Consider the following 57,671-nt stretch of genomic DNA (forward strand, 5'->3'; position numbering starts at 1 on the left):
TCCGGGCAATCCGACTCCGACTCCGGGGAACCCGACTCCGACTCCGGGGAACCCGACTCCGACTCCGGGGAACCCGACTCCGACTCCGGGCAATCCGACTCCGACTCCAGGGAACCCGACTCCGACTCCGGGGAACCCGACTCCGACGCTCTAGCTCGAGCCGGTCGTGACCTTCCGTCAACGCCGGCCCGAATCCCATGCGGGCGTGGACGGCGTTGACGGACGCGAGATCTGTGGGGAGGCCCGGTCATCATGGTGACCTTCCCCACCGTGAGTGAAGGCCGCACCGCACCACAATCTAACTTCCAGCGATCTCCAAGCGGAGATCACTAGCTTCTCGGCAGGAGAAAAGATCTCCCGTCATCGCCGCGACCTCGGCCGCGTTCAGTGCGCGACGGACGGCGTACTCGCCGCTGCGGTCACCGATGTGCGCGGTCGCCGTGCCGGCGAGGTGTCGAAAACCTCGCGACTGATCTTCAGTCGAACCGGCGTATGACTCACGACCATGATGGAGGAAGCACGATGAAGCACGCGGTTGTCCGGCGGCTGGGCCGTCCGGCGCTGGTGGTGGCGCTGGCCGCGGGGGTGCTGTGGGGCGGCGTCGCACCCGCCGCGGTCGCCGCGTCCACCGCGTACGCGACCGGCACGTTGGGGCCGTACGGATACGGCGGTGTGAAGCTCGGGATGAGCGCCAAGCAGGCCCGTGCGACCAAGAAGATCGTGTCCAAGGCCAGTTGGAGCCCGTGCACGGGCTGGGACCTGAAGGCGCACCCGACCGGCCGCGACGAAGTGGGCCTGTACATCTCCAAGAGGCGCGGCGTGGCCATGATCTTCGCCCCCAAGGGGGTCATGACCCCTCAGGGGATCGGGATCGGCTCCACCGAGGCGGAGTTGAAGGATGCCTACCCCAAACTGAAGCAGTCGGCGAGCGGATACCCCGTCGTCACCGTCCCGGGCAACCGGAAGGCCTCCTACCGTTTCCTGCTGTCACGCGGCCGGATCTACGAGATGGCCCTCGCCCTCAACAATCAGGACTGCACCAACTGATGCCCTGAGCAGTCGATGCTCTGGCGGTACGCGGCGAGGTTCTCGGAGATCTCGTCGGCTGTCATGGTCCCGCGGCGAAGGGTGTGGGGGTGGAGTTCCGGACGTCGATCCGCTTCGGGTGTGGGACCAGGCCGGTGAGATGGGCCGCCATCGCCATAGATCGCCAGCATGTGATCAACAACATCCGGGTCAGCCAGCCGGAGCAGCGGCGGGAGCGTGAGGTCAGGGAGAACCGGGGCTTTGAGATCCCGGCCGATGTCCTCGCCCAGCTCGTCGCGGCACGCGGCGGCAACGGTGGTAGCGGGGGCGCGATCAGCGGCGGTGGCAACAACAACGCCAACGGCGGCAACGGAGGCGACGGCAACGCCGCAGGCATCTCCCCAGAACTGGCCTGCTGATCCACACCAGAGCGCTCCGCCACCCTTCGCCAGGGTGCGGGGCGCTCGACTGTGTGCGAGGCCCTACTGCTGGGGCCAGCCGGGTACGCCGATGCTGCAGCCGGACATCCAGAAGCCGACACCCGCGGCCGTGTACGGCACCGTGTTGTCCGGCAGCATGTCCGGCGGCGCCCAGATGAGCTTGGCGCACTTGCCCGGTTCGGCGTTCACGACCTCGCCCTCCCAGCGGGAGGCGGTGAAGAACACCCCCATGCGCGGCCGTCCTTCCGGCGAGTAAGGCGGGGTCCGCGGTCATGTGCGGGTGGCGGTGATCAGACGGCGGGCGCCCTGGTGGAGAAGGTCGGCGGCGACGCGGCAGCCGAGGGTGGCCGGGTCGTCGACGTCGCCCCACGCGTGGGAGCGGACGAACTGCGAACCGTCGCGGTTGAACACCATCCCGTACAGGCTCAGCTGCCCGTCGGCGGTGGTGGAGGCGTATCCGGCGATCGGGGAGTTGCAGTGGCCGTGCAGCATGTGGAGCATCGTCCGCTCGGCGAGGATGTGCCTGGCTGTGGCCGGGTGGTTGAGTTCGTCGAGCAGCCGCATCACGGGGGTGTCCGCCTGGCGGGCCTGGACGCCGAGGACGCCGGCGCCGACCGCCGGGACCATCGACATCGCGCCCTCGCCGGAGGGGTGGAAGTCGATGGGCAGGACCTCGTGGTGGCGGTCCAGGATGTCCAGGCGGCTGAGGCCGGCGTGGGCGAGGATCAGCGCGGTGTACCTGCTGTCCGGCTCATCGAGCTTCGCGAGCCGGGTGTCGATGTTCCCGCGGATGCGTTCGGTGCGCAGGTCGGGCCGGTAGATGGAGAGCTGGGCGCGGCGGCGCACGGAGCTGGTGCCGATCAAGGACCCGGTGGGGAGGTCGGCGAGCGGGGTGCCGTCCCGTGTGATCACGACGTCGTGGACGTCGTCCCGCGGCAGGTAGGCGCCGAAGGCGGTTCCTTCGGCGAGGGGCACGTCTCCGGGGACGTCTTTCATGCAGTGCACGGCGATGTCGACCTGTGCGCTGATGAGGGCGCGGTCGATCTCCTTGGAGAACGCGCCCTTGCCGCCGAGTTCGGAGAGGTCGCCGGGCCACAGGTCGGCACTGACCTGGGTGGGGACGATCTCCACTGGTATGCCGGGTGCGTGCTTGCTAACGAGCATGGCGACGTGCTCGGCCTGGACACGGGCCAGGACGGAAGTGCGGGTACCGATCCGCAGTGGGGCTACGGCGAAGCGGGCCGCGAGCATGTCGGTGAGCGCGTTGGTCATCGTGGTCGACTTCTTCCTGATCGTGATCTACCTGGACGGCGGCCGTGCTACCAGCGACATTCTGGTGACCGCGTGCGAGGTCTGGGTCTGATCGGGTGTGGTGTGTCCTGACCTCGGCAGCCTCATACGGCCAAACACAGCCAAATACAGCCGAGGACAGCCGATCATCCCGGGATCGGTAGGGTTGGACCCATGAGCACGCCTGCGGAACGCTACGCCGCCTTCCGTGAGCAGCAGGCCGGTAGCGGGCCCGCCCTCACCTCGTTCCGGGGTCTGTACGACTTCGCCCTCGACGAGTTCCAGATCGACGCCTGTCAGGCCCTGGAGGCCGGTGACGGTGTCCTGGTCGCCGCCCCGACCGGGTCCGGCAAGACCGTGGTCGGGGAGTTCGCCGTCCATCTCGCCCTGGAGCAGGGCCGCAAGTGCTTCTACACGACGCCCATCAAGGCGCTGTCGAACCAGAAGTACAACGACCTCGTCCGCCGCTACGGCGCGGCCAAGGTCGGCCTGCTGACCGGGGACAACAGCGTCAACGGCGAGGCGCCGATCGTGGTCATGACCACCGAGGTCCTGCGCAACATGCTCTACGCGGGGTCCGGCACGCTCGCCGGTCTCGGCTACGTGGTCATGGACGAGGTGCACTATCTCGCCGACCGGTTCCGCGGCGCCGTCTGGGAAGAGGTGATCATCCACCTGCCCGAGTCGGTGCGAGTGGCCGCGCTCTCCGCGACCGTCAGCAACGCCGAGGAGTTCGGCGAGTGGCTCGGCGAGGTCCGCGGCGACACCACGGTCATCGTCGACGAGCACCGTCCCGTGCCGCTCTGGCAGCACATGCTGGTCGGCAACCGCCTGTATGACCTGTTCGCCAACGAGGGCGACGGCGTGCTGCGCATCAACCCCAACCTCATGCGGATCTCCCGTGACGAGGTGCGGCTGGCGCAGGCCCGGGGCCGGCGGGGGTACACCCGGCCGAGGCGCGGCCCGGCCCCGCACCGGCCGGACATCATCGAGAAGCTCGACGCGGAGGGGCTGCTGCCCGCGATCACGTTCATCTTCTCCCGCGCCGGGTGCGACACCGCCGTCATGCAGTGCCTGTACGCCGGTCTGCGGCTGACGACGGAGCGGGAGCGGCACGAGATCCGCCAGATCGTCGACGAGCGCACGGCCCACCTACCGGACGAGGATCTCGCGATCCTCGGCTACCTGGAGTGGCGCGACTGCCTGGAGCGCGGCCTCGCCGCGCACCACGCGGGCATGCTGCCCGCGTTCAAGGAGGTCGTGGAGGAGCTGTTCACCAAGGGCCTGGTCAAGGCGGTGTTCGCGACCGAGACCCTGGCCCTGGGCATCAACATGCCCGCGCGGTCGGTGGTCATCGAGAAGCTCGACAAGTGGAACGGCGAGACCCACGCCGACCTGACCCCGGGGGAGTACACCCAGCTGACCGGTCGCGCCGGGCGGCGCGGCATCGACGTCGAGGGCCACGCGGTCGTGGTGTGGCAGCCCGGCATGGACCCGATCGGCGTCGCCGGGCTCGCCAGCACCCGCACGTACCCGCTGCGCTCCAGCTTCCGCCCGTCGTACAACATGGCGGTCAACCTCGTCGGGCAGGTCGGCCGGGCCCGTGCCCGCGCGTTGCTGGAGGACTCGTTCGCCCAGTTCCAGGCCGACCGGGCGGTCGTCGGGCTGGCCCGCCAGCTGCGCAAGTCCGAGCAGGCTCTCGAGGGCTACGCCGAGGCCATGACGTGCCACCTCGGCGACTTCCAGGAGTACGCGGGGCTGCGCAGGCGGCTGTCGGACCGGGAGGCCGAGCTGTCCCGCCAGCGCGGGGCCGCCCGCAGGGCGCAGGCCGTGCAGTCCCTGGAGGAGCTGAAGCCGGGAGACGTCATCCGGGTCCCCGGCGGGCGGCGCGCGGGGCTGGCGGTGGTCCTCGATCCGGGGGTCAACGTCCGGGGCGAAGGGCCCTCCCCGCTCGTGCTCACCGCGGGCAAGCAGGTCAAGCGGCTGTCCCCGGCCGACTTCCCGGTGCCGGTGGAGCCGGTCGAGCGGATCAGGATCCCCAAGGGGTTCAACGCGCGGGCCCCGAAGGAGCGGGCCAACCTCGTCTCGACCATGCACGCCAAGATCGGCGACCGTGATCTCGGCAAGCCGCCCCGCGCCAAGGACCACGCGGCCGAGGACGAGGAGATCCTGCGGCTGCGGCGGCAGCTGAGGCAGCACCCCTGCCACGGCTGCGACGAGCGGGAGGACCACGCGCGGTGGGCCGAGCGGTACCACAAGCTGCTGCGCGAGACCGAGGTCCTGCGCCGCAGGGTCGAGGGCCGGTCCCATGTGATCGCCCGGACCTTCGACCGGGTGTGCGGTGTGCTCGACCAGCTCGGCTACCTGGAGGGCGAGACCGTCACCCAGGAGGGGCGGCGGCTGGCCAAGCTCTACACCGAGCTGGACCTGCTCACCGCGGAGTGCCTGCGCGCGGGCCTGTGGGAGACGCTGGACCCGGCGGAGCTCGCCGCCTGCGTGTCGTCGCTGATCTACGAGTCGCGGCAGTCCGACGACGCCCGCAGCCCGCGCATCCCGGCCGGCGCCGCCAAGGAGGCGCTGGCGGCCATGATCCGGCTCTGGGGCGAGCTGGAGTCCATCGAGGAGGACCACGGGCTGTCGTTCATCAGGGAGCCCGACCTCGGGTTCGCCTGGGTGGCGTTCCGGTGGGCCAAGGGGCACAGCCTCGACGCCGTTCTCACCGACGGCGATCTCGCGGCCGGTGACCTGGTCCGCTGGATGAAGCAACTGCTCGACCTCCTCGGCCAGCTCAGGGACGCCGCGCCGGTCGGAAGCAAGGTCAAGGAGAACGCGAACAAGGCCATCGACGCGCTGCGCCGGGGCGTGGTCGCGTACTCCTCGGTCAACTGATCGGCGGCGAACTGACCGCCCGGTCGGGGGCGTGTAGCGGCCAGTTCGCGCACAGTAACCACAGGGCAAGGTTCTCGGGTGATCTGGGTGGAAATCTCCCTACAACAAGCCCCGCAGTCCCTGGAGGTAGGGATGTTCGCTCTCCTCGCCGCGCTCTTCTTCCTCGCAGCACTGGTCTTCGCCATCGGCGGCTGGGCCGTCGGCGCCGTCCTCACGGTGACCACGCTCGGCGTCGCCGGACTGTTCTTCCTCGCGCTGCACCTCGGCGGGTACGGCACGAGCTGGAGCCTGAAGAAGTAGCCTCCCGCGGCTACCGCACCGGAAACGCGCGGGCCCCGAGGACACTCGTCCTCGGGGCCCGTCGCCGTGATCACATGTGACGACTGACGGATGGCAGGTGATGGCGCGTGCCGGGCGCGCGTGGCGGCGGCGGGGTCAGGTCGCGGCGCGCGAGGAGAGCGCGGAGAGGAGCCGGTTCAGCGGGCCGTCCAGGCCGTACCTGTCGGAGAGGGCCACCAGGCGGTCGGCGTCGAGCGGCGCGGTGGGGCAGGCCAGGCCGGTGCCGGGAACCGGCGCGTCGTGCGCCACCTTCACCACGGCGGGCGCGACGTTCAGGTAGTCGCGAGCGGCCGCCAGCTTGGCCCGCGCCCCGGCGGGGAAGCCCTCCTGGACCCCCTCGTCCAGGGCGGCGATCAGCTTGTCGAGCGAGCCGAACCGGCTGATCAGCGTGGCCGCCGTCTTCTCGCCGACACCCGGCACGCCGGGGAGACCGTCGCTGGGGTCGCCGCGCAGCGTCGCGAAGTCCGCGTAGCCCCGGCCGGGGATCCCGTACTTCTGGGCGACAAATCCCTCATCGATCGTCTGAAGGTTACGAATGCCTCTTACTGTGTAAAGGACCCGGCAGGGCTTGGCGTCGTCCACGAGCTGGAACAGGTCGCGGTCCCCGGTGACGATGTCCACCGCCCCGGCCTCCCGGTACGTCAGCGTCCCGATGACGTCGTCGGCCTCGTATCCGTCGGCGGCGAGCCGTGCGATGCCGACCGCGTCGAGGATCTCCTCGATCACGGGGATCTGGGGCACGAGGGTGTCCGGCACCTCCTCCTCGTCGCCCGTCGCGACGCGGTGCGCCTTGTACGTGGGAATCGCCGCGACCCGGAAGGCGGGCCGCCAGTCGGCGTCCATGCAGGCGGCGAGCCGCGTGGGCGAGTGGTCGCGCACCAGGGTGGCGATCATGTCGATGAGCCCGCGTACGGCGTTGACCGGCATGCCGTCCGGCGCGGTCATCGACTCCGGCACACCGTAGAACGCGCGGAAGTAGAGCGAAGGGGTGTCGAGAAGCATCAGCACCCGTCCATCATGGCCAGGGAGAGGGTCCGCCGGGCGCACCGGGGAGGGAAATCCTCTCCCGGTCGCGTTTCCGGGTCCCGGTGGCGCCTAGCCGTCGAGGACCCCGACCGCGAGGAGGCAGGTGTCGTCCTCCGGGTTGGGACCGCCGAGCGCGTCGAGGAGCCGGTCGAGACCGGGATCGAGGTCGTCGTGCCCCGAGATCGTCTCCGCCGCCCCCAGGGTGAGGGCCAGGCCCTCGTCGATGTCGCGCGAGCGCCGCTCCACCAGGCCGTCGGTGAACATCAGCAGCAGGTCGTCGGGGTGGAGCAGGATCTCCGCCACGTTGTACCGCGGGCCGGGCGCGGCGCCGAGGACCATGCCCTGCGGCGGCTGGAGCTGGCGGGCGACGCCGTCCCGGACGAGGATCGGGGACAGGTGGCCCGCCTGGGCCCAGGTGAAGACGCGGGTCGCCGGGTCGAAACGGCCGATGATCACGGTCGCGGTGGTCTCGTCGAGGCGGCTGAGCACGAGCTCGTTGAGCCACGCCAGCAGCCGGTCCGGGGACTCGCCCGTCATGGTCAGTCCCACCAGGGCGTGCCGGAGTTGGGCCATCTGCGCGATGGCCGGCAGGCCGTGACCGGAGACGTCGCCGATCGCGAGGAGCATCCGGCCGTCGGGCAACTGGGCCGCCTCGTACCAGTCGCCGCCGAGGCTGGCCGCCTTCTCCGCCGGGACGTAGCGGACCGCGACCCGCGCGTGCGGCAGGTCGATCGAGCCGCCGGGCTCGGGCAGGATCGCGTCCCGCAGCGCCAGTGTGATGGTGCGGTCCTCGGCGGCCTGCTCGCGTACTTCGAGAAGCTGCGTCCGCAGCCGGTCCACGATCTCCGTGGTCGTCGCGGGGACCACTGTGCGTTCGCCGGTGAAGGGAGGGCATGGCCCGGCGCCGCCAGCTACGGCGATCATGTGAACAGCTCCTCGAGCAGGAAGGGATGGGGAACGGAAAGTGATTGTTCCGACGCGCAGCGTAGCATCGCGAGACCGTTTCACGTACCGCGGGGGTGGGGCCCCGACCAGCCTCGGGCCGGTACCTGGTGTGTGCCGGACCCGAGCTCCTCGTTAGATTGGAGCGCGTGACAACGACGTCCTCTGATCTCTATCCCGTGTCCCGTCTCGCCGCCGTTCAGGAGGCGACCGCGGCCGCGGGCCTCGGCGCGCTGCTGCTGACGCCCGGACCCGACCTGCGCTACGTCACCGGCTACGACGCGCTGCCCCTGGAGCGGCTCACCTGCCTCGTCGTCCCCGCCTCGGGAGAGCCGTTCATGATGGTTCCCCGGCTCGAACTGGCGGCCGCCGAGCACTCGCCCGCCTCGCGGCTCGGCGTCGAGTTCGTCGCCTGGGACGAGACGGACGACCCGTACGGCCAGGTCGCGCATCGGCTGGGGTCCCTGTCCAAGGTGGGTCTCGCCGACCGGATGTGGGCTCTGCAGTCACTGCGGTTCCGCGACGCGATGCCCGGGGTCGAGCAGGTGCTGGCCGGGAGTGTGCTGAGCCCCCTGCGCGCGCGCAAGTCCCCGGCCGAGGCCGCGGCACTGCGGGCCGCGGGTGCCGCCATCGACGCCGTCCACGCCCAGGTGCCGCGGTTCCTCAAGGCGGGCCGCAGCGAGCGCGGGGTGGGCCGGGACATCGCCGAGGCGATCCTCGCCGCCGGGCATGTCACGGTCGACTTCGTGATCGTCGGCTCCGGCCCGAACGGCGCCAGCCCGCACCACGAGGTGTCCGACCGGGTCATCCAGCCGGGCGACGCCGTGGTGGTGGACATCGGCGGCACCATGCCGAGCGGCTACTGCTCGGACTCCACCCGGGTCTACTGCGTCGGTGAGCCGTCACCCGAGTTCGTGAAGTACTACGAGGTGCTCAAGGACGCCCAGGAGGCGGCCTGTGCCCACGTACGCCCCGGCGTGACCTGCGAGTCCGTGGACGCCGCCGCCCGCGACGTGATCACGGAGGCCGGTTACGGCGAGTACTTCATCCACCGGACCGGGCACGGCATCGGCCTGGAGACCCACGAGGACCCGTACATCGTCTCCGGCAACACGGCCCTGATGGAGCCGGGATTCGCCTTCTCCGTCGAGCCCGGGATCTACCTTCCCGGCAAGCACGGCGCGCGCATCGAGGACATCATGATCTGCGGGGAGACCGAGGGAGAGCGGCTCAACCACTCCACGCGTGACCTCGTCATCGTGTGACACCTCTGTGCGCTGATGGCGGTCAGGCTTCACGATCGGGGTGGCCGGTGACCCCGGTCGCCCCGATCGCGAAGCCGTACCCATATCGGGACCCATATCGGGCGCGCCATCGCGGGTCAGCGCGCGGTGGCGTCCTGTATCCGATCTAGAGCACGCCGCAGGTGGCGGCGCCGCTCGCCATCCTCCGCGAACGCGCGCCAGCCGCCGAAGTAGTTCAGTCGCAGGTCGCCGGCGAGGGCCGCTTCCAGCAACGGGGCAGCGCCGGCGGCGGGGGCGCCGATCTCGCCGAGATATCCGGGGCCGATGGCGCCGAGCGCCGCGGCGGCCCACAGGCGCGCGTCGCCGTCGAGCAGACTCCTCAGCTCCGGTACGGCGGGCGCCGCCGACGCTCCCCACGCTTCCAGAGTCTGGGCGAGGACACGTCGCAGTTCGAAGTTGTCAGCCCGGCGCAGGAGATCGCGCGCGGCGGGTACGAGGACGTCGTCCCATCCCTCAAGCCGTCCGAGCAACTCGTGCAGACCCGGCAGCGCGGCACGCCAGCCCCCACAACGCGACGTCGGCGATGCGGGCCTTCCCGCGACGGGACAGTCGCGTCTCATCCGCCAGCATGGCGGCCAGCCGGTCCAGGTGCGGCCCTGCCTCGCCGCTGGCGACGAGCAGGTGCAGCGCGAACGCGCGGACCGTCGCGTCGGGGTCATCGAGGTGCTCGACCAGCGGAGGGAGCAGTTCGGGCAGCGCGGACAGCCAGGTGCTCAGGACGACGCCCCCCCGCCTTCACCCCACCGATCCGCACCTGCGGGTCGCGATGCGCCAGCATCCTGGTGGCGAAGCGGATGCGTGCCCGGCAGTGCCCGCCCAGCTCGTGGTCGATACCCCAGACCAGTGACTCGGGTGTGCCCCCGTACCACGGGTTGTGCCGCCAGGCCGCGAGATCACCGTCGCGGACGGCGCCGCAGACCAGGTCGATGTCCGCGGCCAGGCGGCTGAGCGCCATCGTCGCGGCCAGTCGTACCTGAGGCTCGGGATGCTCCCGCAGACCTTGCAGCCAGGTGGCGCCGTGCGGGGACAGCTTGCCCGCGGCGAGCACCAGCCCGAGCCGTACGGTCAGGTCGGGTTCGGCCGGCCACCTGGCGCGCAATCGCTCCACGACCGTCTCGGCCTGTGGACGCGCGGCCCCGAGCGCCCACGTCGTCATCCGCCGTACGTGGACGTCGGCGTCGTCGAGCAACTCCAGCAGCGGAGGTATGGATGCCGCCCACGCCTCCTGCCAAGCCGGATCGACCCCTCGCCCCCTGAGCTCTCCGGCCTCGTACGCCACGTTTCCGACAAGTGCCACCAGCTTGGAGCGGAGGGGAACACCGGGGGCGGCGGCCAGTTCGACGAGGAACGGCACAGCGGCGGGTGCGGCTGAGCAGATCCATCCGCCCTGGTGGAAGAGGTTGTTCTCCAGCTTGAACAGTGCCTCATCGGCGGCGGGGCCGTCGATGATCTGGCGCAGCAGCCCGGGAATGTCGTCGGCCGCGCCGTAGTTGTGCTTCAGCTCGTCCCAGCGAATCCCGTTCAGCTGTTCCAACACGTGTGATTCCTCCGTCGGTCTGGATGCCACGGGTACGCTGACCGGTGTTCGGCGGCGGCTTGGGAGTCAAGTCATCCAGTGTGCGGGATGACCGCCATGGGCGCGATCAAGGAGTTGATCCGAGAACGGACTGATGCGACGATCTCGGCGATCGGTCGCATGTCGTACGCGAACAGGTGCCGGGACCCTCGGCCGGAACTGTGAAGGAAAGGTGGGGCGTGATCCTGGACGGTGGCCCTGAGGGCGATATCCCGGGTCGAGCGCCGGTGGGAGACTCGCTGACGCATCCGCTCGCGGAGGTGCTGGATGGAGTCGGCAGGGGCGAGTACCCGGACGCGGACGGCGCCGTGCGCGTCCTGGGCCAGCCGAACGACCGCGACTGCGGCGTGATCGCCTTCACCGGGCACAGCGTGGTCTTCGCGGACGTGGACCCCGAGTGGGCGCGCGGGTTGCTTCCCGGTGACGATCTGTCCGCGCCGCTGAACCCGCCGTTCCTCAGCGCTCTGGAGAAGCGGACCGGGCGCAGCGTGAACAACGTGGACATGCTGGTGGTGGCCGGTCCGCTGGCCGGTCCACCCCCGGTGTCCCTCAGCGAACTCGCCGATCCCGACCATCCCCGGGTGCGCCGTGCCGTACGGCATCGCGACGGGGTGCGGGTGTGGCGGGCGGAGGGCGGGATCGTGCTGCTGGGCCGGGGCGTGGCCGGCCGGTGGGAGATCGCGGTGGAGGTCGATCCCGGATACCGGGGCCGGGGGCTCGGCGCGCGGCTCGCCCGTGCCGGGCGGCACCTGCTCGGCGAAGGACAGGTGGTGTGGGCCCAGATCGCTCCGGGGAATGCGGCCAGCGTCCGGGCCTTCCTGTCCGCCGGGTTCACCCCCGTCGGCGCCGAGGCCCTGCTCGTCCCGGCCGCCGACGTGTGAGAGCCGACGGTCAGGCGGCCTCGCCGCCCGGTGTGGCGCCGATGGCGTCCGCGAGAGGCGCGGGCAGGGGATAGACGGTGACGGACTCCTCGGAGTAGGCGGCACGGATCTGCCGATAGGGCACGTTCATACCGATCAGCGTCGCGAATCGGCTCTTCACCGGGCAAACGCATTTTTCACCTGAAAGCCTGATTGATCGGGACGGCCCAGGTGGGACGAACGGGACAGGTCACGTCGGCGAGGAAAGACGCTCTTGGCCGGTACACGGGCGGCGTTGCACCATCGGTGCATGGCGGCCCTGGCTCCCGGCGATCCGCGCCGGCTCGGTGACTACTGGCTGGCCGGGCGGCTGGGTGAGGGCGGCCAGGGAGTCGTCTACGAGGCATACGACGCGACGGGCCGCCGGGTGGCCGTCAAGGTGCTGCGGGCGGACGACGGCGCCGGCATGCGGGCCAGGTTCGCCAAGGAGGCCGCCGCCGCGCGGAAGGTGTCGCCGTTCTGCACCGCCAGAGTGATCGAGGCCGACCTCGACGCGGCCCTGCCGTACATCGTCAGCGAGTACGTGGGCGGGCCGAGCCTGCGGCAGGCCGTGGAGCGGGACGGGCCGTACGAGGAGGACCGGCTCTACCGGCTGGCCACCGGCGTGGCGACCGCGCTCGCGGCCATCCACCAGGCGTCGGTCATCCATCGCGATCTCAAGCCGGACAACGTGCTCATCGGCCCCGACGGACCACGGGTGATCGACTTCGGGATCGCCCGCACCCGGGAGATGTCCCTCACGACCACCGGGCACGTGGCCGGGACCCCGGCGTTCATGGCCCCGGAGAGCGTCCTCGGGCAGCGGGCGGGCCCGGCGGTCGACATCTGGGCGTGGGGCGCCGTGACGGCCTTCGCCGCGACCGGGCGCGAGCCGTTCGGAGGGGACGGCATCGCGTCTCTCTTCCACGGCATCCTGGGCGCGGAACCCGACCTCTCCATGATCGAGGAGCCGCTGCGCGGCCTGGTCGCCGCCGCCATGGCCAAGGACCCGCGCGACCGGCCGACCGCCAGGTCGCTGCTGCTCGGCCTCGTCGGCGGCAGGAACGAACTGGCGCTGCTGCTCGCGGCGGGCACCCGTACGGCGGAGCTGGTCCGGCCCCCCGCCGGCACGTCGCCGCCGTCGCTCGCCGCGCTGGCCGAGGACGCCTACTCCGGACTCGGCCCCGCGGACCGTGCGCTGGTGCCGAGGATCCTGCTCCGCATGGTCACGCCGGGGGAGGGCGAGGACGACCTGCCGAGGAAGATCCACCCCGGCGAACTCCTCGACGGCGTGGTCGGCCCGGCGACGGCCGAGCGCGTGCTGTCCGGGTTCGCCCGGATGGACGTGGTGGCACGCGAGGGCGACGCCGTCTCCCTCGCGAACGCGGCCCTGCCGCGCGCATGGCCCCGGATGCGCGAGTGGATCGACGCGGACAGGGACGGCCTGCGGATCCACCGGCAACTCGGCGACGCGGCGGGGATGTGGGACCGGCACGGCCGCCGCCCCGGCGATCTCTACCAGGGCACCGCGCTGGAGACCGCGGTCGCCTGGGCCGCCACCGGGCGGCAGCACGTCACGCTCAACCTGCTGGAGAGCGCCTTCCTCGACGCGTCCCTCGCGCTGGGCCGGGTGCGGGGCCGCCGCAGGCGCCAGCTCACCGGGGCGCTCTCCGCGCTGCTCGTCCTGGTGCTGGCGTCGGCGGTGGTCGCGGTGGTCCAGGGGGCGGCCGCCGCCCGGCAGCGTGACGTCGCCGCCGCGCGGCAGACCGCGGCGCGGGCGGACTCGCTGCGGTCGGCGGACCCGGCCAGGGCGATGCTGCTGAGCGTCGCCGCGTGGCGGCTCGCCCCAGTGTCGGAGGCACGCGCCGCGCTGTACAGCTCGCTCGCCCAGCGCGAGCACAGCGTGTCACCGCCGCCGAAGGTGACCGCGGAGGCGCGGTTCGGCCTCAGCGGCGACGGGCGGACCCTCGCCGTCGTCGACCAGGACCGGGCGGTGCTGTGGGATGTGGCCGCCGGCAGGGAGCGGGGCGCCGTCTCCGGGGTCGGCCGTGCCGTACGGGATGTGGCGCTGAGCCGGGACGGCAGGTGGCTCGCGGTCGCGGGGGAGCGCTCGGTGCGCGTCTGGGATCTCGTGTCGCGGCGGCCCGCGGGCTCGGAGATCGGCCAGGTGGCGAGGTGGCTGGACTTCAGCCCGAGCGGGCGGTCGCTCGGCCTGGTGACCGAGGGCGGCAGGTGGCAGGTCTGGGACACCGCCGAGGGCACCCGGATGGTCGACCGGGCGGACGCCGGGGTCGAGGCCGTGGCGATGTCGTACGACGACCGGCTGGCGGCCCCGATGCTGGACGGCGACCGGTTCGAGCTGTGGGACGTCACCACGGGGAGGCGGCTGCCCGTACCAGGCGAAGGGCGGGCGGTCTGGGTCGCCTTCGGCCCGGACCGGCGGACCCTGGCGGTGAGCGCGGGCGCGGACGTCGTCTTCTGGGACCTGCCGGAACGGGCCCGCAGGGGAGGGCGGCTGGAGGGGGCGGGCGCGGTCTGGCTGGCGTTCAGCGCCGACGGGCGCTTCGTCGTCACCTACGACAAGAGGAGCGTCGGCCTGTGGTCGGCCGAGGGCGTGTCGCTCCTGCGCTATCCCCTGGGCGACACCTCCGGCATGCCGTCCGCGCGGATCGGCGCCGACGGCCGCACCCTCAGCTATCTGCTGGGAGGAGGGGCGGTCGCCGTGCTGGACGTGGACGCCGGCGCCCACTCCCTGAGGCTCGCCCCCGAGATCCAGACGGTCGCCTTCAGCCGCGACGCGCGGCTGGCCGCCGTGCAGACCGGAACCTCCCTTGAACTGTGGGACGTCGCCGGCGGGCGGAGGCTGGGACCTCCCCTGGCGTCCCCGGCCGCCACGGCGCTCGCGTTCAGCCCGGACGGGCGGGTCCTCGCCGTGGGCGCGGAGGACCCGCCCGTCCTCACCCTCTGGGACGTGTCCCGGCGGGTACGGCTGGCCGCGCTCCCCCTCGCGGACGTGAACTGGGTGGGCGGGCTGGCGTTCAGCCCGGACGGGCGGACGCTCGCGGTCAGCCCGTCGAGCGGCAGCCCCGAGCCGGTGCAGCTCTGGGACGTGGCCCGCCGGACCAGGAGCGACGTCCTCGCGCACGACGGCGGGGACGTCATGGCGTTCCGGCCGGACGGCGGGGCCCTCGCCGTTGGCGGCCTGGCCAACGCGCTCGTCGCGCTGCCCCGAGGGCCGGTCTGGGACCGGCCCTTCGGGCCCAGCGACGACGGCGTGCGCTCGGTGGCGTTCAGCCCGGACAGCCGCACCGTCGCGACCGGGTTCAGCAAGCTCGGCGTGGACCTGTGGGACGCCACGACCCGCCGCAGGACGGGCCGTCTGGCGCCGCTCCAGGGGCGTCTCGACGACGTGGTCGCGCTGGCCTTCTCCCCGGACGGCCGGTTCCTCGCCACCGGAGGGGCGAGCGGCAGCGTACGCGTCTGGGACGTGGCGGCGCGACTTCCGCTGGGCCAGCCGTACACGGCCCACACGGGTCAGGTGACGGCCCTGGCGTTCGGCGCGGGGGGACGCGATCTCTACAGCCTGGGCTGGGACGGAACGCTCCAGCGCTATCCCGTCGATCCCGGGCGTGCCGCCACCGCGGTGTGCGCGCGCGCGGGGGCGACGTTGTCAGAGGACGAATGGCGACGCCTCATCCCCGAGGTGTCCTACCGGAAGGTGTGCTGATCGTGCTGCGACTTCTCCTTCTCCTTGGACTCGCGCGTCTCACCGGCGGCCGGAGCGGTGACCGGAGCGGCGGCCGGGGCGGTGACCGGACCGACCGCCTCGACGGCCGCGACCGTCCGGATCCGCCGGCCGTCGAGTACGCCGAGGTCACGCCGGACCCGGTGGTCCTGGACCCCGACGCCAGGGTTCCGGTCCGGATCGACGTCGTCACCGGCGGATCGGGCGGCGAACCGCCGCGCGGGGTCCTCTCGGGCCCCGACGGGTGGCGTACCGAGCTGGACTTCCACCGCGCCGCCGAGTCGCCGTTCGAGGAGGGATGGCGGGCGGAGCACGTCTTCTCGCCGAGGGCCGCGCGCGGCATCTGGCGGGCGACCATGACGCTGGGCGAGTCGGCCCACGAGCTGGAGTTCTCGGTCGAGGACGCGGAGGAGAGGGATCCGGCCGCGATCGTCGACTTCCGCGTCAGCCCCGAGCAGGTGGAGGAGGACGCGCCGATCACGCTCAGCGGGGCCTTGAAGGCCGAGCGGGTCCGGCCGGAGAAGCACCGGATCGTGCTGTCCTTCCGGCAGGAGGACGCGCTGTCGTGGAGCGAGATCGCGGAGATCGGCACGGACGAGTCCGGCGAGTTCGCCGTGACGCTCGACGCGTGGGAGCCGGGATGGTGGCGCGCGGACTATCTCGGCACGCCGCGCGGGTCCGACGGCTACCGCGCCCTCCGGAGTACACGGAGCGAGGCCGCCTACTCGATGGTGCGCAGCGGCCCCAAGATGCGGTCGCGGTTCTCCGGGTACAACGCGCTCCCGTCCGTAGCGGGCTCGGGGAAGCTCGTGAAGCACACGGGCAAGCTGATCCACGAGACCCCGCTGGATCCGCCGCCCGGCGTCGAATGGGTGGCCGCCCCGTCGAGGGAGGTGACCTTCTGGTTCAAGCCCTCCGGCGGTTCGTGGTCGTCGGCTCCCGTCGCCAGGGCGACGACCACGAACAACGGTTCCTTCACCAAGAAGCTCACGGCGGCGAGGTCGGGCGAGTGGCAGGTGCGCTACAGCGGCCAGAGCGGAGATCTGAAGGCCGCTCCGAAGACCCGCCAGGTGAAGGTGAGATGAGGGAAAGGGCAAACTGACACCATTTGTCGGCACGCGACGCGCCGATACGGCGCTACCGTTTCAGACGTGGAGGAGATCGATCGCCGCATCGTGTCGTTGCTGGCCCGTGACGGCCGGATGAGCTTCACCGATCTGGCCAAGGAGACCGGGCTGTCGGTGTCGGCCGTGCACCAGCGCGTACGCCGGCTGGAGAAACGTGGCGTGATCCGCGGATACGCGGCGCTCGTCGACTACGACGAGATCGGCCTTCCGCTGACCGCGTTCATCTCCATCAAGCCTATCGACCCGGCCGCGCCCGACGACGCGCCGATACGGCTCAGCCACATCTCGGCGATCGAGGCGTGCCACAGCGTGGCCGGCGACGAGAGCTACATTCTCAAGGTCCGGGTCGCCTCGCCCATCGCCCTGGAGGAGTTGCTGCAGCAGATCCGCGCCTCGGCGAACGTGAGCACCCGCACCACGATCGTCCTGAGCACGCCGTACGACTACCGCGCCCCCGAGATCGAGCCCGGCCTGACCGGGGACGACGCCGAACGCTGAACGGGCGGCCCCGGTGCCGGGCCGCCCGTTCAGCGTTCGCGCGCCGGGCCACTACACCTGGGCGGGAAGGAAGTGCCCGCGCACCCGCTCGTACGCCTCGGGGGCCGCGCCGATCCGGTCGAGGCCGAGCAGGGCGGCTCCGACGATCGGCGGCACGTCGGCGACGACCAGCACGGCGTGCGGGGCGCGCTCCGCGTACCTCCGCTCGATGAGCGCCATGAGGAGCTCGTCGCCCGCGGTGAGCACGCCTCCGCCGAGCACGACCTCGCAGGGCCCGTCCAGCAGGCCGAGGCGGCGCATCGCGACCTCGCCGAGCACGGTCACCTCCTCGGCGAGCCGCTCGACGAGGCCGCGGGCGATCGTGTCGCTCCGCGCCGCCGCGAGCAGCGGGGGCACCAGCTCGTGCAGCCGCTCGACGGGCAGCTCCCCGAAGTGCAGCCCTATGACGGCCTCCTCGACCGTCGCCGTGCCGAACCCGGCGCGGACCACGTCCACCAGGGCGGTCCGCGGACCCCTGCCGTCCTCGGCGCGCGCGGCGTGCCAGAGCGCCTCCTCGCCGAGGCCGTACCCGCCGCCCCAGTCGCCGCTGAGCCGGCCGAGCGCGGGGAACCTGGCCACCTCGCCGGAAGGGGCGACGCCGACCGCGTTGATGCCGGCGCCGCAGACCACCGCCACGCCCCAGGGGCCCCTGGCCCCGGCGCGCAGCAGTGCGAAGGTGTCGTTGCCCACGACGACGTCCGGCGCGTGGCCGCGGCGGAGCAGCTCGTCGCGGAGCCGTTCCTCCTCGATCGGCAGGTCGGCCCCCGCGACGTACGCGGCGATGTGATCGGCGATGTGACCGGCGTGACGGGCGTGGTCCGCCTCGCCGGGCGAGGCCGACGAAGCCGACGAAGCCGGCGCGGGACCGGCCTGAGGGAGGGTCCGCTCCACGATCTCGCCGATCACGTCGATCGCCGCCGCCACCCCGGCGCTCTGCGGCAGGAACGCCGCGCCCCTGCCGGTGGCCAGCACGGACCCGTCCTCGGACACGAGGGCCACGTCCGTCTTGCTGTTCCCTCCGTCGACCGCCAGCACGGTACGCGGGCGACGCTCGGTCACCGGGACACCGCCCAGGCGAGATGGGACCGGTTGGCCTCGACGAGCAGCCGGGCCAGGTCGTCCGCCAGGGACGCCTGCCCGACCAGCGGATGCGCGAGCAGCGCGTCCCGCACCCGCCGCTCGCCGCCGCGCAGCGCCGCCTCCAGGGCCAGCGACTCGTACGCGGAGACGTGCCCGATCAGGCCCCGGTACAGCGGTTCGAGCGGATCGACCGGCAGCGGCACGGCCCCGGCGGCGGTGATGCGGGCGGGCACCTCGATGACCGCGTCGGCGTCCAGGAACGGCAGCGTGCCGCCGTTGCGGGTGTTGACCACCTGGACGTCGCCCCGGTCGTTCACGAGTGACGCGATCAGCGCCACGGCCGCCTCCGAGTAGAAGGCGCCTCCCCGCTTCTCCAGCAGTTCCGGCTTGGTGTCCACCGAGGGGTCGGCGTACAGGTCGAGCAGCGCGGACTCCATGGCCGCCACCTCGGCCGCCCTCGACGGCTTGCGCCGCTGCTCCTCGACCACCAGGTCGTGCGCGTAGAAGTAGCGCAGATAGTACGAGGGGACCACCCCGAGGTCGCGGATCAGCTCCACCGGCAGTTCGAGACCGGCGGCGATCTCCTCGCCGTGCTCGGCGAGCACCCGGGGGAGGACGTCCTCCCCGTCGAGATGGACGGAGCGCACCCAGGTCAGGTGGTTGAGACCGACGTGGCCGAGCGAGATCCGGTCGGGGGTCACGCCGAGACCGGCCGCGAAGCGGCGCTGGAATCCGATCGCCACATTGCACAGGCCGATCGCGCGGTGGCCCGCGTCGAGCAGCGCCCTGGTGACGATGCCCACGGGGTTGGTGAAGTCCACGATCCACGCGTCCGGCGCGAGGCGGCGCACCTTCTCGGCGATGTCGAGCACCACCGGGACCGTGCGCAGCGCCTTGGCCAGGCCGCCCGCACCGGTCGTCTCCTGGCCGACGCAGCCGCATTCGAGCGGCAGCGTCTCGTCCACGTTCCTGGCGGCCTGCCCGCCGACCCGCAACTGCAGCAGCACGGCTCCCGCCCCGGCGACGCCGTCCTCGACGGTCGTGGCCGTGCCGACCGTGGCGGAATGGCCGGCGCGGACCAGCATCCGCCTGGCCATCCCGGCCACGAGCGCCAGACGGTGCTCGTCCGGATCGACCAGGACGATCTCGGAAAGCGGGAGTTCGTCACGCAGGCGGGCGAACCCGTCGATCAGCTCCGGTGTGTACGTGGAGCCGCCCCCGACAACGGCCAGCTTCATTTCACTCCTGTCAGTTTGACGCCCTCGATGAAGACCTTCTGGGCGAAGAAGAACACGACGATCACGGGTGCCATGGCCAGGACGGTCGCGGCCATGGTGAGGTTCCACTGGACCCGGTGCACCGACCGGAACGCGGCCAGCCCCAGCGACAGCGTCCAGTTGTCCAGGTCGGTCCCCGCGTACAGCAGCGGGCCGTAGTAGTCGTTCCAGCAGTAGAAGAACTGGAACAGGGCGACGGCGGCGATGGCCGGTCTGGCCATCGGCAGGATCACCCGCATGAGCGTCCGGAACTCGCCGCAGCCGTCCACCCGGGCCGCGTCGGAGTACTCGCGCGGGATCGTCACGAGGAACTGGCGCAGCAGGAAGATCGAGAAGGCGTCGCCGAGCAGCATGGGGATGATCAGCGGCCACAGTGTCCCGGTCAGGTGGAACCGCGCCCACACCAGATAGACGGGTACGGCGACGACCTGCGGCGGAAGCATCATCATGGTGATGACCAGCAGGAACGCCAGCTTGCGCCCCCGGAACCTGAACCGCGCCAGCGCGTACGCCACGGGGATCGACGACAGCAGCATGAACGCGGTGGCGAGCAGCGAGTACATGAGCGTGTTGCGGATCCAGGTCAGCAGCGGCGCCTTCTCGAAGATGTCCGAGAAGTTGTCCCAGTTCCAGGTGGTGGGCCACAGCTGGGACGTCAGCGCCTGCTGGTCGCTCATCACGGCGGTGAGCCCGATGAACACCAGAGGCCCGAGGAACATGATGGCCAGGGCGATGGCCACGGCGTGCTTGGCGATCCAGTACAGCGTGGCGCGGCCACGGGGCCCGCGCGCGGGCGCGGGCGGGCGGGCCGTCACCCGCTCGGGAACTGCGGTCGCGGTCACGGCGCCACGCTCCTCGGCACGGAGATCACCGCGGGGGCGGCGGTCATGATTCCTCCTCGGCGAACCCGCGGAACTGACGCAGCAGGATCAGGGTGAACACCATGGAGACCGCGAACAGGATGAGCGCGAGCACGCACGCGTAGCCCATCGCGAAGTCGCGGAACCCCTGCTGGAACAGCCATTCGGGGAAGGTCAGGGTGGACTGGTCGGGATAGCCGGGGGTGAAGACCGACCCGGCGGAGTCGGTCGCGCCGGAGGCGACCCGCGCGGCCACCATCGCCTGGGTGAAGTACTGCAGGGTCTGGATGACCCCGGTCACCGCGGCGAACATGAGCACCGGCCGGATCACCGGGAGCGTGATGTGCACGAACTGCCGCCAGCCGGTCGCGCCGTCGAGCGCGGCGGCCTCGTAGAGCTGTTTCGGCACGTCAAGCAGGGCGGCCATGAAGATGACCATCAGGTCGCCCACGGACCACAGGGCCAGCAGTGTGAGCCCCCACTTGGAGTAGGCGGGGTCGCCGAACCAGTCCGGTGACTGGACGCCGACCGCGCCGAGCATCGCCTGCACCGGCCCGGTGCTCGGGTTGAGCAGGTAGACGAAGCCGAGCGTCCCGGCGACGAGCGGCACCAGCGACGGCAGGTAGAAGATCGTGCGGAAGATCCCGGCGCCCGCCTTCAGCCGGGTGATGAGCTGCGCGACGCCGAGGCCGAAGACGACGCGCAGCGGGACCATCACGACCACCAGCCACAGCGTGTTCCTGATGGAGGTCCAGGCGGCCTCGTCCTTCAGGAAGTACTCGTAGTTCAGCAGCCCGACCGGTTCGAGGGTGAACAGGTCGTACCGCTGGAACGAGAAGTACACCGTGGAGATGAGCGGGTAGACGAAGAAGACCGCGAACCCGATCAGCCAGGGGGAGAGGTAGGCGAGCGGGCGGAGCCGGTTCCCGAGGGTGATGGCGGCCATGAGGTCAGTCGCCCGCGGTGAGCTTGAGCTTGTCGTCGATCTTCTTGTCCACCCCGGCGAGCACCGCGTCCAGGTCGGTGGCGCGGCCGGACTCCCAGGCGATCTGGGCCTCCTGGAGGGTCTGCTGGTTGAACACCGAGTTGATGTGCGCGGGCAGCGTGGAGCTGTTCGGGTTGGCGAAGATGTCGAGGAACGTCTGGAAGTTCGGGTCCTTGTTCAGCTTGGGCGACTGCAGCGCGGGCAGCGTGCTCGGCACGTTCCTGATCGCGTTGGAGAGCGTCACCAGCGCGTCTGTGTCGGTGGTGAGGTACTTGACCAGTTCCCAGGCGGCCTCCTGGTGCTTGGCGCCGCGCGGGATGCCGATGACCGTGCCGGCGATGAAGCCGGCGCCGTACCTGGCCGCCTGGTCGTCGGCGACCGGCAGCGGCGCGGTGCCGTATTCCAGATCTGGCGCGTCGGCGGCGATCATGGCGTTGCGCCACTCGCCGTCGATGGCCATGGCGACCTTGCCCTGCTGGAACGGGTTCTCGGCGGACCATTCGTCGCCGAAGCTCTTGCGGAACTTCTCCAGCTTGTCGTAGCCGAACCAGTCGGTGAGCTCCTTCTGCCAGGTCATCAGCGTCTTCCAGGCGGGATCGGAGCCGATCGCGGAGGTGCCGTCGGGGTTGGTCCACTTGGCGCCGACCATGACACCGGTGTGGATCGGGGCGTTCTCGTACATCTGGCTGGTCGGCATGAACCCGGCGACCTTGATGGTGCCGTCGGTGTTCTTCACCGTGAGCTTCTTGGTGAGGTCGGCCAGCTCGGACAGCGTCTTCGGCGGCTCGTTCCCCTTCATCAGCTTCTTGTTGTAGTAGAGGCCGTAGGTGTCGGCGAGCATCGGCATGACGCACCGCTTGCCCCCGTACTGGGTGTACTCGGCGATCACCTTCGGGAACAGCGTCGCCGCGTCGATCTTGCTCGCGGCCAGGTACGGGTTGAGGTCCTGGAAGATCCCGGCCTTGCAGAACTCGGCGACGCTGTCAGTGGTGAAGGAGAGCGCCACGTCCGGCGGGTTGCCGCCGCGTACGGCCTGCACGATCTGGGAGTCCTGGATGGCCTTGGTCGCCTTGACCGTGATCCACGGGAACTTCTGCTTGAACCCGGCCAGGCTGTCCTCGAACGCCTTGAGCTCGTTGTCGGCGCTGAAACCGTGCCAGAACTCGATGGTGACCGGGTCGTTCGCGGTCGCGGACTTGATCGCGGGAGCGGGGTTCTCGGTGCCCGCCGTACAGGCGGTGACCAGGGCGAGACCGGCCGCGGTGGAGATCGCCAGCAATCGTTTCACGTGTGCCTCCTACGGGCGAAGGGGGGTGGTGGCGAGCGGGTTGCCGCCCCGCTCCGGCGCTTCCCGGCGCCCGGTCCATCCGAAGATCTCGTCCCGCGCGGTGTCGAGGGCGAGGTCGAGGGCGCCGGCGAGAACCGGATTGCCCTCGACGGTGGACAGGCGCAGCGGAGGTCGTGGGATGGTCAGCGTGTGCAGCTCGCGTTCGACCAGTTCACGGAGCGGGTCGCCTCCGGCGATCAGCACCCCGCCGGACAGGACGACGATCTCGGGATCGACGACCGCCGTGATCGCGGCCAGGCCGACGGCGAGGCGGGAGGCGAGTTCCCGCAGCGCCTCACCGGCCGCCGCGGCGAGCCGCCCGCCGGACTCGGCCGCCAGCACCGCGTTCCGCACGGCCGCCGCCGGTGTGGTTCCGCGCAGCCCGTGCGCGCGCATGATCCGCAGTACGGCCGGGCCGCCCGCGAGCGCCTGGAAGCCGTGGTCGGCGCGCCGGCCGACGTCGCGGGCCGTGGGGGCGCCGATCGCGGGCATGTACCCGACCTCGCCCGCGCCGCCGGTGGCCCCTCTGTGCAGCCTGCCGCCGAGCACGAGCGCCGAGCCGATGCCCTCGTCCGCCCAGAGGAGGACGTAGTCCTGGTGCCCACGGGCGGCGCCGCGGGCCTGCTCGGCCTGGGCGACGAGGTTGACGTCGTTCTCCACGTCGACGGGCACGCCGACGCCGTCACGCAGGGTGCCGACGACGTCGGGGATGTGCCAGCCCGGGATGTGCGCGGCGTAGCCGAGACGGCCGGTCGACGGGTCGACGGCGCCGCCGATGCCGATGACCACGCGGCGCAGCGCGGTGGCGTCGATCCCGCCGCCGGTCCCAGTGCCGGGTTCGGTGCCAGGGTCCCCGTCGCCGAGCTTGACGCCCGCGCAGGCGCCGTCGAGCGCGGCCCGCACCTTCTCCACGATGTCGCCGCCCGACCGCCCGGGGGTGGGCAGGCGGTACTCGGAGACCACCGCGCCGGTGATGTCGGCGACGGCGACGGCGATCCGCGTCGGGGTGACGTCGAGCGCCGCCACGTGCGCCGCGGACGCGTTGATCCGGTACAGCTCCGCCGTACGCCCGGGGAGGCCCTCGCGGATGCCGTCGAGGACGACGAGGCCCGCCTCCTGGAGCCGGGCCAGCAACTGGGACGCCGTGGGCTTGGACAGGCCGGTGAGCGCACCGAGCTCGGGCCGGGTGAGGGGACCGCGTTCGAGCAGGACCATCAGCGCGGCGCGGTCGTTGATCGCGCGCAGCAGGCTGGGCGTGCCGGGGGTCGGCTGGCTCACTGGAGTCCTTCCAGGGGACGAGAGAAGTTAGGAAAGGTCCCTAACTGGAAGAGAAAGTAAAGAAACCTTCCGAACTCGTCAAGGGGTCGCCGCACCCCGCAACCGACTCGTGACGTGACCGGACCGCCGGGGCCCCGCCTTACTGCCAGCGGAAGAGGCGGGCGACGGCGTCGGGGAGGTTCCCTGTCGGTCCGAACACACCGAAGGCGAGCACGGGGTCACTCGGGAGGCGGACGTCGAAGAGCACCGTCGCGACCCCGACGGCGAGGACGATGCCGACCGCGGACTGGCGATGCTCGTGGAGCTCGGGCGAGGGGGAGATGGAGGCACTGCCGAGGGGCACGTACAATCGGGCGGCCTATGCCTCATTCATCGGCGGGCGAACTGGCCCGGGAACAGACGTACGTCGCCGCTCTCTACGAGCGGCTCGACGTGCTGCGGGCGCGTACCCGCGGGCAACTGGACGACGTGCTCGCCCAGGGCGCCACGGGCACGCACCAGAACCGTTCCGAGCGCGACTCGTTCGCCGGCATGTACGCGCAGCGTCTGGCGAGGTTGTGGGCCGTCGAGAACGGCCTGTGCTTCGGCCGCCTCGACAACACCGACGGCGGCCGGCTGTACATCGGCAGGATCGGCCTGGCGGACGACGACCAGGAGCGGCTGCTGATCGACTGGCGGGCGCCGGTCGCCCAGCCGTTCTACCGCGCCACCCCGGCCGCGCCGATGGGCGTCACCCGCCGCAGGCACCTGCAGACCCGGGGCCGTACCGTCACGAACGTCGACGACGACCTCCTCGACCTCGACGGCCTGTCCGACGCCGACCGCGCCTCGCTCAACGGCGAGGCCGCCCTGCTCGCCGCGCTGGACGAGAAGCGCACCGGCCGCATGCGCGACATCGTCGCGACCATCCAGTCCGAGCAGGACGCGATCATCCGCAGCGACCTGAACGGCGTGCTCGTCGTCCAGGGAGGACCGGGAACCGGCAAGACCGTGGTGGCCCTGCACCGCGCCGCCTACCTGCTCTACACCTACCGCGAGCGGTTGGAACGGCGCGGCGTCCTCATCATCGGCCCGAACCTCACCTTCCTGCGCTACATCGAGCAGGTCCTGCCCTCGCTGGGCGAGACCGACGTGCTGCTGTCCACCGTCGCCGAGCTGTACCCCGGCCTCACGGCCACCCGCTGGGAGCCGCAGGAGGCCGCCGCGGTCAAGGGCGACGTCCGGATGGCCGAGGTGATCGCGAAGGCCGTACGGGACCGGCAGCGCGTGCCGTCCAAGCCGGTCGAGATCCGCCTGGACAAGTTCACGCTCAAGCTCGACCGCCAGACCTTCGAGGCGGCCAAGTCGCGTGCCGTCCGGTCGAAGAAGCCGCACAACCAGGCGCGGGCCGTGTTCGTACGGCAGCTGCTCAACGCGCTGACGAGGCAGGCGGCCAGGCAGCTCGGACGCGGCATGCTCGACGACGACGACTTCGCCGACCTGCGCGAGGATCTGCGGACCGAGACGCCCGTGCGCACGGCGCTCAACCGTCTGTGGCCCTACCTCACGCCGCAGCAGCTCCTGATCGGGCTGTACACCTCCAAGGAGCGGATGGCCTACGCGGGGCTGGACTCCGACGAGCGCGACCTGCTGCTCCGGGAACCGCCGCGACCGGGCGAGAACTGGTGGAGCGAGGCCGACGTGCCGCTCCTCGACGAGGCGGCCGAGCTCCTCGGCGACATCGACGAGGGCGTGCTGCGCGCGGCCCGGCGCGCCGAGGAGGAGCGCGAGGAGCGGCTCGCCTACGCCCGCGAGGTGCTGGAGCTGACCGGCATGGCGGACATCATGGACGCCGAACGGTTCGCCGCAAGGCAGCAGGCCGACGAGGTCTACCTGACGACCGCGGAACGGGCCGCCAAGGACCGCACCTGGGCGTTCGGTCACGTGATCGTCGACGAGGCGCAGGAGCTGTCCGCGATGGCCTGGCGCGCGGTGATGCGGCGCTGCCCGAGCCGGTCGATGACCGTGGTGGGCGACATCGCGCAGACGGGATCGGCGGCCGGAGCGGCGAGCTGGGGCCGGGTGCTCGACCCCTACGTCGCGGGCCGCTGGCGCGAGGCGGGGCTCTCGGTCAACTACCGCACGCCGGCCGAGATCATGTCCGTGGCCGGTGACGTGCTCGGCCTGGTCGGCTCCGGCCTGAAGGCCCCGGAGTCCGTACGCGAGACGGGCGAGCGGCCGTGGGCGCTGCGGCTCGCCGACCCGGAGACCGGCCTGCCGCCCGTCATCAGGGAGGAGATCGTCCCGGACGGTCGCCTGGCCGTGATCGTCCCGCACGCGCGTGAGGCGGATCTGGGAGCTGCGCTGGTGGCCGGGGTGCCGGGCGCGGCCGCGGGCCCCGGCCCCGCGGCGCTCGACGCGCCGGTGTGCGTGCTCACCGTCGCGGACGCCAAGGGCCTGGAGTTCGACTCGGTGATCGTGGTCGAGCCCGGTGAGATTCTCCGGGAGTCCCCGCGAGGACCAAGCGATCTTTATGTGGCGCTGACCCGGGCGACGCGACGGCTCGGCGTGATCCACTCCGAGGGGCTGCCCGAGGCGCTGCGGAGCCTTGTTCCGCGTCCTGAGTGATGCGGGAGTGTCGGGATCTGTGGAAATATGAGCGAGATCGCCCACACGTCCCGCCTCGATCACGGACATCCAGCCTGTCCTAGCTGCGAAAACTTGGTGTTTCCGCTGTTCGGGGCACGGTTGACATCTGCGCTGAGGTCGGTAGTTTGCTGCGCAGTCCAGCACGGGACTGACCGGTTGACCGTCTTCTGACTTCGCCCGATTCTGCGTCCGTGACGGAGGGGGACTCCGTCTGCACAGCCAGGCGCAGCGCTGGCGTTCCGTCGAGTCGGGGCACCTCAGCCGGCCGGGGGGTTGGACCCGGGAGGGGTCCGGATACCCAGTAGACAACGGAGCTCCGCGCCCGCCGCCGACGGGACGGATCCGGTCCGAAGGGTCTGTCCGGGCCCCCTTCCGTCACCGTGCTTCCTCGCCGGAGGGGTGAGGTCCCGTCCCGCGGAGAGTGAAGCCCTGCCCGGCCTGCCGGTACGACCAGATAAGGTCGGGGTGTTCCGCGATGGCCAAGTGGAATGTACACATCTGCTTTCTGCTCGAAACGCGGCAGGGCGTGTCGTGTCTGCGCGGGGAGGCTTCGGGGTTGCCCGGCCTGTGAACCGTGAACCAACAGGCCCGGCCGGAAGGCCGTGCGCTGTGATCCCCGGTTTCGGGCCGTGGGAGGACGTCAAAGGCGAGGAGAACACCGCCCCGTGGCAACCGAAGTGAAACCGCAGGCGATGCCGGCCCCCTCCGGTGCCGGTCGGCCGGCGCCCGGCGCGCGCCCTGCCGTCCGCGCCGCCGCCTCCGTCGCGGGCGGGCTGCTGCTCTTCCTCGCCTTCCCGCCGATCGATCTGTGGTTCTGCGCCCCCATCGGCGTCGCGCTGCTCACCCTGGCGCTGTACGGCACGCGCCCGCGCCGGGCGGCCTGGCTGGCCTACGCCGGCGCGGTGGCGTTCCTGTTGCCGACGTTGTCATGGGTGCGCCCGATCGGTGATGACACCTGGCTGGCCCTGGTGGCGATCGAGAGCGTGTTCTGGGCCGTGCTCGGGGTGGCGGCCACCCTCGTGATGCGCGTGCGTCTGTGGCCGCTCTGGGTGGCCTGCCTGTGGGTCACCCAGGAATGGGCCCGCGGCGTCGTCCCCTTCGGGGGATTCCCGTGGGCCCGGCTGGCGTTCAGCCAGGGCGATTCGCCGTACACCGGCTACGCCGCGCTGGGCGGCGCGCCGCTTGTAACTTTCACGGTGGTCCTGTCCGGGACGCTTCTGTCCCTGCTGCTCATCCGGCTCGTCCGGAGCATCCGGTGGACCCGCGTCGTTGCGGGCGCGCTTCTCGGTGCGATAGCCGTACCCCTGCTGGGGTTCGCGGTGCCCCGGCCCGGTGACGAGGGCAGGACAGTGAAGATCGGGGTCATCCAGGGCAACGTGCCCGGCCGGGGAATGTACTTCCTGGGCGACGAGCCGGCCGTCGTGCTCCAGAACCACGCCAACGAGACCCACCGCCTGGCCGAGGCCGTACGCGCGGGAAAGCTCCCCAAACCCGACATCGTGGTCTGGCCGGAGAACTCCAGCGACATCGACCCGTACCGCAGCGAGTTGGCCAGGGGCATCATCGACTCGGCGGTCAAGGACGTCGGCGTACCCGTCCTCACCGGCATCGTCGCGCTGATCGGCGACGAGAACCGCGCGACGCGGAGCCTCATCTGGGACCCGGTCACCGGCCCCGGCGCCTACTACGACAAGCGGAACCTCGTGCCGTTCGGCGAGTTCACCCCGTTCAAGGAGATCATCCTGGCGCTGTCGGAGCGGGCCAACCTGGTCGGCCGCCAGTCCATCCCGGGGGACGGCCCCGGCGCGCTGCGGATGGGCCCTGTCACGATCGGCGCGATCGGTTGCTACGAGGTCGCCTTCGACGGGACGGTGCGTGACGCGGTCGTCGCGGGCGGCAGCCCGCTCGTCGTGCAGACCAACAACGCCAGCTACGCGCTGACCAACCTGCCGCCGCAGCAACTCGCGATGTCGAAATTGCGCGCCGTCGAGCACAACCGGAGTGTGATCACTACCGCTACGACGGGTATATCCGCATATGTGGACCCAGATGGCACGGTCGAGTGGCAGACCCGCGAGTTGGAGCCCGCGATGAACGTCGTGACCGTCCCCGTCAGGACACGCGACACGCTTGCCACGGAACTGGGCGCGGTTCCCGAGTGGATGCTGATACTGATGGGAGCCGGCGCGACGGCTGTGGCGGTCATCTCACGGAAGCGAACCCGGAACGTGAGCGGCGTGGACGTCCCGCCCGTGCCCCCGGTACGGCCGGAAGGCATCGGCGACGCGAGCGAGGAGCGGTGAGCGACCCCTTGGGCATGGAGGAAGAGCTGATGGAGCGGACTTCCGGGCGGGTGCTCGTCATCGTCCCCACCTACAACGAGTGTGAGAACCTGCCGATGATCGTCGGGCGGCTGCGTGCGGCGCTGCCGGACGTGCATCTGCTCATCGCCGACGACAACAGCCCCGACGGCACCGGCAAGATCGCCGACGAGTTGGCGGAGAAGGACGACCACGTCCACGTCATGCACCGTCCGGGCAAGCAGGGGCTCGGCGCCGCCTATGTCGCGGGGTTCCAGTGGGGCCTCGCCGAGGGGTACGACGTCCTGGTGGAGATGGACGCCGACGGCTCCCACCAGCCCGAGGAGCTGCACAAACTGCTCGACGCGGTGGCCGCGGGCGCCGATCTGGCGATCGGCTCCCGCTGGGTGCCGGGCGGGAAGGTCGTCAACTGGCCGGCCTCCCGCGAGTTCCTGTCCCGGGGCGCCAACACCTACAGCCGCCTCATGCTCGGCATGCCCGTACGGGACGCCACCGCCGGCTTCCGCGCCTACCGGGCCGCCACCCTGGAGAAGGTCGGCCTGAACGACGTCGAGTCGCAGGGATACTGCTTCCAGGTGGACCTCACCCTCCGCACGGTACGTCAGGGCCTGCGGGTGGCCGAGGTCCCGATCACGTTCGTCGAGCGCACGGCCGGCGCCAGCAAGATGAACCGCAACATCATGGTCGAGGCGTTCTGGCGGATCGCCGTCTGGGGCGTCGGCGGCCTGCCCGACCGCTTCCGCAAGAAGGGCTGATCCGCGCCGCTCTCCTTGGCGGGCCGGTTCCCGGTCGATCATCGGCGGCCCGCGCGCTTTCGCTCTGAGCGATACCGGAACCGCCTGGGCCGATGGCGGCGTTCCTCCTAACGGAGGTCGTGATGTCGCGTGCTGGGCTGTTCCTCGCTTTTCTGATCATTCCCGTCATCGAGATCTGGCTGCTGATCCTGGTCGGCCAGACGATCGGCGGCGGGGCCACGGTCGTGCTGCTGCTGGCCGCCGCCGTGCTCGGTGGGTGGCTGATGCGCAGAGAGGGGCGCCGGGCCTGGGCGGGGCTGCAGACCGCCCTTCAGTCGGGCCGCATGCCGGAGCGCGAGCTGGGCGACTCCGCCATGGTGATGGCCGGTGGTGCCCTGCTGCTGGTCCCGGGCTTCCTCAGCGACATCGCCGGGATCTTCCTCGCCCTGCCGGTCACCCGGCCGATCGCGCGACGCGCTCTCGCGTGGTTCTTCGGCCGCCGTGTGAGCGCCATGGCGGCCCGCTCGCCGTACGGCCCGCTGTTCGACCGCGCGGGCGGTCCCGGTGCTCCGGGAGGTCCCGGCAGTGCGGGCCGGGTCGTCCACGGCGAGGTGATCCAGGACGACGAGGTCGTCGAGGGGCAGATCGTCGTGCGGCGCCAGGACCCCCGGCAGAGCCCCTGATCGACGGCGGGTCCCCTGCCGAATCACGGTCGGCGGCTCGCGGGTGACCGAGGGAGCCCCCGGCCGGATCCGCGGCGGAGGCGGCGAATGATCCCAGTAGCGCATGGACCCTCCCCGAACCGCACGCTCACCGGCGGAGGAGGGCTCGCTCCCTAGCCTGGGCGCATGGCGCAGCGACTCCACGGGCCGTCATGACGGCGGCCGACCCCTTGTGGCGAGCAGGTACGGGCTTCAGTAGGGACGTCGGCCCGGGGCGTCTCCGTTCGGTCACCCTGGTTCTTCTCGGGGCGGTCCTCGCCGGATGCGGCTCGGCTCCTCACGGTGCCACGACCAGCCCCGCCGCGGAACGCGGCGCCGTCGCGGCATCGCCCACGCCCAGCGCGTCCACGACCGCGTCCGGGACCACGACCGCGCGCTCGTCCACGCAGGCGGATCCGAAGCGGGGCGGGGCCGAGCGTGACATCTACGCCGCCGACCGGCCGGGGATGCTCAGCCCCGCGGTCAGAGGTTTCCCGTCCCGCGTGTACGTGCCCAACAGCGAGAGCAACAGCGTCCACGTCATCGACCCCGCGACGTACAAGGTGGTCGACCGGTTCAGGACCGACCGCCTGCCGCAGCACGTGGTGCCGTCATGGGACATGAAGAAGCTGTGGGTCAACAACAACATCGGCAACACGCTCACCCCGATCGATCCGAAGACCGGCAAGCCCGGCCGGTCCATCCCGGTCGAGGACCCGTACAACCTGTACTTCACGCCCGACGGCACGACGGCCCTGGTGATGGCCGAGCGGAACAACGAACTCGATTTCCGCGACCCGCGGTCCATGCGGCTGTTGCACTCCATGCCGGTGCCCTGCCGGGGGATCAACCACGCCGACTTCACCGCGGACGGATCCGTCTTCCTCGCGAGCTGCGAGTTCTCCGGCGACCTCGTCGTCATCGACTGGCAGCGGCGGAAGGTGCTCAAGACGATCGCCCTGGGCTCCATGACCATGCCGCAGGACGTCAAGCTGTCACCGGACGGCACGACCTTCTATGTGGCCGACATGTCGAGGGGCGGGGTCTGGCTGGTGGACGCGGCCACCTTCAAGGTCATCCGGTTCATGCCCACCGGGGCCGGGGCGCACGGCCTGTACGTCAGCAGGGACTCGCGCGTGCTCTATGTCTCCAACCGGGCCGCCGGATCCGTGTCGGTCGTGTCGTTCAAGGAGGGCAAGCCGATCGCGACCTGGTACATCCCCGGAGGCGGCTCGCCGGACATGGGCGGGCTGACCGCCGACGGCCGCGAGCTGTGGTTGTCCGGGCGCTACAACAGCGAGGTCTACGTCTTCTCCACGGTGTCCGGTGAGCTGACGCACCGGATCAAGGTCGGATCGGGGCCGCACGGCCTGTGCGTGTATCCCCAGCCGGGCCGCTACTCGCTCGGTCACACCGGGATCTTCCGGTGACCTCAGAGGGACCGGAGGCGTCCGGGGAGGTCCCGCCTTCGGGCCTTCCACGGCTGCGGCGCCGCCTGCTCTTCGTGGCTGGTGCGCTGGCCGTCGCCTCCGCCTGCTCCGACCCCCGTGACGGCACCCGCGCGGGAACCGGTGACGGCGGCCGCCGCGCCGCCGCCGCGCGTGGCGGCTCGCCCGGCTCGTCGGCCCGTGCCGTCCCCCGGTTGCCCGCGGAGGTGGCCCACGGCCGCCGCGATGATCCCGTGGTGTCCCTGACCTTCCACGGCTCCGGCCCGCCGAAGCTCGCGGAGGAGGCGCTCAGGGCGATCGAGAAGGCGGGCGGGCACGCCACCGTGCTCGCCGTGGGCACCTGGCTCGACCGCTATCCGGCGATGGCCCGGCGGGTCCTGGACGGCGGCCACGATCTCGGCAACCACACACAGAACCATCTCGACATCTCGTCGCTGGACGCCGCCTCCGCGCGGAGAGAGATCGAGGAGTGCGCGGCCCGGCTGCGGGCCCTGACCGGGTCGATCGGCTCGTGGTTCCGGCCGTCGGCGTCCCGCACCGCCACGCCGCTCGTGCGGAGGCTCAGCGCCCAGGCGGGCTATCCCACGTGCCTGTCCTACGACGTCGACTCGCTCGACCACACCGATCCGGGGCCGGACGCCGTCGTCGCAGGCGTCCTGCGCGCCGTACGGCCCGGCTCCGTCGTGAGCATGCACCTCGGGCATCCGGGGACGGTGACGGCACTTCCCCGGATCCTGGACGGGCTGCGGTCCCGGAACCTGCGCGCGGTGACCGCGACCGAGCTCCTGCGTCGCTGAGCCGGGGACCCTCGGCCGTCCGGCTCGCGTCCACGACCGGGGTACCGGCCCGCTGGTGAAACGTTCATCGATGTCCGGCCGGCGCCGAGGGCGGGCGCCGGCCGGTCAACGGCCGACGCTCTCGGCGAGGGCGGCCAGTGCCGCGCCCCGGGCGCCCGCCATGTCAAGGTCGTCCACCAGTGACACGGTCGCGACCCGCCGCTGCTCCTCACGCAGGAGGGTGTGCTCGCGCACCTTCTCCAGGAACCACTCACGGAAGTGCGGCGCCGCCTCGACCACCCCGCCGCCCAGGAAGTACGCGCTGGGATCGGTGAAGTTGGCCGCGATCGTGAAGAGCCGGCCGATCGCCATGGCCTGCTGCTCGAAGACCTTGAGGGCGAGCGGGTCGCCGGTCTCGCCGTAGCCGCGCAGCAGCTTGGCGGCCTTCCCGATGGGCTCGACGGAGGCCAGCTCATGGTCGGGGAACCGGGTCAGCCAGTAGGGCAGCAGGTTCTTCTCGATGCCGGTCAGGGACGCCACGCTCTCGGCGTCGCCGGTGAATCCGCAGTTGCACTCCGGCAGCGGCTGCCCCTCCTCCAGCAGGCCGTGCAGCGGGATGTGGACGTGCCCCAGCTCGCCCGCCATCCCGGCGGCCCCCTTGACCACCCGCCCCTCCTCGATGATGCCGCCGCCGAGCCCCGTGCCGACGATCGCGGAGATCGAGGAGTACTCCCACTCGCGGGCCCCGAAGCGTACGTGATGGGCGTAGAGGGCGGCGGCGTTGCCGTCGTTGTTGTAGACGACCGGAAGGTCCAGATGGGCTTCCAGCGCCCCCCGGAAGTCGAAGCCGTGCCAGGCGGGCTCGGAGAAGTTGGTCGCGCCCTTCGTCGAGATGACGCCGTCCGCGCTGGCCGGGCCCGGAGTGTCCAGGCCGACGGCGCGCACCTGGGAGCGGGTGATCCCGGTCAGCTGGAGCACGTTCTCCATGGCATGGGCCAGCTGCTCGACCGCCACCTCGGGTCCCTCGCGCACCAGGCTCGGCGTCTCCGCCATCCGATCCACCAGGAAGCGGCCGGAGGCGTCGAGCACGGTCGCGTTGTTGCTGGTGCCGCCGTTGTCGAGTCCGACGACGACCCACGAGTCTGCATGTGCCATGCGGGAGATTCCTTTGCCCTCGCTTGTCAGTGCGAAGACTATTGCGAGAACCGCCCCGGAGGCACCTGCCGTACGGACCCGAATCGCCGACCGGTCCCCGGGACGGCGGGCGTGGCGACCGGCATCGAGACCGGCGCGCGGGTCAGCGTGCGGTCACGGGCACCCGGCCGGTCACCGACACCTCGTCGAGGTCGGAGACGAGGAGATCCGCCATGGCGAAACCGGTCCCGGTGCCGGACGGCGTATCCCGCGCTCCGCCCCGGTCCACGCCGACGATCAGTCCGAAACCGCCCCGCCGTGCCGCCTCAAGGCCGGGAAGCGTGTCCTCCACCACGATCGTCCGTTCCGGTGGGACGCCGAGGCGGCGGGCGGCCTCCAGGAACATCGCGGGGTCGGGCCGTCCGGGAAGCCCGAGCCGTCCGGCGTCGTCGCCGTCCACCAGCTGGTCGAACAGGTGGCCGACCGCCGCCGAGGTGAGGATCCGGCGGCAGTGCCTGCTCGCGGAGACGGCGGCGATGCGCACGCCACGCCGCCGCAGCTCGCGGAGCAGGGCCACGCTTCCGGGGTGGGCCGCGACGCCGTGCCGCCGCAGATGCGCGGTGAAGAGCGCGTCCTTCTCCTCGGCCAGCGAGCGGACGCTGGCGGTGCCGGGCGGGCCGTCCTCGGGCAGGCTGAGGCCGCGGGAGGCCAGGAACGTGCGGATGCCGTCGAGCCGTGGCCGCCCGTCCACGTGGCGCAGGTAGTCGTCGCGGATGTCGAACGGCTCCGAGCGGCCGTGCAGGAACGTGTCGAACACGTGCTTCCAGGCCGCGGCGTGCACGCGCGCGGTGTCGGTGACCACGCCGTCCGTGTCGAGGATCGCCGCGTTGAACGAGGTCAGATCGATGGCCGCCATGGCGCCGCCCTTTCCGTGCTGGACGTTGGAGTGAACACGAGCCTCTCCGTTCCGGTTCGGATGGGCACCACCGGACCGTTCCATCATGAGGGACGGCTCCATGGCGGCCTGGAACCACCCCACCATCTCGGGAGACCCGGGGGAAAGGCCGAAGGTCCGTGATCGGCGGGCCCAATGTCCCCGGCGTACGGCACCGCGGGGGCGGAGGCGCACCGCCCAGGTCCCGGGCCGTCGCGGCGGCTCCGGACAGAGGGTCCAGAGTAGGGGGAGGGGCATTCACCTCGGAGGAGGGGACGGACGTGAGACGGTTCGGCCTCATCGCACTGCTCGTCGTGACGATCGGCGCGTTGTTCGCGGGCGGCGCCTTGTACCTGTTCGGCGCGGTCGGCGCGGCCGACGTGGCGTGGACTGTGGGGACCGTAGCCGCCCTGTTCCCCGCCGCCTGGTGGGTGATCTCGGCGCTGCGGCACGGCAGGTTCGGCGTGGACGCGATCGCCGTGCTCGCCCTGGCCGGTTCCCTCGCCGTGCGGGAGTACCTGGCGGGTGCGCTGATCGGTGTGATGCTCTCGACCGGCCAGGTCCTGGACGACTACGCGCTGCGCCGGGCGCGCCGTGACCTGACGGCCCTGTACGAGCGCGCGCCGCGTACGGCACGCCGCTACGACGACGGCACGCCGTACGTCGTCCCCGTGGACGACGTACGGCTCGGCGACCTGCTGCTCGTCCCGAGCGGCGAGACGGTTCCGGTGGACGGCGTGGTGCGGCGGGGCGTCGCGCTGCTCGACGAGTCGGCGTTGACCGGGGAGTCGCTGCCGGTGGAGCACTCCGAGGGCGAGAGCGTGCCCAGCGGCGTCGTCAACGCGGGCGCGGCCTTCGACATGTGCGCGACGGTGACCGCGGCCGAGAGCACCTACGCGGGCGTGGTGCGGCTGGCCCGCGAGACGGAGGCGGACAGCGCCCCCATCGTGCGCCTCGCCGACCGGTTCGCGGCCTGGTTCCTGCCCGCGACGCTCCTGGTCGCCGGGCTGGCCTGGCTGGTCTCCGGTGAGCCGGTCCGCGCGGTCGCCGTGCTGGTCGTGGCGACCCCCTGCCCGCTGCTGCTCGCCGCTCCCGCCGCCATCGCCTCCGGCCTGTCCCGTACGGCACGGCACGGTGTGGTGGTGAAGGGCGGCGGCGCGCTGGAGACCCTCGGCCGGGCGCGCACGCTGGTGCTGGACAAGACCGGGACGCTCACCGTCGGCCGGCCGCAGGTGGTGGACATCGTTCCCGCCCCCGGCCGGGACCGCGACGAGGTTCTGCGGCTGGCGGCCGCCGTGGACCAGATGTCGTCGCATGTGCTGGCCGCGGCGATCGTCCGTACGGCCCGAGAGAGGGGCCTCGCCCTGCCCGCGCCCGGCGACGTGCGGGAGGAGCCGGGCTCGGGCACGACGGCGCTCGTCGAGGGAAGCAAGATCCGCGTCGGGAAGGCGCGCACGGCGTCACGCTCCCCCTGGGAGGACGCCCAGCGGGCCAGAGCCGCGCTCGACGGGGCGATGACCGTCTGGGTGACCGTGGACGACCGGGTCGCCGGTGTGATCCTGCTGCGGGATCAGGTGCGCGGCGACGCCGGGCGCACGCTGCGGCGGCTGCGCACGGCCGGGATCGACCGGGTGGTGATGCTCACCGGGGACCGGGCCGAGGTCGCGGAGAGCGTCGCCACGGTGCTGGGGGTGGACCAGGTGCTCGCCGAGCGCAGCCCGGCCGGCAAGGTGGAGGGGGTCAGGGACGAGGTGCGGCGGGCCACGACCGCGATGGTCGGCGACGGCATCAACGACGCGCCCGCGCTGGCCGCCGCCGACGTCGGCGTGGCGATGGGCGCGCGCGGCTCCGGCGCCTCGGCGCAGGCCGCCGACGTGGTGCTCACCACCGACCGGATCGACCGGCTGGCCGACGCGATGGACGTCGCCCGCCGGTCGCGGCGCATCGCCGTGCAGAGCGCGGGCGTGGGCATCGGGCTGTCCCTGGCCGCCATGGTCGTGGCCGCGCTGGGATACCTGCCCCCGGCGGGCGGCGCCCTGCTCCAGGAGGGCATCGACGTGGCCGTCATCCTGAACGCGCTCCGGGCGCTCACCCCCGGCCTCGGCGCGCGGCGGCGGGTGGACGGCCGCACGGACGCCCTGCTCCGCCGGTTCGAGAGCGAGCACGCCGAACTGCGCCCTCCCCTGGAGATGATCAGGGACGTCGCCGACGAGCTCTCCTCACCTCCGGCGCCGGACACCCTCGCCCGGCTGCGGCGGGTTCACGACTTCCTCACCCAGGAACTGCTGCCCCACGAGCACGAGGAGGAGGAGCGGCTCTATCCGGCGATGGGCGACCTGCTCGGCGACCCAGAGGCGACGGTGACGATGAGCAGGGCGCACGCCGAGATCGACCGGCTGGTCACCCGGCTCGGCCGGCACATCGAGCTCGCGGAGCCCGACGGCCCGCGTCCGGGGCAGCTCGACGACCTGCGGGCCTGCCTGTACGGCCTGTACGCCGTGCTGACCCTGCACTTCGCCCAGGAGGAGGAGGCGTACTTCTCCCTCGCGACGAGCTCCCGCGAGTGAGGCCGCCCCGTGGCGACGGCGCGGCCGGGCGCGGGGTCCGGCCGGGGCGCAGAGCATGATCATCTTCTGGGCGGCCGGGTCGTACAATTGCCAACGGGCCGGGTCCTTCACCTTGGGAGGTGGAGAGCGTGCGTGACTTCCGTGTGTCGGTCTCGCCGCACCCGCCGTTCACGGTCGTGAGCGTGATCGGTGAACTCGACGTGCTGACCGAGCCCGAGCTCCGCGAGCAGGTGGAGCGGACCCTCGACAGGGAACCGTCGTGTCAGCTGCTCTTCGACTTGACCGCGCTGCGGTTCATCGACAGTTCCGGCATCCGGGTCATCCTCGACTGCTACACGCGCACCCGCGGCTCCGGCGGGGGCGTGACGGTGTGCGGGCTGAGCCCGCACATCCAGCACCTTTTCACCATCCTCGGTCTCACCGTCAGGATGAACATCTATCCCACGCTCGCCGCCGCGCTCAGCCACGCTGTCGGCGAGTAGCACCGGCTCACCGGACGGCCCGGCTCACCGGACGGCCCGGCTCACCGGATCTCGGGCCGGAGGTGGAGGGTCACCAGCGTCTGCGTCCCGTCCTCGTCCTCTATGTCCAGCGCCCACGGCGTCCCCGGAATCGACGACGTCGTGAGGATCCGCCGCGGCCGCGTGACGGCATGCCGCAGCACCACCGGATACTTGCTGTCACGCCCGCCCAGGCCGACGGAGAAGCAGTCGTCCTTCTCGTCGTACTCCAGGTAGGCGAGCGGGAGCTTCGCGGCCTCCAACTGGTCCCCGAACGCGCGGTCCAACACCTCGACGGTGACGTCGGCACCCTCATAGTCCTTGGTCAGCATCTCGAAGAAGCTGTGCCATTGCGCGCGGGGAAGCTCGGCTCGCTGCTCGGTCATCTCCTGGCTCCTTCGGCTCGCCTCACTTCATGCTGATCACGCCTCGGAGCCGTCACATCACCCGATCGGGTAGGACTCGGTCACGAATGGTCCACGCGGATCACCGCCGGTACACCGCGTCGTCCCCCGGGCTGGTGTGGATCAGGCGTCTGGCCGTCGCGGTGACGTCGTCGCGGCTCAGGCTCGCGCCCATGGCGACCGCGTCCGCATAGGTCTCCTCTGGCAGGGCGGAGCGTACGGCGGCGACGTTGCGCGGGCCGTCCACCGGGTCCATGGCCGCGGGGGAGTAGCCGACCCGGCCGCCGATGGCCTCCACCGCGCCGAGCAGCACCGCGCCCTCCATCGGCTGTCCCGCCATGCCGAGCGCTCCGGCCAGCACGTGCACGCCCGCGAGCCAGCTGGTGACGTCCAGTCTCCGGTCGAGCTGGACGACGGCGTGCGCCGCCTGGCGGATCGCCCGCTCCGCGTCGCCCAGGTCCATGGACACCTTGGCGGCGATCCACCACGACGAGACGGACGCCCAGTCGTGCCCGCACAGGTCGGCGATGTCCGCGGCCTGGATGAGCTGGGCGGCGGCGAGCCGGAAGTCCCCCGTCGCCCTGGTGATCTGGCCGCGGATCATCATCATCTCCGCCTCGATCCACGGCAGGCCGACGCTCGGGATCAGCCGGGCCGCTTCCTGGATCAGTTCCTGCGACCGCCCCGGGTTGCCGGTGAGCTGCTGGAAATAGGCCCGGTACGGCAGGGCGCGGGCGACGACCTCGATCTCGCCCGTCCGCTCCCCCTCCTCCGACGCCTGGACGACGTCCTCGTTGCCGCCGAAGGCGTCGCCCACGAGGTAGCGCAGCATGGCCCGGCCCACCAGCGCCTGCCCGCGCCCCGGATGGTCGGCCCCGGCGGCGTCGAGCGCCCTGGTCAGCCATCCGATGCCCTCGTGCCCGTGTCCGGTGCGGTACCAGTACCAGGACAGGGCGCAGGCGAGCCGCAGCGCGGAGTCGACGTCGCCCGTCGCCATGGCGTGGCCCAGCGCCGCGCGCATGTTGGCCTGCTCGTGCTGGAGCCGGCGCATCCAGACGTCGGCGTCGAACGACCTCAGCCGCCGGTTCGCGGTTTCGGCCAGCTCGTTCGCCCAGGCGACGTGCCGGTCCGCCCAGCGGCGCCGTTCGTCGCCGGTCAGCAGGCGCTCCGCGTACCGTCTGATCGTCTCCAGGATCCGGTAGCGCCGGGGGGAGCCCGTGGCCTCGGCCGCGACCAGCGACTTGGCGACCAGGGCGCTCAGGCTCGGCAGCACGCGCGGCTGGTCGGTCAGCCACTGGGCCGCCTCCAGGTCGAAGCCTCCCTCGAACAGGGCGAGACGGGCCAGGAGTTCCCGTTCGCCCTCGGTGAGGAGGCGGACACTCGACTCGATCACCGCCTCCAGGTCGCGGTGTCGTGCCGGGGCCGTACGGGATCCCGTGGAGAGCAGGTCGAAACCGTCGGCGAGGCCGTCGGCGATCTGCTCCAGCGACAGGATCCGGGTCTGCGCGGCGGCCAGTTCGATCGCCAGTGGGAGCCCGTCGAGGGCACGGCAGATCCCCGACACGATCTCCCGCTCCGAGCGGCGGGGCCGCCAGCCGGGTCGCAGGGCGAGGGCGCGCTCGACGAACAGCTCGACGCCGGCGCCGTCCGCGTCCAGCGGGGGTATCTCCCAGGTGACCTCTCCCGTGATCGCGAGGGCCTCCCGGCTCGTGGCCAGCAGCCGCAGGCGCGGACAGCGCGACAGCAGCTCCTCCGTGAGGGCGGCGACATCTCCCACCAGGTGCTCGCAGTTGTCGAGGACGAGGAGGATCTCGCGGTCGCCGATCGCGGTGGCCAGCTCCGCGGTGCCCCGCACGAACGACGCGCCCATGGCCGCGCCGATGACGTCGGGCAGGAGCTCCGGGTCGGTCAGGTCGGCGAGCAGCACGGCCCACGGACCCTCGCCCGCGCCGTGGCCCCTGGCCGCCTCGAACGCCGCGCGCGTCTTGCCGGACCCGCCGGGCCCGCTGATCGTCACGAGCCGATGGGACTCCAGCAGCTCCCTGATCGCCGCCACGTCACCGTCGCGGCCGATCAGCCTGGTCAGCGGAACCGGGATCGACGAGACCGCCGCGGAGGAGGAGGGGATCCGTGGGATATGGGGTGCCGTCGCGGGGGCGGGCGAGGCGGTGGAGGAGGCGGGGGCGGCCGTGCCCGGCTGGTCCCCGTTGGGCTGGGCCCCCAGCCGCGACGCGGGCCCGTCCAGCTCCGGGTCCTGTTTCAGGATCGCGGTCTCCATGGCGCGCAGCCCCGGTCCCGGATCGACGCCCAGCTCCTCAAGCAGATGGTCGCGGGCCGAGCGCAGCGCCGCCAGCGCGTCACCCTGCCGCCCGCTCCGGTAGAGGGCGAGCGCGAGGAGCTCCCAGGCGCGCTCGGCCAGGGGGTGCTCGCGGACCAGCGCCTCGAGATCGCTGAGGGCCGATGCGTCCGCGCCCATGGCGAGCCGGGCCGCCGCGTGGTCCTGGCGGGCGTCGAGCCTGGTGCTCTCCAGGCGGGCGATCTCGGCCGCCGCCACCTCGCTGTTCCGCAGGTCGGCGTAGGCGGGGCCGCGCCAAAGGGAGAGCGCGGCCGACAGGTGCTCCGCCGCGTGGATGGGATCGTCGTTCAGCAGGCGGGCGCCGCGTTCGGCGAGCGCGGTGAACCGCTCCGCGTCCACCGACTCGGGCCGTACACGAAGCACGTAACCGGGCCCCTGCCGGTCCACGAACCCGTGCGCCGCGCGGGGCGGCCGATCCGGCTCGATCGTGCGGCGCAGCTTGGTGACGTAGGAGTGGAGGGTGCCCACCGCGGATCCGGGAGAGCGCCCGTCCCAGATCGCCTCGACGATCCGGTCGACGGTGACGACCCTCCCCTGCGCGATGAGCAAAGTCGCGAGCAGCGCCTTGACCCGTGTCCCCCCGAGATCGAGTTCCGAGCCCGCTCGCGTCACCGTCAACGGGCCGAGAACGGAAAAGTAAAGCCCAGCCCCCGTAGCGTCCAAGATGACCTGCCCCTTCGGCCATGACCCTGCAATGTGCGCAAGGATATTGCGCATTTATACCGTGAACCGGAATCCCCGCGAGGAACGTTACTGCAGTACGGAACATGCCATACGCGGGACTTCTCTGGCCTTTCGCCCTCTGCCTGCGGCTTCCGTCTTGTCGCTGTCTTATGGAGCTTTCGGATTGTTGCGGAGGCTCCCGATTTCACCGGATCATCCGCGTGTTGCCGTCGGCAGTGCTGTCCGGTATGGCATATGGCGGTGTGTCGGGTTTCGCATCGCCGGGTGCCGCGTGACCAGTGAGGCGCCCGCGTCCCCGCTCCCGTCGCGCGCGCCTTGGCTACCCTGATCAAGGGGCGGGCGGCCACAGCGGGGCCGCGGCAGGGCGACGGGAGAGGTGCGGATGGCGGGAAACCGGGCGTTGCGTGTGGGGGCGGTCCTGGCCGGGGCGGCGGCCCTCGCCGCCGCGGGATGGGCGCTGAGAGAGGTCCCGGCGGAGCTCGGCGCCAGACCCAGGGGCGCGCGGGCCGCGCGCGTGCGCCGTTCACCGCAGTTCAAAGGTTCGGCCTTCGCCAACTCGATGCCCAGCGTGGTCGCCACGCCGGCGGACAGCCGCCAGCTCGTTCGCGACATGCTCATGAGCGGGCGGCGGCGCAAGCCGGCCGGGCCGGTCCCCGTGCTGGTCCCGACCGCCGCCGCCGAGTCCGACCTTGACATCGTCTGGTACGGCCACGCGACCACCTTGGTGGAGATCGAGGGTCGCCGCGTGCTGTTCGACCCGGTGTGGAGCGACCGCTGCTCGCCGACGCCGCTGCTGGGGCCGAAGCGGCTGCACCCGCTCCCCGTGCAGGCCGAGGAACTGCCGCCGCTGGACGCGATCGTGATCTCCCACGATCACTACGACCATCTCGACATGGCGACCGTCCGCACGCTGACGAGAACGCAGGTGGCGCCGTTCCTCGTGCCGCTGGGGGTGGGCGCGCACCTCGACCGCTGGGGCGTTCCCTCGAACAGGATCGTCGAGCTCGACTGGAACGAGACCTTCACGATCGCCGGGCTGCGCGTCACGGTCACCGAGGCCCGCCACTTCTCCGGTCGCGGGCTCTCCCGTAACCCGACCCTCTGGGGCTCCTGGGTGCTCGCCGGCGAGCGCCGGAAGGTCTTCTACACCGGCGACAGCGGATACTTCGACGGCTACGCGGCGATCGGCGCGGCGTACGGGCCGTTCGACGTGACGCTGATGCAGATCGGCGCGTACAGCCCGAGCTGGCCCGACATCCACATGACCCCGGAGGAGGCCGTCGAGGCCCACGTCGCGCTGGGCGGGGAACTGCTCGTGCCGGTGCACTGGGCGACCTTCGTCCTCGCCTTCCATTCCTGGGCGGAGCCCGTCGACCGGCTGTGGCGCGAGGCGAAGGCCCGTGACCTGCGGCTCGCCGTGCCACGCCCGGGAGAGCGGATCAGTGCGGACCGGCCGCCCGCCGTCGACGGCTGGTGGCAGGGCGTCGCCTGACCGCGCGGGACCAGGCGACTCTCCCGGTTGTCCAATAGGTATGCCGGTATTGTTATCACGGTTGCTAGGATCGCGGTCATGGTGCGACCCCCGCTGACCGAGCTGGATCACGAACGAGGCAACCGCCTGGGCAATCTGCTGCGGCAGGCCAGAGGCGAGCGGAGCATGGTGGAGGTCGCCGCCGCCGCCGGCCTGTCCGCGGAGACACTGCGCAAGATCGAGACGGGGCGCGTGCCGACACCGGCCTTCTTCACCATCGCGGCGCTCGCCGCCGTTCTGAACGTCTCCCTGGACGTGCTCGCCGAGGTCTGCGCCCAGGACCGCGCCGCGTGACGTGCCTGCCCTGACCGGCTGCGGCGTGGCCCGGGCGGCCCCGTACGGTTACGACGGCGTCTCGCGGCGGCGGGGGAGCCGCAGGGTCAGCAGCTTGGCGCGCGGGGCGACACGTCCAGCGAGGCTGAACAGCGCCTCGGTACGCGTACGGTCGGCGTCGAGGTGGGTGAAGAGGTTGACGCCGAGATAGAAGGTGATCGCCGCATAGGCGAGATCGCGTGGCGGCAGCAGCTTGGCGAGCGGTGAGCCTCCGATGACGCGATCGAGGGTCTGCTCGACGAACTCGATCCAGGGTTCGGCCCGTTTGACGATCTCCTCGCGGAGGTCGGGGCGGGCGATGCTGGCGCCGACCAGTTCGGTGAAGAGCGTGATGTGGCCGCCCTCGATGTCGGCGCGGTAGATATCGGTGGCCACCTCGGCCAGTTCCTCCAGGTTTCCGGCCTTCGCGACAGCCTCACGGTAGGCCGTCATGCGCTGCTCCGACGACCTGTCGAGCGCCGCGAGCAACAGCGGATCGACCCCTCCGAAGTGGTAGAAGACCAGGGCCGAGTTGACCCCGGCCGTCTTGGCGATGGTGCGCGCGCTGGTGCCCGCGTATCCCTCCGTGCGAAGGGTCTCGGCGGCGGCGTCGATGAGCCGGTCCCGCGTCTCCGCCCCCGGCTGCTGCTTCCCGGCCACTCGTCTCCGTCCTCTTGACAACATCACGGTTCGTTGCTTCATCATACGGTTTAATCAACTGATTAAACCGATCGATGAAGGAGCGGGATGGAGCAGCCTGTCGCACGCCGGATCCTGGCCGCCGTACTCGTGGCCGTGTTCGCGGCGATGTTCCTCTACCGCGTGCTCCACCAAGGGGGTCTGGCGGAGACGGCACTGTTCTACGTCGGGATTCCGGCGGTGATCGCGGTCTCGGTGGCGCTGACCGCCAAGCCGAGGAGCGTCACGGGCCTCATCATGGTCACGATCACGATTTGCCTCGCTCTGGCCGGGCCGTTGCTCGCGGAAGGCTTCGTGTGCCTGGTGATGGCGTCCCCGCTCTTCTACCTGATCGGCCTGGTCATGGGGCTCACCATCGACTGGGCGCGACAGCACCCACGCCACCCGCACGCCCTGCTGGCGCTCCCGTTGGTGCTCGGGCTCTCCCTGGAGGGCGTCACGGACGCGTACTCGCTTCCCCGCGACAACGAGGTGACCGTCGTACGCCAGGCGACGCCGGGCATGGACATCGAGGCGGCGCTCGCGTCGTCACCGCGGTTCCCTCCGGTCGAGTCGCCGTTCCTCACCATCGGATTCCCCAAGCCCGTCACCTGCGTGGGGGAGGGCCTCGATGTGGGCGACACCAGGACCATCACCTTCACCCCGCGCAGGTCGCTCGGCATCGGCGCGCCGCTGGAGCCGCGGAGCCTGACACTGCGGGTCAGCGAGCGCGGACCCGGGCGGGTCGTGTTCGCCGTGACCGAGGACACGACGGTGGCGCGCTGGCTCGACCTGCGCGAGACCGAGTTCCGCTGGAGGGACGATCGGATCACAGTGACCATGCGCTACCGCCGCACGTTCGACCCGGGCTGGTACTTCGGCCCGCTCCAGCGGTACGCGGTGTCCGAGGCCGGCGCCTACCTGGCGGGCGCGTTCACGTCGTGAGCGCCGCCATCCGGGCGATCGCCCTCTTCGCACCGATCGCCGCCGTCTGGAGCGCGGTGACGCTCCGCCGCGCCTCGGCCAGGGACGTCGCCGCGATGATCCTGTCCACCGCCTGGGCTTTGCTCACGCTCTCGATCGCGAACGTGGTCGCGGTCAGGGCGGGCTGGTGGTCGTTCCAGGCCGATGGCGCCGTGGTCGAGGGGATTCCTGTCGACCTGATGCTCGGCTGGGCGCTGTTGTGGGGCGCGCTGCCCGTCCACGCGGCGCGCGGCCTGCCGCTCCCGCTCGTCGCCGCCACCCTCGTCTGGCTGGATCTCGCGCTCATGCCGCTCGCCCATCCCGTCGTCCAGCTCGGCCCGGACTGGTTGTACGGCGAGGCGCTCACCGTGGCGGTCTGCCTGCTGCCCGCGCTGCTCCTCGGCCGGTGGACGGCGGACGACCGGAGGCTGCCGGAGCGGGCCGTCCTCCAGGTGCTCCTGTCGGGCGGGCTCATGCTCGGCCTTCCCATCGCGCTGACGGAGGTGTGGCGGCAACCGGCCTGGCTGGCCGGTCTGGGAGCGCAACTCCTGGTCGTGACCTCGCTGCCGGGGGTGGCCGCGGTCCGCGAGTTCGCGGTCGCGGGGAAGGGCACACCACTGCCCTACGACGCCCCCGCGCGCCTGGTCACCGGTGGCCCGTACGCCTATGTGCGCAATCCGATGCAGGTGTCGATGACCGCGAGCTACCTGGTGCTCGGCATCGCGGACGCGCGGTTTCTTCTCGCGGCGGGCATCGCCTTCGCGTACGGCGCCGGCCTGGCCGCCTGGCACGAGAACGAGCAGCTCACCGGGCGCCACGGGCACGCGTGGCAAGGGTACCGGGCGGAGGTGCGACCGTGGATTCCCCGTCTCCGCCCGTACTCGGGCCTGCCTCCGGCGGTCGTCCACGTGGCCGCGACCTGCGCGCAGTGCGCCGAGGTCGGCCGGTGGATCGAGCGGAGGCGGCCCGTCGCGCTGCGGATCGTGCCCGCCGAGGACCACCCGCGGGGCATCCGCCGGATGACCTATGAGCGGGCCGATGGGACGCGCGCCGCGGGCGTGGCGGCATTCGCCCACGCGGCCCAGCACCTGAACCTCGGCTGGGCCCTCGTGGGATGGCTCCTGCTGCTTCCCTTCATCGGCTGGTTCGCCCAGCTGTGCGCGGACGCGCTGGGAGCCGGCCCGCGATCGGTCCGGTGGCCGGAGGGATCCGCCGGCCACCGGTGTGAGAACGCGCCCGAGGTCAGCGGTCGGTGAGACCGGCGCGGCGCAGGGCCTCGGCCATGGAGCCGCCGGGAGCGTTGCCACCGGCGCCCCGGCCCGAGGCGCCGCCGCCGGAGGAACCGCGGTTCGACCGGCCGCGATCCTTCTGGGACCGGCCGCCCTCCTCCTTGGGAGCGCCGTCCCGCCGGCCGCCGCGCGCGCCGCCCTGACGCTGCTCGCCGCGGGCGGGGGTCTCGTCGTCGAGCCGGAGGGTGAGCCCGATGCGCTTGCGCGGGATGTCGACGTCGAGGACCTTCACCCGGACGATGTCACCCGGCTTCACCACGTCGCGCGGGTCCTTCACGAAGCTGGTCGACATGGCGGAGACGTGCACCAGCCCGTCCTGGTGGACGCCGATGTCGACGAACGCGCCGAACGCGGCGACGTTGGTGACCACGCCCTCGAGCAGCATGCCCGGCGTGAGGTCGGAGATCTTCTCGACGCCCTCCTTGAAGGTGGCCGTCTTGAAGGCGGGCCGCGGGTCGCGGCCCGGCTTCTCCAGCTCCTTGAGGATGTCGGTGACGGTCGGCAGGCCGAAGGTGTCGTCCACGAACCGCGCGGGCTCGATGGCCCGCAACGCCGCCGTGTTGCCGATCAGGGTCGTGATGTCGCTCCTGGTGGTGTCCAGGATGCGCCGGACGACAGGGTAGGCCTCGGGGTGCACGCTGGAGGCGTCGAGCGGGTCGTCGCCGCCGGGGATGCGGAGGAAGCCCGCGCACTGCTCGAACGCCTTCGGACCGAGGCGGGCCACGTCCTTGAGCGCGCGGCGGGACCGGAACGGACCGTTGGCGTCGCGGTGCGCCACGATGTTCTCCGCCAGGCCGGAGCCGATGCCGGAGACGCGGGTCAGCAGCGGGGCCGAGGCGGTGTTGACGTCGACCCCGACGGCGTTCACGCAGTCTTCCACCACGGCGTCGAGCGAGCGGGACAGCTTGAGCTCGGACAGGTCGTGCTGGTACTGGCCGACGCCGATCGACTTGGGGTCGATCTTGACGAGCTCAGCCAGCGGGTCCTGCAGGCGGCGCGCGATGGAGACGGCGCCGCGCAGCGACACGTCCAGGCCCGGCAGCTCCTGCGAGGCGTACGCCGACGCGGAGTAGACCGACGCCCCGGCCTCGGAGACCACGATCTTGGTCAGTCCGGGCATCAGCTTGACCAGCTCACCGGCGAGCTTGTCGGTCTCCCGTGAGGCGGTGCCGTTCCCGATGGCGATCAGCTCGACGCCGTGCTGCTGGACGAGCCGCCCGAGGACGGCGAGCGACTGGTCCCACTGCCGCTTCGGCTCGTGCGGATAGATCGTCTCGGTGGCGACCACCTTGCCGGTCGCGTCGACCACCGCCACCTTCACGCCGGTGCGCAGGCCGGGGTCCAGGCCCATGGTCGCCCGGGTGCCGGCCGGTGCCGCGAGCAGCAGGTCGCGCAGGTTGGCGGCGAACACCCGGACCGCCTCCTCCTCGGCCGCCTGCCACAGGCGCGTGCGCAGGTCGATGCCGAGGTGGACGAGGACGCGGGTGCGCCACGCCCAGCGGACGGTGTCGGACAGCCAGCGGTCGGCCGGCCGCCCCTGGTCGCGGACGCCGAAGCGCTGCGCGATGCGCAGCTCGTATCCGTTGGGCTCCTCGGCCTCGGGGTCGAGCGTGAGGGTCAGGACCTCCTCCTTCTCGCCACGGAACATGGCGAGGATGCGGTGGGAGGGGAGCTTGGTGAAAGGCTCGGAGAAGTCGAAGTAGTCGGCGAACTTGGCGCCGGCCTCCTCCTTGCCCTCGCGCACGGCGGCGGCCACCCGGCCCCGCGACCACATGCGCTCGCGCAGCTCGCCGATGAGGTCGGCGTCCTCGGCGAACCGCTCGACCAGGATCGCCCTGGCGCCTTCGAGCGCGGCGGCCGCGTCGGCCACCGCCTCGCCGACGAAGGTCTCGGCGGTGGCCTGCGGGTCGAGGGTGGGGTCGCCCAGCAGCCTGTCGGCCAGCGGCTCCAGCCCGGCCTCCCTGGCGATCTGCGCCTTGGTGCGCCGCTTGGGCTTGTAGGGAAGGTAGATGTCCTCGAGCCGTGACTTGGAGTCGGCGGCCATGATCTGCGCCTCTAGGGCGTCGTCGAGCTTGCCCTGGGAGCGGATCGACTCCAGGATCGCCGCGCGGCGCTCCTCCATCTCGCGCAGGTAGCGCAACCGCTCCTCGAGCGTGCGCAGCTGCGCGTCGTCGAGCATGCCGGTTACTTCCTTGCGGTAGCGGGCGATGAACGGCACGGTCGCGCCGCCGTCGAGCAGGTCGACGGCCGCGGTCACCTGGGCCTCACGCACGCCGAGCTCGTCGGCGATCCGCTGCTGAATAGAGGTCGTCACGGTCGCCTATTCTGCCCGACGCCTCCGACAATCCGCGTCGTACGTCCAGGCCGGGCCGTACGCGGGGCGAGGGAACGGGGCGAGGGAGCGGGGCGGGAACACGGGGGAAAGCAGGGGAGAGGGAGGAAGTGGTGCCGGGGGCGCGGGTCGGGCCGCGCCCCCGGCGGCCGGCTCAGCCGAGGCCGTTCTTCATGGCCGTGATCAGCTCGCCGTTCGCGGTGTCACCGCTGAGCTCCCAGAAGAACGAGCCACCGAGGCTCTGGTTCTTGGCGTAGCTCATCTTCCCCGAGATGGTGCTCGGTGTGTCGTAGCTCCACCAGTTGCCGCCGCACTTGGCGTAGGCCGTACCGGCGATGGTGCCGGTCGAGGGACAGCTGGTCTTGAGCACCTTGTAGTCCTCGATGCCCTGCTCGTACGTGCCGGGCGCCGGGCCGGTGGCCGTCCCGCCGGGGGTGGCCTGGGTGACGCCGGTCCAGCCCCGGCCGTAGAAGCCGATGCCGACGAGCAGCTTCGAGGCGGGGACGTTCTTGTCCCTCAACTTCTGGATCGCGGACTCGGTGTCGAACTTCTCCTTCGGGATGCCCGGGTAGGTGGTGAGCGGCGAGTGCGGCGCGGTCGGGCCCTTGGCGTCCCAGGCTCCGAAGAAGTCGTAGGTCATGACGTTGTACCAGTCGACGTACTGGGCGGCGCCCGCGTAGTCGGCCAGGTCGAGCTTGCCGCCCGAGGTGGCGTCGGCGGTGATGGCGGCGGTGACCAGGGCGTTCGGGCCGAACTTGGCGCGCAATGCCGACATCAGGTTCTTGAAGGCCGCGGACCCGCTGGTGTCACAGCTCAGACCGCAGGCGTTCGGGTACTCCCAGTCGATGTCGATGCCGTCGAACACGCCCGCCCAGCGCGGGTCGTTGACCAGGTTGTAGCAGGAGTTGGCGAACGCGGTCGGGTTGGCCGCCGCCTGGCCGAAGCCGCCGGACCAGGTCCAGCCGCCGAACGACCACAGCACCTTCAGGCCCGGGTGCTTGGCCTTCAGCTTGCGCAGTTGGTTGAAGTTGCCGCGCAGCGGCTGGTCCCACGTGTCGGCCACGCCGTCCACGCTGCCGGCCGCGTCGTACGCCTTGTCGTAGTCGGCGTAGCCGTCGCCGATCGCGCACTGGCCGTTGGTCACGTTGCCGAACGCGTAGTTGATGTGCGTCAGCTTCGCCGCGGACCCGCTGGTCTCGACGTTCTTCACGTGATAGTTGCGGCCGTAGACGCCCCACTGGATGAAGTAGCCGAGCAGCTTCTTGCCGCCGCCACCGCCGCCGTCCTTGGTGGTGGCGGTGACCTGGTTGCTGGCGGGGGAGACGTTCTGCGCGGCGTCGCGTGCCTTGACCGTGTACGTGTAGGACGTGTTGGCGGTGAGGCCGGTGTCGGTGAACGTGGTGGTGGTGGAGGTTCCGGCGAGGGTGGTGCCGCGGTAGATGTCGTAGCCGGTGACGCCGACGTTGTCGGTGGAGGCGGTCCAGGACAGTGACGCGGTCGTGGTGGTGGTGCCGGTGACGGTGAGGCCGGTCGGCGCGGTGGGCGGTGTCTTGTCGTCCCCGCTCCCGCCGTCCTTGGTGGTGGCGGTGACCTGGTTGCTGGCGGGAGAGACGTTCTGCGCGGCGTCGCGTGCCTTGACCGTGTACGTGTAGGACGTGTTGGCGGTGAGGCCGGTGTCGGTCAACGTGGTGGTGGTGGAGGTTCCGGCGAGGGTGGTGCCGCGGTAGATGTCGTAGCCGGTGACGCCGACGTTGTCGGTGGAGGCGGTCCAGGACAGTGACGCGGTCGTGGTGGTGGTGCCGGTGACGGTGAGGCCGGTCGGCGCGGTGGGCGGTGTCTTGTCGTCCCCGCCGCCGGTACCGCCCGTGACCTCGATGCCGGAGACGGTGGCGTAGTTCCCGCCGCCGTTCATGTTGAACTGCACGTTGAGCTGGCCGTCGCTGACCGTCGTGGTGAAGGTCCGGTCGCAGGCGGTCAACGCGCCGCAGGAGGCGAAGATGTCGAAGCCGGTGAGCACGTTGGCGCCCTCGGCGCGCACGTCGAACTTGCGCTGGCCCGCGGCGTTCGCCCAGTCCTCGACCATCCGCAGTGTCACCGAGTACGTGCCGTTGGCGAGGTCGAACTTGTAGCCCGACCAGCCGTTGAACAGGTCGTACGTCTGGTAGATGGCGTCGTCGGAGGTCCCGGCGATGGCGCTCGGGGTGGACCCGGAGCCGTACAGCGTGTCGTGTCCCCAGCTTCCGCTGGAGTACGCCTTGTCGGCCGACCAGGCGTTGCCGGAGCCGTCGGTGAGCGCCGGGCCGTTGGCGTTGGCGCGGATCGGGGTCGTCACGGCGGCCTGGGCGCCGGGCGGCGCGAACACGAGGGGCAGGAGGAGCGCCCCCGCCGCCGCGAACAACGTCGGGATGATCTTGCGTTTCATGCGTGCTCCACGTCCAGTGGGCTGATGGGGATGGGGGGTGCGATGGACGCGTGCGACGCGGCGGACCGCCGGTCGCGGGGTGGTGAGGCGCGGGGTTGCCTCATCGGGTGGTGATCGCGGCATGGACGCGCTCCCGCCTGCGGGTCTCCGGCTTACTATTAGTAAGCTTTCCTTTTTATTTTCTCGTGAACCTACCCGCGGTCGGATCGCGCGTCAATATCTCCGATGAGGCGTGCCTGGCAGGCGGGGAACATCTGGCGTACGCGGGTGTTGTCCCTGCGGGCATCAGCCCCAGAGAGACCGTGAGAGAAAGGGCCACCCCATGGCCGACGTGACCTTCCATTTCGACCCGCTGTGCCCGTGGACCTGGCGTGCCTCGCGCTGGCTCGTGAACGTCGCGCAGGCCCGCGGCCTCGACGTCGAATGGCGGTCGTTCAGCCTCGCCGCGCTCAACGAGGGCAAGGAGATCCCGGAGGCGTACCGCGCGCCGATGGCGGCCTCCTCGCGGGCGTTGCGGCTGGTCGAGGCGTTGCACGCGGACGGCAGGGACGAGGACGCCGCCGCCTTCTACGCTGAGCTCGGCTCCCGGGTGCACGAAGCCGGCGCGCCGTTGTCCGGCGAGGTCGTCGCCGAGGCCGTCAAGGCCGCGGGGGTGGAGGATGCCGCCGCCGCTCTGGACGACGAGTCATGGGACGCGGCCGTCCGCGCGGCGCACGTTCGGGCGTTCTCCTCGGCCGGGCCGGACATCGGCTCGCCCGTCATCATCCTGGAGGGCGCGGAGCGGGGCCTGCACGGCCCGATCCTGTCCGAGATCCCCGGCGTGGACGACAGCGTGACCCTGTGGGACTCGATCGTCCCGCTGTTCCACAGCCCGATCTTCTTCGAGGTCAAGCGCGGCCGCGGCTGAAACGACCCCTGATCAGTGGATCCGCACCCTGCGGTAGAACTCGAAGGTCATGAAGATCAGGAGAGAGATCGCCAGCAGGGTGTAGAGCAGGTACGAGGGCCGGTGGCGCACCCGCGCCGCCCGCCCGAACGCCCGCCGCGCGGCGGGCCCGGTCCGCCCGCCGGGGCGTCGCGCGGCGACAGGCTCTCTCGTGTGCCCGGTGTCCGCCGCGCGCCCGGCGTTTTCGGCGCGCCGGGCCGAAGGCGTCGCCGGCACCGGCTCGACCGGCTCGACCCGTTCGACCGGCTCAACCGGTCCAGCCGGTCCAGCCGGTCCAGCCGGTCCGACTGGTACGGCGGGTACGTGCGAGGTCGTGTCGATCTCGGCGTGGTGCGCGAGATATCCGGCGGGGAAGGTGGTGACACTGCCGCACCCGCAGTTCGGGCAGATCACCCCGGTCCACGGCGACTGGACGGGGAAGCCGCCGCGCAGCCACACGACGACGTCGTTGCCGTGCCCGTCGGAGGCGTGCTTGACGACGTACTCCTCCTCCCAGACGAGCCAGCAGCGCAGGCACTCCAAAGGCCACTTCTCGTTGGTGCTGAATCCCTCGCGCACCAGGATCACCCCCGCAGGCGCACTGTTCTGCCGTGGATTTCCCAGTGTCCGCGCGGCTGGGGAACGCCAGCAAGCCGACGAATCACTACGAACGGTATTGAATCGATTACCTTGAGTCAGGATGATGTCACCTGAACGGTAGGCCGGTGCCGGGTGGTCAGGCGTGCGCGCCCACGGCCACCGTGCCGATCGTCACCCGTGGCGTCCCCTCCAGGATCATGGCGACCCGCTCGGCCTGCTCGTCCAGTTCGGCCCGCTGGGCGGCGGTGAGCGGGACGAGGGGCTCCACGGTGATGTCGAGGCGGCGGCCGGAGCGGCGCTGGTGCCACAGGCCCGTGACGACGCCGTCCACCACGAGGTTCTGGAAGGCGCCGGGCAGGACACGTTCGGCGGCCCGCCCCGGATACAGCTGTTCGGGACACTGGACGCCGACCCGGTAGGAGTAGCCGTCGAAATAGGGCAGCAGGCGGACGCCGCCGTGCGCCTCCGGCGGTGCCTCGGCGTCCCCGTCCGCCACCAAGGCCGGGGTGCCCTCGACCTCGACCCGCCGCAGCTCGTCGCCGAGCGCGTCGAAGATCTCCGACGCGCGCGGGACCGACAGGCTCAGCCAGTTCGCGAACCGTCGCGGCGTGGACGGCCCGTAGGCGTGCAGGTAGCTCCGGACGGCCCAGGCGAGTGCCGGCTCCGTGTCCGCGGGCCGGAACTCCGGCAGCCACCGCCGAGGGTTGGTGTAGGTGACCTTCCTGCCCCGGTTCGGGCCGAAGCACAGCGCGCCGCGCATCCCCGCCAGGTGCATCACCTGCCGCCACCTGGGCCACATGCCCTGGAACGCCGGCATGACCAGGTCGCCGGCCCACGGCCCGGTACGCCCGATGACCTCGTCGCCCAGTTCGTCGATGGTGAGCATGTCGTCCGCCAGGGCGTCCCCGATCGCGGCCACGACCTCCTCGGCCTGGTCGGGCGTCAGCCGTACGTGAGGAGGGAACGTGGTGGGCACGGACGCCGCCGCCGACAGCGCGCCGATCCACATGCCCAGGTCGCGGGTGGGCAGGAGGTGCACCGTGCCACGCGGCCCGTACGTCTTGACCAGGCTGTGCTCGTCCCACAGCGCGGCCCGCACGTCGGAGCGGGTGGCGTGGCCGAGGCGCAGCCCGATCGCCAGCTCCGCGGCCGACATCACCTGGGCGTGCGTACCGGCCATGGCCGCGACGACGTCGGCGGGTCCCGATCCGGTGAACGGCGTCGCCAGCCCGTGCCGGCGCAGGCGCCGGGCGCGGACCTCGGCCCAGGTCATCTTCTGAACGTCGGTGGAGGTCATCCGGGTGTCGCTCCTCAGCGGACGGCGGTCGAACGCGATCAACGCTAGAGGCCCTATAGGTCAGATCCTGTCCTAGATGCGAGCCATGATGGTGGTCATGGCGGACGCATCGGCACGGTTGCTCGGACTGCTCTCCCTTCTGCAGGCCCCCCGCGAATGGTCCGGGAGCGAACTCGCCGCGCGTATGGGGGTCAGCCCGCGAACCATCCGCCGCGACGTCGAACGGCTGCGCGACCTCGGCTATCCGGTGCAGGCCACGATGGGGCCGGACGGCGGTTACCGGCTGGTCGCGGGTGCGGCGATGCCGCCGCTGCTGCTGGACGACGAGGAGGCCGTGGCCATCGCGATCGGCCTGCGCACGGCCGCGGGGAACGCCGTCGAGGGGATCGAGGAGGCGTCCGTCCGTGCCCTGGCCAAGCTGGAGCAGGTGCTGCCGTCGCGGCTGCGGCGGCGCGTCGCCACCCTGAACGCCGACCACCTGAGGGAGCTGGCCGGGCGGGCCGCGCGCGCCTGTTCCGCCCGTGCCGGTGGACCGGTCGATGACGGACGGGTGGCCGACGCCGGTCGTTGACGGGCGGAGGCCGATGCCCAGGCGTCCCCCTCCGGAGCGGCGGGAACGGTCCACCGGGAAGGGCGGGGCGAGGCCGGGGCGGGGGTCAGGGCAGGCGCAGTCGCTTCCTCCTGGTCACCACGCGCAGGTCGGCCTCGATCCGGGCGGCCGTGTCGGTGAGCGGCGGCAGCAGGGCCGCGAGAGCCTCCTCGGCGGGGCCGCGGGCGGCGTGTGTCGCGACGTTGAGCGCGGCCACGACCCGGCCCGTCCCGTCCCTGACGGGAACGGCCAGCGCCCGCAGGCCCTCCTCCAGTTCCTCGTCCACGAAGGCGTGGCCCCGCTCCGCGACGCCGTCGATGATCCTCGTCAGCTCGGCGGGATCGGTGACCGTCCGCTCGGTGATGGGGCGCGCGGCCGTACCGGCCAGCAGGGCCGCGCGCTCGGTGTGCGGGAGGCCGGCGAGCAACACCCGCCCCATCGAGGTCGCGTACGCGGGGAACCGGGTGCCCAGCGTGATGTCCACGCTCATGATGGTGTAGGTCGGCACCCGGGCGACATAGCGGATGTCGTCGCCGTCGAGCACCGCCATGGACGCCGACTCGCGGGTGCGCCTGACCAGGTCCGCCATGTGCGGCTGGACGATCTCGGCGAAGCCGAGCGACGACAGGTGGGCGTAGCCGAGCTCCAGCACGCGGGGCAGCAGCCGGAAGTCGTGCCCGATCCGCTCGACGTAGCCGAGGTGCTCCAGGGTGAGCAGGGCGCGCCGCGCGGTGGCCCTGGCCAGGCCGGTGGCGTCGGCGACCGCCGAGAGTGAGCGCGTGCCGTCGAGCGCGCACAGCACCGTGAGGCCCCGGGCCAGCGACTGCAGGAACTCCGGGCCCAACTCGCGCTTGGCCGTGCGCGCGGGATCGCCGCCGATGACGGGAACGCCCTCGTCGGCGGTGCCCGCAGTACCCGCAGTACCCGCCGTGCCCGCAGTGTCCGCCGTGCGTGCGCCCCGTGTGCCCCATGTGCCCGAGGACGCGGCCTGCTCGGCGAGAGCCCGCGCCAGAGCCTCCTCCATGGCGCCGGTCTCTGCGCGCAGCCGGGGCAGCGTGGCCTCGGCGAGCGAGGCGACCGTGTGCCTGCTGGTGTGGCTGACCACGCTGACCGCGCAGGCCGTACGGCCGGCCGGGTCGCGCACGGGCACGGCGACGGCGATCAGGCCGGGCTCGATGAGCTGGTCGTCCGCCGACCAGCCGTCCGCCGCGGCGCGGGCGACCCGCTCGTCGAACACCTCAGCGCTCGTGGCGGGGCGGGGGGGCACGGCGGGGAAGCGCTCGGGGGAGTCCCGCCGATCGAGCCATGCGGCCCTGTCGGCCTCGTCCCACCCGGCGGCGAAGAGCGCGCCGGGGGCGCAGCGCTCCGCGGGCAGCAGGTCGCCGATGCGGAACGCCAGAGACATGGTGCGGCGGCGGGTGATCTGGGTGACGAACCTGACGCCGTCGCCGTCCGGCACGGCGATGGAGACCGACTCGTCGAACTCGTCGGCCAGCCGCTCGGCGACCGGCCCGAGCGCGTCGGGAACACCGCATCCCGTGAGGTAGGCGTTGCCGGGCTCCATCAGGGGCGGGGCGAGCTCGACTTCCCGGTCGACCTCTCTGAGGTGGCCGAGGTGGATGAGCGTGGCCAGCACGCGGTCCACGGTCGAGCGGGCGAGGCCGGTGGCCCGGGCGAGCTCGCTCGGGCGCATCCGGTGCCCTCCGGGCGCCGACATGGCGCGGAGCACGGCCAGCCCTCGGTCGAGTGGCCCGACGACATCCATTTGACATCCGTTCGTAGGCGGGAGGAAACTCCAGGCAGGCCAATTATGAACGAAAGTTCACTGGACGAACAACTCTGAGGAGCGATGGCAGATATCCGGAGTCTGCGTGACGCCGTGGCCGAGCTCGTCCATGACGGCGACACGGTCGCCATGGAGGGCTTCACCCACCTGATCCCGTTCGCGGCGGCGCACGAGATCATTCGCCAGGGCATCACGGACCTGACCCTCGTCCGCATGACACCCGATGTGATCTACGACCAGCTCATCGGCATGGGCGTCGCGCGGCGGCTCGTCTTCTCCTGGGGCGGCAACCCCGGCGTGGGCTCGCTGCACCGGTTCCGCGACGCGGTGGAGAACGGCTGGCCCCGGCCGCTGGAGCTCGACGAGCACAGCCACGCCGGGATGGCGAACCGCTATGTCGCGGGCGCGTCCCGGCTGCCGTTCGCCGTGCTCCGCGGCTACCGGGGCAGCGATCTGCCGGAGCGCTCCTCGACCATCGCGACCGTCACCTGCCCGTTCACGGGCGAGGAGCTGGCCGCGGTGGCCGCGGTGAACCCCGATGTCACGGTCATCCACGCGCAGCGGGCCGACAGGAGGGGCAACGTCCAGCTCTGGGGTCTCGTCGGCGTCCAGAAGGAGGCCGCTCTCGCCGCCGACCGGGTCCTGGTCACCGTGGAGGAGATCGTCGACGAGCTGGAGCCCCGGCCGGACGCCGTGGTCCTGCCGAGCTGGACGGTGCACGCCGTGGCGCACGTGCCGAACGGCGCCCACCCCTCGTACGCCGCGGGCTACACGGTTCGTGACAACGACTTCTACCAGGCGTGGGACCCCATCTCCCGCGACCGTGAGACGTTCCTCGCCTGGATCCGCGAGCACGTGCTGGAGGCGCCGTGACCGTGAACAACACAGCGACCGACACAGCGACCGACACAGCGACCGACACAGCCACCGACACAGCCACCGACACGGGGAGCCCGGCCGTGACCTGGACGCCCGACGAGCTGATGACCGTCAACGCCGCGCGGGCGCTCAGCGGCTCCCGGACCTGTTTCGTCGGCATCGGCCTGCCCAGCGCCGCCGCCAACCTGGCCCGCCGCACGTCCGAACCGGACCTCGTCCTGATCTACGAGTCCGGCACGCTCGGGTCCAAGCCGAGCAGGCTGCCGCTGTCGATCGGCGACGGCGAGCTGGCCGCCACGGCGGACGCGGTGGTGTCCGTGCCGGAGATCTTCAACTACTGGCTGCAGGCCGGCCGGATCGACGTCGGCTTCCTCGGCGCCGCCCAGGTCGACAGGTTCGCCAACATCAACACGACCGTCATCGACCGCGGTCCCGGCCGGTCCGAGGGCCGCCTCCCCGGCGCCGGCGGCGCTCCCGAGATCGCGGCGAGCTGCGGCAAGGTGCTCATGGTGCTGCGCCACTCGCGGCGCAACTTCGTGGAGAAGCTCGACTTCGTGACCACCGTCGGGCACGGCTCCGGCCCCGGCGACCGGGCCAGGCTGGGCCTCCTGGGGGAGGGCCCGGTGGCCGTGATCACCGACCTCGGCGTCCTGCGGCCCGACCCCGAGACCGCCGAGCTCGTCCTCACCGAGATCCACCCGGGCGTCACCGTCCCGCAGGTGATCGAGGCGACCGGCTGGAAGCTGCGGATCGCCGACACCGTCGGCGTCACCGAACCCCCCACGCAAGCCGAGCTGGCCGCGCTGCGCGCGCTCAAATCCGGAGGTGACACCCGTGCGTGACGTCTACATCGTGGACGCCGTCCGCACTCCCGTCGGCAGGTACGGCGGGGCGTTGTCCGGCGTGCGGCCGGACGACCTCGCCGCTCATGTGA

General features: G+C 71.7%; 48 protein-coding genes and 1 pseudogene (1 of these 49 running past the window's edge). 26 read left to right on the plus strand and 23 right to left on the minus strand.

Annotation, left to right across the window (positions count from 1 at the left end; genetic code table 11):
* Positions 1 to 522 precede the first annotated feature (522 nt).
* Positions 523 to 1,047 (plus strand): hypothetical protein, encoded by a 525-nt coding sequence (locus AB0I59_RS18540; protein ID WP_061255693.1) that lies wholly within the window; start codon positions 523 to 525, stop codon positions 1,045 to 1,047.
* Between the two features lie 134 nt (positions 1,048 to 1,181).
* A complete protein-coding gene (locus AB0I59_RS18545) occupies positions 1,182 to 1,445 on the plus strand; it encodes a hypothetical protein (RefSeq protein WP_358134178.1) in 264 nt (87 codons plus the stop codon).
* Between the two features lie 63 nt (positions 1,446 to 1,508).
* On the opposite strand, the gene AB0I59_RS18550 is transcribed toward AB0I59_RS18545, so the two are convergent.
* Both AB0I59_RS18550 and hemC read right to left on the minus strand, forming a co-directional pair.
* On the minus strand, positions 1,509 to 1,697 hold the full coding sequence (locus AB0I59_RS18550) for an NUDIX hydrolase (protein ID WP_358134181.1): 189 nt from the start codon (positions 1,695 to 1,697) through the stop codon (positions 1,509 to 1,511).
* Positions 1,698 to 1,736: 39 nt separating this feature from the next.
* A complete protein-coding gene (hemC, locus tag AB0I59_RS18555; protein ID WP_358134183.1) occupies positions 1,737 to 2,738 on the minus strand; it encodes a hydroxymethylbilane synthase in 1,002 nt (333 codons plus the stop codon).
* A 192-nt stretch (positions 2,739 to 2,930) separates the two neighbouring features.
* Here hemC and AB0I59_RS18560 point away from each other — a divergent pair, with 192 nt between their 5' ends.
* Positions 2,931 to 5,645: a DEAD/DEAH box helicase gene (locus AB0I59_RS18560; RefSeq protein ID WP_061255696.1), complete on the plus strand. Its 2,715-nt coding sequence runs from the start codon at positions 2,931 to 2,933 to the stop codon at positions 5,643 to 5,645.
* 132 nt (positions 5,646 to 5,777) lie between these two features.
* Positions 5,778 to 5,945 carry a hypothetical protein gene (locus tag AB0I59_RS18565; RefSeq protein WP_169806557.1) on the plus strand — a complete coding sequence of 56 codons (168 nt, stop codon included), beginning with the start codon at positions 5,778 to 5,780 and terminating at the stop codon, positions 5,943 to 5,945.
* A 135-nt stretch (positions 5,946 to 6,080) separates the two neighbouring features.
* On the opposite strand, the gene AB0I59_RS18570 is transcribed toward AB0I59_RS18565, so the two are convergent.
* Both AB0I59_RS18570 and AB0I59_RS18575 read right to left on the minus strand, forming a co-directional pair.
* Positions 6,081 to 6,986 (minus strand): 5'-3' exonuclease, encoded by a 906-nt coding sequence (locus AB0I59_RS18570; RefSeq protein WP_061255779.1) that lies wholly within the window; start codon positions 6,984 to 6,986, stop codon positions 6,081 to 6,083.
* A gap of 93 nt (positions 6,987 to 7,079) precedes the next feature.
* Positions 7,080 to 7,934: a PP2C family protein-serine/threonine phosphatase gene (locus tag AB0I59_RS18575; protein ID WP_061255697.1), complete on the minus strand. Its 855-nt coding sequence runs from the start codon at positions 7,932 to 7,934 to the stop codon at positions 7,080 to 7,082.
* A 167-nt stretch (positions 7,935 to 8,101) separates the two neighbouring features.
* Between AB0I59_RS18575 and AB0I59_RS18580 the strand changes: the two genes are divergently transcribed.
* Positions 8,102 to 9,217, plus strand: a complete 1,116-nt coding sequence (locus AB0I59_RS18580; protein WP_061255698.1) for a M24 family metallopeptidase — start codon at positions 8,102 to 8,104, stop codon at positions 9,215 to 9,217.
* 116 nt (positions 9,218 to 9,333) lie between these two features.
* Here AB0I59_RS18580 and AB0I59_RS18585 read toward each other — a convergent pair whose 3' ends face one another.
* Together AB0I59_RS18585 and AB0I59_RS18590 are read right to left on the minus strand one after the other, a co-directional pair.
* Positions 9,334 to 9,816 carry a hypothetical protein gene (locus AB0I59_RS18585; RefSeq protein ID WP_358134187.1) on the minus strand — a complete coding sequence of 161 codons (483 nt, stop codon included), beginning with the start codon at positions 9,814 to 9,816 and terminating at the stop codon, positions 9,334 to 9,336.
* A 95-nt stretch (positions 9,817 to 9,911) separates the two neighbouring features.
* Positions 9,912 to 10,793 (minus strand): HEAT repeat domain-containing protein, encoded by an 882-nt coding sequence (locus AB0I59_RS18590; RefSeq protein WP_358134190.1) that lies wholly within the window; start codon positions 10,791 to 10,793, stop codon positions 9,912 to 9,914.
* A gap of 266 nt (positions 10,794 to 11,059) precedes the next feature.
* On the opposite strand from AB0I59_RS18590, the gene AB0I59_RS18595 reads away from it, so the two are divergent.
* The 4 genes from AB0I59_RS18595 (at position 11,060) to AB0I59_RS18610 (ending at position 17,101) form a co-directional block, all read left to right on the plus strand.
* A complete protein-coding gene (locus AB0I59_RS18595; protein WP_358134193.1) occupies positions 11,060 to 11,713 on the plus strand; it encodes a GNAT family N-acetyltransferase in 654 nt (217 codons plus the stop codon).
* Positions 11,714 to 12,002: 289 nt separating this feature from the next.
* Positions 12,003 to 15,458 carry a WD40 repeat domain-containing serine/threonine protein kinase gene (locus AB0I59_RS18600; RefSeq protein ID WP_358134196.1) on the plus strand — a complete coding sequence of 1,152 codons (3,456 nt, stop codon included), beginning with the start codon at positions 12,003 to 12,005 and terminating at the stop codon, positions 15,456 to 15,458.
* A gap of 2 nt (positions 15,459 to 15,460) precedes the next feature.
* Positions 15,461 to 16,561: a hypothetical protein gene (locus AB0I59_RS18605; protein ID WP_358134199.1), complete on the plus strand. Its 1,101-nt coding sequence runs from the start codon at positions 15,461 to 15,463 to the stop codon at positions 16,559 to 16,561.
* A 66-nt stretch (positions 16,562 to 16,627) separates the two neighbouring features.
* Positions 16,628 to 17,101: an Lrp/AsnC family transcriptional regulator gene (locus AB0I59_RS18610; protein ID WP_082776880.1), complete on the plus strand. Its 474-nt coding sequence runs from the start codon at positions 16,628 to 16,630 to the stop codon at positions 17,099 to 17,101.
* 51 nt (positions 17,102 to 17,152) lie between these two features.
* Here AB0I59_RS18610 and AB0I59_RS18615 read toward each other — a convergent pair whose 3' ends face one another.
* From AB0I59_RS18615 to AB0I59_RS18645, 7 genes are all read right to left on the minus strand, one after another.
* Complete coding sequence (locus AB0I59_RS18615) at positions 17,153 to 18,199, minus strand: N-acetylglucosamine kinase (protein ID WP_358134202.1); 1,047 nt, start codon at positions 18,197 to 18,199, stop codon at positions 17,153 to 17,155.
* Entirely contained in the window at positions 18,196 to 19,458 is a 1,263-nt protein-coding gene (locus AB0I59_RS18620; protein ID WP_358134205.1) for a 6-phospho-beta-glucosidase, read from the minus strand. Before AB0I59_RS18620 ends, AB0I59_RS18615 begins: the two co-directional genes overlap by 4 nt.
* Positions 19,455 to 20,339 (minus strand): carbohydrate ABC transporter permease, encoded by an 885-nt coding sequence (locus AB0I59_RS18625; RefSeq protein ID WP_358134208.1) that lies wholly within the window; start codon positions 20,337 to 20,339, stop codon positions 19,455 to 19,457. The genes AB0I59_RS18620 and AB0I59_RS18625 overlap by 4 nt, the downstream gene beginning before the upstream one ends.
* A gap of 43 nt (positions 20,340 to 20,382) precedes the next feature.
* Positions 20,383 to 21,303, minus strand: coding sequence for a carbohydrate ABC transporter permease (locus AB0I59_RS18630; protein ID WP_061255705.1), 921 nt, complete (start codon positions 21,301 to 21,303; stop codon positions 20,383 to 20,385).
* A gap of 4 nt (positions 21,304 to 21,307) precedes the next feature.
* Positions 21,308 to 22,630, minus strand: a complete 1,323-nt coding sequence (locus AB0I59_RS18635) for an extracellular solute-binding protein (protein ID WP_061255706.1) — start codon at positions 22,628 to 22,630, stop codon at positions 21,308 to 21,310.
* 9 nt (positions 22,631 to 22,639) lie between these two features.
* Complete coding sequence (locus AB0I59_RS18640) at positions 22,640 to 23,947, minus strand: ROK family transcriptional regulator (protein WP_061255707.1); 1,308 nt, start codon at positions 23,945 to 23,947, stop codon at positions 22,640 to 22,642.
* Positions 23,948 to 24,086: 139 nt separating this feature from the next.
* Positions 24,087 to 24,296 (minus strand): hypothetical protein, encoded by a 210-nt coding sequence (locus AB0I59_RS18645; RefSeq protein WP_061255708.1) that lies wholly within the window; start codon positions 24,294 to 24,296, stop codon positions 24,087 to 24,089.
* A gap of 11 nt (positions 24,297 to 24,307) precedes the next feature.
* Between AB0I59_RS18645 and AB0I59_RS18650 the strand changes: the two genes are divergently transcribed.
* From AB0I59_RS18650 to AB0I59_RS18675, 6 genes are all read left to right on the plus strand, one after another.
* Positions 24,308 to 26,554 carry a HelD family protein gene (locus AB0I59_RS18650; protein WP_061255709.1) on the plus strand — a complete coding sequence of 749 codons (2,247 nt, stop codon included), beginning with the start codon at positions 24,308 to 24,310 and terminating at the stop codon, positions 26,552 to 26,554.
* 686 nt (positions 26,555 to 27,240) lie between these two features.
* On the plus strand, positions 27,241 to 28,878 hold the full coding sequence (gene lnt / locus AB0I59_RS18655; protein WP_358134215.1) for an apolipoprotein N-acyltransferase: 1,638 nt from the start codon (positions 27,241 to 27,243) through the stop codon (positions 28,876 to 28,878).
* Positions 28,875 to 29,651 (plus strand): polyprenol monophosphomannose synthase, encoded by a 777-nt coding sequence (locus tag AB0I59_RS18660; protein ID WP_061255710.1) that lies wholly within the window; start codon positions 28,875 to 28,877, stop codon positions 29,649 to 29,651. The genes lnt and AB0I59_RS18660 overlap by 4 nt, the downstream gene beginning before the upstream one ends.
* A gap of 122 nt (positions 29,652 to 29,773) precedes the next feature.
* Positions 29,774 to 30,313, plus strand: a complete 540-nt coding sequence (locus AB0I59_RS18665) for an FxsA family protein (protein WP_358134217.1) — start codon at positions 29,774 to 29,776, stop codon at positions 30,311 to 30,313.
* A gap of 191 nt (positions 30,314 to 30,504) precedes the next feature.
* Complete coding sequence (locus AB0I59_RS18670; protein ID WP_358134220.1) at positions 30,505 to 31,761, plus strand: YncE family protein; 1,257 nt, start codon at positions 30,505 to 30,507, stop codon at positions 31,759 to 31,761.
* Entirely contained in the window at positions 31,758 to 32,576 is an 819-nt protein-coding gene (locus AB0I59_RS18675) for a polysaccharide deacetylase family protein (RefSeq protein WP_358134223.1), read from the plus strand. Before AB0I59_RS18670 ends, AB0I59_RS18675 begins: the two co-directional genes overlap by 4 nt.
* 105 nt (positions 32,577 to 32,681) lie before the next feature.
* Here the strand turns inward: AB0I59_RS18675 and AB0I59_RS18680 are convergent, their stop codons facing one another.
* Both AB0I59_RS18680 and AB0I59_RS18685 read right to left on the minus strand, forming a co-directional pair.
* Positions 32,682 to 33,710, minus strand: a complete 1,029-nt coding sequence (locus AB0I59_RS18680; protein WP_061255711.1) for an ROK family protein — start codon at positions 33,708 to 33,710, stop codon at positions 32,682 to 32,684.
* Between the two features lie 142 nt (positions 33,711 to 33,852).
* A complete protein-coding gene (locus AB0I59_RS18685) occupies positions 33,853 to 34,605 on the minus strand; it encodes an HAD family hydrolase (RefSeq protein ID WP_228646804.1) in 753 nt (250 codons plus the stop codon).
* Between the two features lie 299 nt (positions 34,606 to 34,904).
* On the opposite strand from AB0I59_RS18685, the gene AB0I59_RS18690 reads away from it, so the two are divergent.
* Positions 34,905 to 37,190 carry a heavy metal translocating P-type ATPase gene (locus AB0I59_RS18690; protein ID WP_061255712.1) on the plus strand — a complete coding sequence of 762 codons (2,286 nt, stop codon included), beginning with the start codon at positions 34,905 to 34,907 and terminating at the stop codon, positions 37,188 to 37,190.
* 128 nt (positions 37,191 to 37,318) lie between these two features.
* The gene (locus AB0I59_RS18695; RefSeq protein ID WP_061255713.1) at positions 37,319 to 37,672 is read left to right on the plus strand and encodes an STAS domain-containing protein; all 354 of its coding nucleotides are present in this window, start codon (positions 37,319 to 37,321) and stop codon (positions 37,670 to 37,672) included.
* 41 nt (positions 37,673 to 37,713) lie between these two features.
* Here the strand turns inward: AB0I59_RS18695 and AB0I59_RS18700 are convergent, their stop codons facing one another.
* On the minus strand, positions 37,714 to 38,076 hold the full coding sequence (locus tag AB0I59_RS18700; RefSeq protein ID WP_061255714.1) for a DUF5335 family protein: 363 nt from the start codon (positions 38,074 to 38,076) through the stop codon (positions 37,714 to 37,716).
* A 100-nt stretch (positions 38,077 to 38,176) separates the two neighbouring features.
* Positions 38,177 to 41,062: an AfsR/SARP family transcriptional regulator gene (locus tag AB0I59_RS18705; protein ID WP_061255715.1), complete on the minus strand. Its 2,886-nt coding sequence runs from the start codon at positions 41,060 to 41,062 to the stop codon at positions 38,177 to 38,179.
* 454 nt (positions 41,063 to 41,516) lie between these two features.
* On the opposite strand from AB0I59_RS18705, the gene AB0I59_RS18710 reads away from it, so the two are divergent.
* Together AB0I59_RS18710 and AB0I59_RS18715 are read left to right on the plus strand one after the other, a co-directional pair.
* The gene (locus tag AB0I59_RS18710; RefSeq protein ID WP_061255716.1) at positions 41,517 to 42,626 is read left to right on the plus strand and encodes an MBL fold metallo-hydrolase; all 1,110 of its coding nucleotides are present in this window, start codon (positions 41,517 to 41,519) and stop codon (positions 42,624 to 42,626) included.
* 78 nt (positions 42,627 to 42,704) lie between these two features.
* The gene (locus AB0I59_RS18715; RefSeq protein WP_061255717.1) at positions 42,705 to 42,959 is read left to right on the plus strand and encodes a helix-turn-helix domain-containing protein; all 255 of its coding nucleotides are present in this window, start codon (positions 42,705 to 42,707) and stop codon (positions 42,957 to 42,959) included.
* 48 nt (positions 42,960 to 43,007) lie between these two features.
* Here the strand turns inward: AB0I59_RS18715 and AB0I59_RS18720 are convergent, their stop codons facing one another.
* Positions 43,008 to 43,661, minus strand: a complete 654-nt coding sequence (locus AB0I59_RS18720) for a TetR/AcrR family transcriptional regulator (RefSeq protein ID WP_358134311.1) — start codon at positions 43,659 to 43,661, stop codon at positions 43,008 to 43,010.
* A 63-nt stretch (positions 43,662 to 43,724) separates the two neighbouring features.
* Here AB0I59_RS18720 and AB0I59_RS18725 point away from each other — a divergent pair, with 63 nt between their 5' ends.
* Together AB0I59_RS18725 and AB0I59_RS18730 are read left to right on the plus strand one after the other, a co-directional pair.
* Entirely contained in the window at positions 43,725 to 44,600 is an 876-nt protein-coding gene (locus AB0I59_RS18725) for a hypothetical protein (RefSeq protein WP_061255718.1), read from the plus strand.
* On the plus strand, positions 44,597 to 45,874 hold the full coding sequence (locus AB0I59_RS18730; RefSeq protein ID WP_061255719.1) for a methyltransferase family protein: 1,278 nt from the start codon (positions 44,597 to 44,599) through the stop codon (positions 45,872 to 45,874). The genes AB0I59_RS18725 and AB0I59_RS18730 overlap by 4 nt, the downstream gene beginning before the upstream one ends.
* Here AB0I59_RS18730 and AB0I59_RS18735 read toward each other — a convergent pair.
* Together AB0I59_RS18735 and AB0I59_RS18740 are read right to left on the minus strand one after the other, a co-directional pair.
* Positions 45,861 to 48,221 (minus strand): Tex family protein, encoded by a 2,361-nt coding sequence (locus tag AB0I59_RS18735; RefSeq protein ID WP_061255720.1) that lies wholly within the window; start codon positions 48,219 to 48,221, stop codon positions 45,861 to 45,863. The two genes, AB0I59_RS18730 and AB0I59_RS18735, sit on opposite strands and share 14 nt — an antisense overlap.
* Before the next feature lie 172 nt (positions 48,222 to 48,393).
* Positions 48,394 to 50,661, minus strand: coding sequence for a glycosyl hydrolase family 18 protein (locus tag AB0I59_RS18740; protein ID WP_358134231.1), 2,268 nt, complete (start codon positions 50,659 to 50,661; stop codon positions 48,394 to 48,396).
* 322 nt (positions 50,662 to 50,983) lie between these two features.
* Here AB0I59_RS18740 and AB0I59_RS18745 point away from each other — a divergent pair, with 322 nt between their 5' ends.
* Positions 50,984 to 51,568, plus strand: a complete 585-nt coding sequence (locus AB0I59_RS18745) for a DsbA family protein (protein WP_061255721.1) — start codon at positions 50,984 to 50,986, stop codon at positions 51,566 to 51,568.
* 12 nt (positions 51,569 to 51,580) lie between these two features.
* Here the strand turns inward: AB0I59_RS18745 and AB0I59_RS18750 are convergent, their stop codons facing one another.
* Positions 51,581 to 52,165: a hypothetical protein gene (locus tag AB0I59_RS18750; protein ID WP_358134234.1), complete on the minus strand. Its 585-nt coding sequence runs from the start codon at positions 52,163 to 52,165 to the stop codon at positions 51,581 to 51,583.
* A 157-nt stretch (positions 52,166 to 52,322) separates the two neighbouring features.
* Positions 52,323 to 53,483: a winged helix DNA-binding domain-containing protein gene (locus tag AB0I59_RS18755; RefSeq protein ID WP_358134236.1), complete on the minus strand. Its 1,161-nt coding sequence runs from the start codon at positions 53,481 to 53,483 to the stop codon at positions 52,323 to 52,325.
* 97 nt (positions 53,484 to 53,580) lie between these two features.
* Here AB0I59_RS18755 and AB0I59_RS18760 point away from each other — a divergent pair.
* Positions 53,581 to 53,949: pseudogene (locus tag AB0I59_RS18760) on the plus strand (helix-turn-helix transcriptional regulator); the annotation flags it as partial.
* 190 nt (positions 53,950 to 54,139) lie between these two features.
* Here the strand turns inward: AB0I59_RS18760 and AB0I59_RS18765 are convergent.
* Positions 54,140 to 55,837: an IclR family transcriptional regulator domain-containing protein gene (locus AB0I59_RS18765; protein ID WP_061255723.1), complete on the minus strand. Its 1,698-nt coding sequence runs from the start codon at positions 55,835 to 55,837 to the stop codon at positions 54,140 to 54,142.
* Between the two features lie 84 nt (positions 55,838 to 55,921).
* On the opposite strand from AB0I59_RS18765, the gene AB0I59_RS18770 reads away from it, so the two are divergent.
* The 3 genes from AB0I59_RS18770 to AB0I59_RS18780 all read left to right on the plus strand — a co-directional run.
* Entirely contained in the window at positions 55,922 to 56,731 is an 810-nt protein-coding gene (locus AB0I59_RS18770; RefSeq protein WP_061255724.1) for a CoA transferase subunit A, read from the plus strand.
* 110 nt (positions 56,732 to 56,841) lie between these two features.
* Complete coding sequence (locus AB0I59_RS18775; RefSeq protein ID WP_358134314.1) at positions 56,842 to 57,579, plus strand: CoA-transferase subunit beta; 738 nt, start codon at positions 56,842 to 56,844, stop codon at positions 57,577 to 57,579.
* Positions 57,572 to 57,671, plus strand: partial view of a thiolase family protein gene (locus tag AB0I59_RS18780; RefSeq protein WP_358134240.1) — the 5' portion only. The gene runs 1,073 nt beyond the window's last position; 100 of the gene's 1,173 nt are visible here — the first part of the coding sequence; its start codon is at positions 57,572 to 57,574; the stop codon falls past the right edge of the window. Before AB0I59_RS18775 ends, AB0I59_RS18780 begins: the two co-directional genes overlap by 8 nt.

Source organism: Microtetraspora glauca (genome assembly GCF_040656155.1).
GTDB lineage: Bacteria > Actinomycetota > Actinomycetes > Streptosporangiales > Streptosporangiaceae > Microtetraspora > Microtetraspora glauca.

Coding starts and splice junctions, on each gene's coding strand:
- AB0I59_RS18540 (WP_061255693.1), top strand. CDS start 523: ATGAAGCACGCGGTTGTCCGGCGGCTGGGCCGTCCGGCGCTGGTGGTG.
- AB0I59_RS18550 (WP_358134181.1), bottom strand. CDS start 1,697: ATGGGGGTGTTCTTCACCGCCTCCCGCTGGGAGGGCGAGGTCGTGAAC.
- hemC (WP_358134183.1), bottom strand. CDS start 2,738: ATGACCAACGCGCTCACCGACATGCTCGCGGCCCGCTTCGCCGTAGCC.
- AB0I59_RS18560 (WP_061255696.1), top strand. CDS start 2,931: ATGAGCACGCCTGCGGAACGCTACGCCGCCTTCCGTGAGCAGCAGGCC.
- AB0I59_RS18565 (WP_169806557.1), top strand. CDS start 5,778: ATGTTCGCTCTCCTCGCCGCGCTCTTCTTCCTCGCAGCACTGGTCTTC.
- AB0I59_RS18570 (WP_061255779.1), bottom strand. CDS start 6,986: ATGCTTCTCGACACCCCTTCGCTCTACTTCCGCGCGTTCTACGGTGTG.
- AB0I59_RS18575 (WP_061255697.1), bottom strand. CDS start 7,934: ATGATCGCCGTAGCTGGCGGCGCCGGGCCATGCCCTCCCTTCACCGGC.
- AB0I59_RS18585 (WP_358134187.1), bottom strand. CDS start 9,816: ATGAGACGCGACTGTCCCGTCGCGGGAAGGCCCGCATCGCCGACGTCG.
- AB0I59_RS18600 (WP_358134196.1), top strand. CDS start 12,003: ATGGCGGCCCTGGCTCCCGGCGATCCGCGCCGGCTCGGTGACTACTGG.
- AB0I59_RS18620 (WP_358134205.1), bottom strand. CDS start 19,458: ATGAAGCTGGCCGTTGTCGGGGGCGGCTCCACGTACACACCGGAGCTG.
- AB0I59_RS18630 (WP_061255705.1), bottom strand. CDS start 21,303: ATGGCCGCCATCACCCTCGGGAACCGGCTCCGCCCGCTCGCCTACCTC.
- AB0I59_RS18650 (WP_061255709.1), top strand. CDS start 24,308: ATGCCTCATTCATCGGCGGGCGAACTGGCCCGGGAACAGACGTACGTC.
- AB0I59_RS18665 (WP_358134217.1), top strand. CDS start 29,774: ATGTCGCGTGCTGGGCTGTTCCTCGCTTTTCTGATCATTCCCGTCATC.
- AB0I59_RS18670 (WP_358134220.1), top strand. CDS start 30,505: ATGACGGCGGCCGACCCCTTGTGGCGAGCAGGTACGGGCTTCAGTAGG.
- AB0I59_RS18680 (WP_061255711.1), bottom strand. CDS start 33,710: ATGGCACATGCAGACTCGTGGGTCGTCGTCGGACTCGACAACGGCGGC.
- AB0I59_RS18685 (WP_228646804.1), bottom strand. CDS start 34,605: ATGGCGGCCATCGATCTGACCTCGTTCAACGCGGCGATCCTCGACACG.
- AB0I59_RS18700 (WP_061255714.1), bottom strand. CDS start 38,076: ATGACCGAGCAGCGAGCCGAGCTTCCCCGCGCGCAATGGCACAGCTTC.
- AB0I59_RS18710 (WP_061255716.1), top strand. CDS start 41,517: ATGGCGGGAAACCGGGCGTTGCGTGTGGGGGCGGTCCTGGCCGGGGCG.
- AB0I59_RS18715 (WP_061255717.1), top strand. CDS start 42,705: ATGGTGCGACCCCCGCTGACCGAGCTGGATCACGAACGAGGCAACCGC.
- AB0I59_RS18720 (WP_358134311.1), bottom strand. CDS start 43,661: ATGTTGTCAAGAGGACGGAGACGAGTGGCCGGGAAGCAGCAGCCGGGG.
- AB0I59_RS18725 (WP_061255718.1), top strand. CDS start 43,725: ATGGAGCAGCCTGTCGCACGCCGGATCCTGGCCGCCGTACTCGTGGCC.
- AB0I59_RS18740 (WP_358134231.1), bottom strand. CDS start 50,661: ATGAAACGCAAGATCATCCCGACGTTGTTCGCGGCGGCGGGGGCGCTC.
- AB0I59_RS18745 (WP_061255721.1), top strand. CDS start 50,984: ATGGCCGACGTGACCTTCCATTTCGACCCGCTGTGCCCGTGGACCTGG.
- AB0I59_RS18755 (WP_358134236.1), bottom strand. CDS start 53,483: ATGACCTCCACCGACGTTCAGAAGATGACCTGGGCCGAGGTCCGCGCC.
- AB0I59_RS18765 (WP_061255723.1), bottom strand. CDS start 55,837: ATGGATGTCGTCGGGCCACTCGACCGAGGGCTGGCCGTGCTCCGCGCC.
- AB0I59_RS18770 (WP_061255724.1), top strand. CDS start 55,922: ATGGCAGATATCCGGAGTCTGCGTGACGCCGTGGCCGAGCTCGTCCAT.
- AB0I59_RS18775 (WP_358134314.1), top strand. CDS start 56,842: ATGACCGTCAACGCCGCGCGGGCGCTCAGCGGCTCCCGGACCTGTTTC.